Origin of the sequence: uncultured Fluviicola sp., assembly GCF_902168135.1 — a bacterium.
In the GTDB taxonomy this organism is placed as follows: domain Bacteria; phylum Bacteroidota; class Bacteroidia; order Flavobacteriales_D; family Crocinitomicaceae; genus Fluviicola.
On record NZ_CABHOL010000018.1, the window covers coordinates 57,672 to 115,342 of the forward strand.

General features: G+C 40.9%; 53 protein-coding genes, 2 tRNA genes and 1 pseudogene (2 of these 56 cut by a window edge). 31 read left to right on the plus strand and 25 right to left on the minus strand.

Translation table 11 applies throughout. The features are described 5' to 3' along the window. The 6 genes from QZT69_RS06880 to QZT69_RS06905 all read left to right on the plus strand — a co-directional run. Positions 1-626, plus strand: the final stretch of a protein-coding gene (locus tag QZT69_RS06880; protein WP_294672175.1) for a carbamoyltransferase. 1,240 nt of this gene lie to the left of the window's left edge; 626 of the gene's 1,866 nt are visible here — the last part of the coding sequence; the start codon falls outside the window, past its left edge; it ends in the stop codon at positions 624-626. Positions 627-634: 8 nt separating this feature from the next. Continuing rightward, positions 635-1,843, plus strand: coding sequence for a hypothetical protein (locus QZT69_RS06885; RefSeq protein ID WP_294672178.1), 1,209 nt, complete (start codon positions 635-637; stop codon positions 1,841-1,843). 14 nt (positions 1,844-1,857) lie between these two features. Further along, on the plus strand, positions 1,858-2,007 hold the full coding sequence (locus QZT69_RS06890) for a DUF5989 family protein (protein ID WP_294672181.1): 150 nt from the start codon (positions 1,858-1,860) through the stop codon (positions 2,005-2,007). 12 nt (positions 2,008-2,019) lie between these two features. Continuing rightward, positions 2,020-2,397, plus strand: coding sequence for a hypothetical protein (locus QZT69_RS06895; RefSeq protein ID WP_294672183.1), 378 nt, complete (start codon positions 2,020-2,022; stop codon positions 2,395-2,397). 28 nt (positions 2,398-2,425) lie between these two features. Then, complete coding sequence (locus QZT69_RS06900) at positions 2,426-2,743, plus strand: antibiotic biosynthesis monooxygenase (RefSeq protein ID WP_294672186.1); 318 nt, start codon at positions 2,426-2,428, stop codon at positions 2,741-2,743. A gap of 100 nt (positions 2,744-2,843) precedes the next feature. Beyond that, positions 2,844-4,673, plus strand: a complete 1,830-nt coding sequence (locus QZT69_RS06905) for an NACHT domain-containing NTPase (RefSeq protein WP_294672189.1) — start codon at positions 2,844-2,846, stop codon at positions 4,671-4,673. 56 nt (positions 4,674-4,729) lie between these two features. Here QZT69_RS06905 and hisIE read toward each other — a convergent pair whose 3' ends face one another. The 7 genes from hisIE to hisG are packed head-to-tail and all read right to left on the minus strand — an operon-like array spanning position 4,730 to position 11,778. After that, on the minus strand, positions 4,730-5,314 hold the full coding sequence (gene hisIE, locus QZT69_RS06910) for a bifunctional phosphoribosyl-AMP cyclohydrolase/phosphoribosyl-ATP diphosphatase HisIE (protein WP_294672328.1): 585 nt from the start codon (positions 5,312-5,314) through the stop codon (positions 4,730-4,732). A gap of 8 nt (positions 5,315-5,322) precedes the next feature. Beyond that, positions 5,323-6,078 (minus strand): imidazole glycerol phosphate synthase subunit HisF, encoded by a 756-nt coding sequence (gene hisF / locus QZT69_RS06915; protein ID WP_294672192.1) that lies wholly within the window; start codon positions 6,076-6,078, stop codon positions 5,323-5,325. Then, on the minus strand, positions 6,065-6,793 hold the full coding sequence (locus tag QZT69_RS06920) for a 1-(5-phosphoribosyl)-5-[(5-phosphoribosylamino)methylideneamino] imidazole-4-carboxamide isomerase (protein WP_294672195.1): 729 nt from the start codon (positions 6,791-6,793) through the stop codon (positions 6,065-6,067). The genes hisF and QZT69_RS06920 overlap by 14 nt, the downstream gene beginning before the upstream one ends. Beyond that, positions 6,790-7,428, minus strand: coding sequence for an imidazole glycerol phosphate synthase subunit HisH (locus QZT69_RS06925; RefSeq protein ID WP_294672198.1), 639 nt, complete (start codon positions 7,426-7,428; stop codon positions 6,790-6,792). The genes QZT69_RS06920 and QZT69_RS06925 overlap by 4 nt, the downstream gene beginning before the upstream one ends. Beyond that, positions 7,428-8,564 (minus strand): bifunctional histidinol-phosphatase/imidazoleglycerol-phosphate dehydratase HisB, encoded by a 1,137-nt coding sequence (gene hisB, locus QZT69_RS06930; protein ID WP_294672201.1) that lies wholly within the window; start codon positions 8,562-8,564, stop codon positions 7,428-7,430. The genes QZT69_RS06925 and hisB overlap by 1 nt, the downstream gene beginning before the upstream one ends. Beyond that, the gene (gene hisD / locus QZT69_RS06935; protein WP_294672204.1) at positions 8,561-10,918 is read right to left on the minus strand and encodes a histidinol dehydrogenase; all 2,358 of its coding nucleotides are present in this window, start codon (positions 10,916-10,918) and stop codon (positions 8,561-8,563) included. Before hisD ends, hisB begins: the two co-directional genes overlap by 4 nt. A 2-nt stretch (positions 10,919-10,920) precedes the next feature. After that, on the minus strand, positions 10,921-11,778 hold the full coding sequence (gene hisG / locus QZT69_RS06940) for an ATP phosphoribosyltransferase (RefSeq protein ID WP_294672207.1): 858 nt from the start codon (positions 11,776-11,778) through the stop codon (positions 10,921-10,923). A gap of 364 nt (positions 11,779-12,142) precedes the next feature. On the opposite strand from hisG, the gene QZT69_RS06945 reads away from it, so the two are divergent. Next, the gene (locus QZT69_RS06945) at positions 12,143-12,718 is read left to right on the plus strand and encodes a hypothetical protein (protein WP_294672211.1); all 576 of its coding nucleotides are present in this window, start codon (positions 12,143-12,145) and stop codon (positions 12,716-12,718) included. Between the two features lie 31 nt (positions 12,719-12,749). Beyond that, positions 12,750-13,466 carry a hypothetical protein gene (locus QZT69_RS06950; protein ID WP_294672214.1) on the plus strand — a complete coding sequence of 239 codons (717 nt, stop codon included), beginning with the start codon at positions 12,750-12,752 and terminating at the stop codon, positions 13,464-13,466. A 188-nt stretch (positions 13,467-13,654) separates the two neighbouring features. On the opposite strand, the gene hemB is transcribed toward QZT69_RS06950, so the two are convergent. Continuing rightward, a complete protein-coding gene (gene hemB, locus QZT69_RS06955; RefSeq protein ID WP_294672218.1) occupies positions 13,655-14,629 on the minus strand; it encodes a porphobilinogen synthase in 975 nt (324 codons plus the stop codon). 244 nt (positions 14,630-14,873) lie between these two features. On the opposite strand from hemB, the gene QZT69_RS06960 reads away from it, so the two are divergent. From QZT69_RS06960 to QZT69_RS06970, 3 genes are read left to right on the plus strand one after another with little or no spacing between them, the layout of a single operon-like run. Then, the gene (locus QZT69_RS06960; protein WP_294672221.1) at positions 14,874-15,761 is read left to right on the plus strand and encodes a hypothetical protein; all 888 of its coding nucleotides are present in this window, start codon (positions 14,874-14,876) and stop codon (positions 15,759-15,761) included. Positions 15,762-15,772: 11 nt separating this feature from the next. Beyond that, a complete protein-coding gene (locus QZT69_RS06965; protein WP_294672224.1) occupies positions 15,773-16,195 on the plus strand; it encodes a hypothetical protein in 423 nt (140 codons plus the stop codon). Between the two features lie 26 nt (positions 16,196-16,221). Continuing rightward, on the plus strand, positions 16,222-19,299 hold the full coding sequence (locus tag QZT69_RS06970) for an ATP-binding cassette domain-containing protein (protein WP_294672227.1): 3,078 nt from the start codon (positions 16,222-16,224) through the stop codon (positions 19,297-19,299). A gap of 99 nt (positions 19,300-19,398) precedes the next feature. Here QZT69_RS06970 and fabG read toward each other — a convergent pair whose 3' ends face one another. From fabG to proS, 7 genes are all read right to left on the minus strand, one after another. Then, positions 19,399-20,145 carry a 3-oxoacyl-[acyl-carrier-protein] reductase gene (gene fabG, locus QZT69_RS06975; protein WP_294672230.1) on the minus strand — a complete coding sequence of 249 codons (747 nt, stop codon included), beginning with the start codon at positions 20,143-20,145 and terminating at the stop codon, positions 19,399-19,401. A 127-nt stretch (positions 20,146-20,272) separates the two neighbouring features. Then, entirely contained in the window at positions 20,273-21,982 is a 1,710-nt protein-coding gene (locus QZT69_RS06980) for a putative porin (protein ID WP_294672233.1), read from the minus strand. A 74-nt stretch (positions 21,983-22,056) separates the two neighbouring features. Next, positions 22,057-22,308 (minus strand): 30S ribosomal protein S20, encoded by a 252-nt coding sequence (rpsT, locus tag QZT69_RS06985; protein ID WP_294672238.1) that lies wholly within the window; start codon positions 22,306-22,308, stop codon positions 22,057-22,059. 29 nt (positions 22,309-22,337) lie between these two features. Continuing rightward, positions 22,338-22,409: transfer RNA gene (locus QZT69_RS06990), tRNA-Glu, on the minus strand. Positions 22,410-22,417: 8 nt separating this feature from the next. Beyond that, positions 22,418-22,492 (minus strand) — tRNA-Glu (locus tag QZT69_RS06995). A gap of 69 nt (positions 22,493-22,561) precedes the next feature. After that, positions 22,562-23,242, minus strand: a complete 681-nt coding sequence (locus tag QZT69_RS07000) for a hypothetical protein (protein ID WP_294672241.1) — start codon at positions 23,240-23,242, stop codon at positions 22,562-22,564. A gap of 77 nt (positions 23,243-23,319) precedes the next feature. Next, a complete protein-coding gene (gene proS, locus QZT69_RS07005) occupies positions 23,320-24,795 on the minus strand; it encodes a proline--tRNA ligase (RefSeq protein ID WP_294672244.1) in 1,476 nt (491 codons plus the stop codon). A gap of 87 nt (positions 24,796-24,882) precedes the next feature. Between proS and QZT69_RS07010 the strand changes: the two genes are divergently transcribed. Further along, positions 24,883-25,833, plus strand: a complete 951-nt coding sequence (locus tag QZT69_RS07010) for a hypothetical protein (protein ID WP_294672247.1) — start codon at positions 24,883-24,885, stop codon at positions 25,831-25,833. 9 nt (positions 25,834-25,842) lie between these two features. Next, positions 25,843-27,333, plus strand: coding sequence for a hypothetical protein (locus tag QZT69_RS07015; RefSeq protein WP_294672249.1), 1,491 nt, complete (start codon positions 25,843-25,845; stop codon positions 27,331-27,333). Here the strand turns inward: QZT69_RS07015 and QZT69_RS07020 are convergent. The 3 genes from QZT69_RS07020 to QZT69_RS07030 all read right to left on the minus strand — a co-directional run bounded on the left by QZT69_RS07020 (position 27,324) and on the right by QZT69_RS07030 (position 31,367). After that, on the minus strand, positions 27,324-28,856 hold the full coding sequence (locus tag QZT69_RS07020; protein WP_294672251.1) for a hypothetical protein: 1,533 nt from the start codon (positions 28,854-28,856) through the stop codon (positions 27,324-27,326). The two genes, QZT69_RS07015 and QZT69_RS07020, sit on opposite strands and share 10 nt — an antisense overlap. Positions 28,857-29,128: 272 nt before the next feature. Next, a complete protein-coding gene (locus tag QZT69_RS07025) occupies positions 29,129-30,124 on the minus strand; it encodes a glucosaminidase domain-containing protein (RefSeq protein WP_294672253.1) in 996 nt (331 codons plus the stop codon). A 166-nt stretch (positions 30,125-30,290) separates the two neighbouring features. Beyond that, entirely contained in the window at positions 30,291-31,367 is a 1,077-nt protein-coding gene (locus QZT69_RS07030; protein ID WP_294672257.1) for an acyl-CoA reductase, read from the minus strand. A 102-nt stretch (positions 31,368-31,469) separates the two neighbouring features. On the opposite strand from QZT69_RS07030, the gene QZT69_RS07035 reads away from it, so the two are divergent. The 9 genes from QZT69_RS07035 (at position 31,470) to QZT69_RS07075 (ending at position 39,012) form a co-directional block, all read left to right on the plus strand. Then, positions 31,470-31,817: a 4Fe-4S dicluster domain-containing protein gene (locus tag QZT69_RS07035; protein ID WP_294672260.1), complete on the plus strand. Its 348-nt coding sequence runs from the start codon at positions 31,470-31,472 to the stop codon at positions 31,815-31,817. A 56-nt stretch (positions 31,818-31,873) separates the two neighbouring features. Next, a complete protein-coding gene (locus QZT69_RS07040) occupies positions 31,874-32,992 on the plus strand; it encodes a hypothetical protein (RefSeq protein WP_294672264.1) in 1,119 nt (372 codons plus the stop codon). A 71-nt stretch (positions 32,993-33,063) separates the two neighbouring features. Next, on the plus strand, positions 33,064-33,375 hold the full coding sequence (locus QZT69_RS07045) for a DUF3276 family protein (RefSeq protein ID WP_294672267.1): 312 nt from the start codon (positions 33,064-33,066) through the stop codon (positions 33,373-33,375). Between the two features lie 108 nt (positions 33,376-33,483). Then, complete coding sequence (locus tag QZT69_RS07050; protein WP_294672271.1) at positions 33,484-34,296, plus strand: ParA family protein; 813 nt, start codon at positions 33,484-33,486, stop codon at positions 34,294-34,296. Next, positions 34,286-35,212: a ParB/RepB/Spo0J family partition protein gene (locus QZT69_RS07055; protein WP_294672275.1), complete on the plus strand. Its 927-nt coding sequence runs from the start codon at positions 34,286-34,288 to the stop codon at positions 35,210-35,212. The genes QZT69_RS07050 and QZT69_RS07055 overlap by 11 nt, the downstream gene beginning before the upstream one ends. Beyond that, a complete protein-coding gene (locus QZT69_RS07060; RefSeq protein WP_294672277.1) occupies positions 35,212-35,769 on the plus strand; it encodes a DUF5683 domain-containing protein in 558 nt (185 codons plus the stop codon). Before QZT69_RS07055 ends, QZT69_RS07060 begins: the two co-directional genes overlap by 1 nt. A gap of 40 nt (positions 35,770-35,809) precedes the next feature. After that, the gene (dapB, locus tag QZT69_RS07065) at positions 35,810-36,532 is read left to right on the plus strand and encodes a 4-hydroxy-tetrahydrodipicolinate reductase (RefSeq protein ID WP_294672280.1); all 723 of its coding nucleotides are present in this window, start codon (positions 35,810-35,812) and stop codon (positions 36,530-36,532) included. Between the two features lie 9 nt (positions 36,533-36,541). Then, positions 36,542-38,416, plus strand: a complete 1,875-nt coding sequence (locus tag QZT69_RS07070; RefSeq protein ID WP_294672283.1) for a S26 family signal peptidase — start codon at positions 36,542-36,544, stop codon at positions 38,414-38,416. An 8-nt stretch (positions 38,417-38,424) separates the two neighbouring features. Further along, positions 38,425-39,012, plus strand: a complete 588-nt coding sequence (locus QZT69_RS07075) for a WbqC family protein (RefSeq protein ID WP_294672285.1) — start codon at positions 38,425-38,427, stop codon at positions 39,010-39,012. A 190-nt stretch (positions 39,013-39,202) separates the two neighbouring features. Here the strand turns inward: QZT69_RS07075 and QZT69_RS07080 are convergent, their stop codons facing one another. Beyond that, on the minus strand, positions 39,203-40,585 hold the full coding sequence (locus QZT69_RS07080) for a hypothetical protein (RefSeq protein ID WP_294672288.1): 1,383 nt from the start codon (positions 40,583-40,585) through the stop codon (positions 39,203-39,205). A gap of 105 nt (positions 40,586-40,690) precedes the next feature. Next, positions 40,691-41,758, minus strand: coding sequence for a branched-chain amino acid aminotransferase (locus tag QZT69_RS07085; protein ID WP_294672291.1), 1,068 nt, complete (start codon positions 41,756-41,758; stop codon positions 40,691-40,693). 150 nt (positions 41,759-41,908) lie between these two features. Between QZT69_RS07085 and QZT69_RS07090 the strand changes: the two genes are divergently transcribed. Continuing rightward, entirely contained in the window at positions 41,909-43,018 is a 1,110-nt protein-coding gene (locus tag QZT69_RS07090) for a hypothetical protein (protein WP_294672293.1), read from the plus strand. Between the two features lie 12 nt (positions 43,019-43,030). Next, complete coding sequence (locus QZT69_RS07095) at positions 43,031-44,923, plus strand: ATP-dependent DNA helicase RecQ (RefSeq protein WP_294672295.1); 1,893 nt, start codon at positions 43,031-43,033, stop codon at positions 44,921-44,923. Here QZT69_RS07095 and QZT69_RS07100 read toward each other — a convergent pair. The 5 genes from QZT69_RS07100 to QZT69_RS07120 form a co-directional block, all read right to left on the minus strand. Continuing rightward, a complete protein-coding gene (locus QZT69_RS07100; protein ID WP_294672297.1) occupies positions 44,892-45,713 on the minus strand; it encodes a helix-turn-helix transcriptional regulator in 822 nt (273 codons plus the stop codon). The genes QZT69_RS07095 and QZT69_RS07100 overlap by 32 nt on opposite strands. A 67-nt stretch (positions 45,714-45,780) precedes the next feature. After that, positions 45,781-46,476: a hypothetical protein gene (locus QZT69_RS07105; RefSeq protein ID WP_294672300.1), complete on the minus strand. Its 696-nt coding sequence runs from the start codon at positions 46,474-46,476 to the stop codon at positions 45,781-45,783. An 18-nt stretch (positions 46,477-46,494) separates the two neighbouring features. Further along, entirely contained in the window at positions 46,495-47,430 is a 936-nt protein-coding gene (locus QZT69_RS07110) for a YihY/virulence factor BrkB family protein (RefSeq protein ID WP_294672303.1), read from the minus strand. Then, positions 47,399-48,337 (minus strand): ABC transporter ATP-binding protein, encoded by a 939-nt coding sequence (locus tag QZT69_RS07115; RefSeq protein WP_294672306.1) that lies wholly within the window; start codon positions 48,335-48,337, stop codon positions 47,399-47,401. Before QZT69_RS07115 ends, QZT69_RS07110 begins: the two co-directional genes overlap by 32 nt. Then, complete coding sequence (locus tag QZT69_RS07120; RefSeq protein ID WP_294672309.1) at positions 48,337-48,756, minus strand: hypothetical protein; 420 nt, start codon at positions 48,754-48,756, stop codon at positions 48,337-48,339. Before QZT69_RS07120 ends, QZT69_RS07115 begins: the two co-directional genes overlap by 1 nt. Positions 48,757-48,943: 187 nt before the next feature. Here QZT69_RS07120 and QZT69_RS07125 point away from each other — a divergent pair, with 187 nt between their 5' ends. The 7 genes and pseudogenes from QZT69_RS07125 to QZT69_RS07155 form a co-directional block, all read left to right on the plus strand. Beyond that, on the plus strand, positions 48,944-50,113 hold the full coding sequence (locus tag QZT69_RS07125; RefSeq protein WP_294672312.1) for a class I SAM-dependent rRNA methyltransferase: 1,170 nt from the start codon (positions 48,944-48,946) through the stop codon (positions 50,111-50,113). Then, a complete protein-coding gene (locus QZT69_RS07130; protein WP_294672315.1) occupies positions 50,113-51,450 on the plus strand; it encodes an MATE family efflux transporter in 1,338 nt (445 codons plus the stop codon). The genes QZT69_RS07125 and QZT69_RS07130 overlap by 1 nt, the downstream gene beginning before the upstream one ends. Then, positions 51,443-52,396: a methionyl-tRNA formyltransferase gene (gene fmt, locus QZT69_RS07135; protein WP_294672318.1), complete on the plus strand. Its 954-nt coding sequence runs from the start codon at positions 51,443-51,445 to the stop codon at positions 52,394-52,396. The genes QZT69_RS07130 and fmt overlap by 8 nt, the downstream gene beginning before the upstream one ends. A 176-nt stretch (positions 52,397-52,572) precedes the next feature. After that, positions 52,573-52,848 (plus strand): annotated as a pseudogene (locus QZT69_RS07140) (HU family DNA-binding protein); the annotation flags it as partial. Positions 52,849-53,107: 259 nt separating this feature from the next. Then, positions 53,108-54,013, plus strand: a complete 906-nt coding sequence (locus QZT69_RS07145) for an AraC family transcriptional regulator (protein WP_294672321.1) — start codon at positions 53,108-53,110, stop codon at positions 54,011-54,013. A gap of 106 nt (positions 54,014-54,119) precedes the next feature. Continuing rightward, positions 54,120-56,579 carry an outer membrane beta-barrel family protein gene (locus QZT69_RS07150; RefSeq protein WP_294672322.1) on the plus strand — a complete coding sequence of 820 codons (2,460 nt, stop codon included), beginning with the start codon at positions 54,120-54,122 and terminating at the stop codon, positions 56,577-56,579. Between the two features lie 142 nt (positions 56,580-56,721). Next, positions 56,722-57,671 carry the 5' portion of a serine hydrolase gene (locus tag QZT69_RS07155; protein WP_294672323.1) on the plus strand. It continues 448 nt past the right edge of the window, so only the first 950 of its 1,398 coding nucleotides appear in the window; it begins with the start codon at positions 56,722-56,724; its stop codon lies beyond the right edge, outside the window.

The window sequence follows — 57,671 nt, forward strand, 5'->3', positions numbered from 1 at the left end:
CGAAACTGGCCGAAGGAAATGTGGTTGGCTGGTTCCAGGGAAGAATGGAATTTGGTCCGCGCGCTTTGGGTAACCGAAGTATCTTAGGAGATGCGCGAAATCCCGAAATGCAGAAAAAATTAAACCTGAAAATCAAATACCGCGAAGGATTCAGACCTTTTGCACCTTCTGTTTTGGCTGAAGATGCCCGCGAGTATTTCGATCTGCAGGCCGATTCGCCATACATGCTTGTTGTTGCACCGGTAAAAGAAAGCAGAAGACTAAAATTGCCTGACAATTACAACGATTTGCCCTTATGGGAGCGTTTGTACCATCAGCGAAGTGATTTGCAATCGATTACCCACTTAGATTTCTCAGCTCGTGTGCAATCAGTTTACAAAGAGACAAACCCGCGTTACCATGCATTAATTCAGGAGTTTAAGAACCAAACTTCTTATGGATTAGTGGTGAATACCAGTTTCAATGTAAGGGGTGAACCGATCGTTTGTACTCCATATGATGCTTTCCGGTGTTTTATGAGTACGGAAATGGATTACCTGGTTGTAGGAGATTTTGTATATACTAAAACCGAACAGGAGGATTGGGAAAACAAAGAGAAATGGATGGTCAAATTTAAAATGGACTAAGCAAAATGATGAATAAATTCAAAGCGTTCGTCAAAGCAAATAAACGGACATTCATTGTCCTGATTTTGGCAGTTATCAGTTTGTTCTCCTACAATGTTACCAAGAATGGCATCGGTTCTGAGGTCTTTGGCTGGCTGCGTTTGTGGAAATACTTGTCGCTGCTGTTTATTCTTACCTGCTTCTATTTGCTCTTCCTGAAAGGAAAACGGGTAATTCTGGCGAATCTTACATTGATTGCTTTACTCCTGTTCTTACTGGAAACAATCTTGTTTTTTGTTCTGGGAATGCCTTCCGCATTCAAAAAAGATTTCAGCATCCCGGACCTTCCGGAAAACCACATTGCGCGACAGGTTGGAGCAACTTACTATCCTGACAGCGTTTACCACGAAGTAAAAGTAAACGGTACCGATACTGTTTTCGACGTGCATTTCGCAATCGATCACATGAATAAACGCATTACCCCGGATTTCGATTCCACGAAAACAAAATACAACCTGTTTTTTGGGTGTTCCATTGGTTTCGGTTATGGGTTGGAAGACAATCAGACACTGGCTTATCATGTTCAGGAACAGTCTCCGGATGCCAATTCTTACAATTTCTGTATTTCGGCTACGGGTACAAACCACATGCTGGCGCAATTCCAATACCGCGATTTATCGAAACAAGTTGCCGAAAAAGACGGGTGCGGCTACTACATTTTCTTCTGGGACCATATATATCGCGCAATCGGAACGATGCACCGCTATACGGAATGGCTGCATTTAGCGCCTTACTATGAGATGAATGACGGGAAATTGGTCCGCAACAAACTGTTTAAAGACGGGCGTCCTTTTGTTTCCGGATGGTATGAACGTCTGTACCAAACCAACATTGTGAAGTATTTCGAAGCTGATCTTCCATTGAAACTGAATGATTCACACTTCGACCTGGTGACAGAAATGGTGCTGGAAAGTAAGAAAGCATACACCAAACAATTTGGTAACGACAAGTTTTACCTCGTTTTCTACCCGAATTATATAGCCTATACTCCGGAAGAAATGCGCATTTTTAAATCGTATTTGACCAAAAAGAGGATTAAGTTTATAGATTTGTCAAATACAATTAAGTATTACGGGAAATACACCCTTGACGGAGATTCTCATCCGAATTCGGAGACAAACAAATTAATGGCAAAATACCTACTTCAGAAAACGATGCTGAAGGAAAAGAAGAATTAAAATTTGAAAACTAAATGGAATTTTTACGCGACTTATGGCGCTTTATGAAAGAGCGAAAGAAATTTTGGCTGGCACCGGTAATCATTATCCTGTTATTGATCGGGGTTCTGATCGTTTTCGGTGGTACCAGCGCTATTGCACCGTTCATTTATTCCTTGTTCTAAGTCCCCGATTTCATGAGTGCTCCGAAACAAAAAGCTTCCAATCCCGCTAAAACGGTTCTGACTATCGTTGTAGGTTTTGTATTGATCTATTTGATTACCAAATGGAAATGGAGTTTGTCCGTAGCATTCTTTGTCGGACTTGCCGGTGTGCTTTCTGATTTCATTGCCAAATGGATCGATTTCTTGTGGATGAAACTGGCTCTTGTTCTCAGCTACATCGTTCCGAATATTGTTCTGAGCCTCATTTTCTACCTCTTCCTCTTCCCGATTGCCATGCTCACAAAACTTTTCGGAAAGAAAGACCCGATGCATTTGAAAAACACAGCTTCTACCCTTTTTAAGCACAACGAAAAAGTGTTCGATAAGGCTTATTTTGAGAAGCATTGGTAGTAGTCAAACAGTAAGTTTCTAAATTAATATGTTAACCGTCACCTACCGTTTCAACATCCATTCCGGGCAAAACGAAGCATTCGAACAATCCTGGAAAGAAGTTACCAAACTGATTTACCGGCATTGCGGCAGTTTGGGTTCCCGACTTTACAAAGCTTCTGAAACTTCCTATATAGGAATTGCACAATGGCCCGACAAGCAAACCTTGGATCATTCAAGCCTGGAAGGTTTTGATCCGGAAGATTTGCGTTCCAAAATGCGTTCCTGCTGCACATCCATCGAAAAACTGGATGAACTGGAATTGATTCATGATTTGTGGGCGGAAGAGTTATTTGGCATTAGTTAATACCTTAGTGTCGTAAAAAATGTTTCATTTGATCTTCTGTAAAATTATTCAGAAGATTATTTTTTGAATAATTTAGAGTCTAATCTACATTTAAATGAACATGGAAATTATAGACCCAATTTCTGAAATTATTGTTTCTAATATTGATAGTCTTTATGATGCTACAAAGAATTTCATCACTGATACTAACCAAAAGATTAAATCTCAATTAAAAACAACCTTTTCCAAATATTTGGAAAGTATTAAAAGAAAATATTCTAGTACCAAAACAATAATATACAGGGATACACCTCAATCAATTGAAAAATTTTATGAACCCATAGATCTTTTTAATGATACTATCAACTTATCAAACCCTGATATTTCAGACTTGGTTAGTATTGGTAAACCTATCATAATTACAGGAACAGGTGGTTCAGGTAAATCAACTTTTTTAAAGTATTTATTGTTGAATTCGATTGAAAAAACGAAATTAATTCCTTTATTTATTGAGTTGAGGGATGTTGAGAATTCCAAACAAAGCCTACTTGAATATATTACGTCTTCCCTTCAATTAAAAAAGGTAAAATTGGAATCCCCATATCTCGATCTGGCTTTTAGAAAAGGAAATTTTCTTTTTTTGCTTGATGGATTTGACGAGCTTTCACTTGATTTTTCTACTGGTATTGGTGAAGAGATTGAGTTATTAACGCAAAACTACACGAATTGCCATTTTATCGTAACATCTAGACCCGGCAAGCAGTTTATCGCATGGACAAATTTTGTAGAACTTCATACAACACCATTAACATTGTCAAAAGCAGTAAGTTTGGTAAGGCGTCTAAATTTTGATCCAGAAATTAAACAGAAGTTTATTTTGGAATTAGAATCATCATTGTATAATTCTCATAGATCCTTTTTTGAAAACCCACTCTTACTTTCCATAATGTTAATAACGTATAGAGACAGTGCCTCAATTCCTTCTGAATTACACAATTTCTACTATTTAGCATTTGAAGCTTTATATTACAGGCATGATGCCTCAAAGTCTTTTAAACGGCCAACTCTTACTGGTTTACCTGTGAATAAAGGAAAAGACATTATGGCAGCATTTTCTTTGACAACATATTTAAAGACAAAAACCTCATTTAATAAACACGAATTAGATGATTTTTTAAAAAATGCAATGAGGCTAGCTGATTGTGAGTGCGTTTTGGATGACTTAATTGTGGATTTACTTCAGTCTTTTTGCATGTTGCTTCAAGATGGAACGCTTTATGAATACACTCACCGTTCTTTTCAAGAATATTTTGCAGCATGTTATCTTGTTTCAACGAGCGAGCAAAATCAAATTATTTTAATAGATCAGTTTGTAAAAAAAGCAGACACTGATATAACCTTGCAGCTAGCTTATGGAATGAACCCCAAACTTGTAGAAGAAAAGCTGATAATTCCTTTTTTAACTCGCTTTAGAGAGCGTATAGGATATAAATCCAAATTAAATAAGACTGTTTTTAAAAAATTTGCTCGAGAGTATTTTGATGATGTATTAATTGATCTGAATAGAGATGCTTCCTTGACTGTTCGTAATGTAAATAAATTGAAAACGAAGGGAGAAATAGAACCAAAGGTTTTAGATCTGATTACAACACGGTTATTAATTAAGATCTACGATATAGATAATAATTTTATTGTTACAAAAAATAACAAATTACCTAAATTGAGCTTTATAAAATATCAATTAGATGAATCAGGGAAACCTATTAAAAATATGATGATTGATGAGTATCCACTCAGTACAGCTTTAAAAGATGAGGCCTTGCTTGAATGGTTTATGATGCATTCTATCGAATCAAGGGTACTTGAAAAACTTATCAATTTAGAAGAAGAGTTGAGAATTAAAAACAAATTTAATAACGATTTATTTTTAAAGCTATTAAATAATCAATAGTAATTACGAATCATTTACTTATGAGTTTAACGCGAGATATCTCTTCGCGTTAACTGCTACTTCGTCCTTCCATCCAAAACATCCAACACCTCTCTAAAATCAACCTGCCTCGCGCGCAAAAGGACTAAATAATGAAACAACAAATCAGCAGCTTCTTCTTTGAAAAGCTGTGGTTCATTTCGCATAGCTTCTATAACGATTTCTACTCCCTCCTCCCCGACTTTCTGCGCAATTTTAGGCAATCCCTTTTCAATCAGCGACTGAATATACGATCCTTCTTTGGGAGTCGTAAATCTCTCATCAATGGTGTCGATCAATTTGCGGAGTGTATCGAATGAACGTGATTCTGCTTCGCCGAAACAGGAGATTTTGCCAGTGTGACAAGTCGGACCTTTTGCCTTGGCCTTTATGAGTAAAGTATCTTCATCACAATCCAAAGACCAGTCGACCAATTCCAGGTAATTGCCTGAAGTTGCTCCCTTGACCCACAATTCATTCCTGGAGCGTGAAAAGAAGGTAACTAATCGGGTTTCCAAAGTCTGCTGAAAAGAAACTTCGTTCATATACCCCAGCATCAGCACCTGGTTGGTTTGTGCATCCTGTATAATTGCCGGAATCAATCCGTTTTTGTCGTATTTCATCATTTGTTCTAATTTCTAATTCTAATTGTTTTACTCAGTTCGTTTTTCAATTCCGGAATAGCAATCTCTCCGAAATGAAAGATACTGGCGGCTAATCCGCCGGTAACGTTTGTTTGTGTGAACAGCTCTTCAAAATGAGCAACTGTTCCTGCTCCGCCGGATGCAATTACAGGAATGCTAACAAGTTCCTGCAGTTTTTGATAAAAATCCAGTGCAAAACCGTCTTTGGTTCCGTCTCCATCCATAGAAGTAATGAGTAATTCCCCTGCTCCGAGTGAAACAACCTTCATAATCCATTCAAAAGCTTCTATTCCAGTGTCATTTTTCCCACCGTGTGTATGGACGGTCCACCCGCTGTTGACTTTCCGGATATCAACTGCCGCCACAACACATTGTTTGCCGAACTGATCTGCCAGTTCTGTGATTAGTTCGGGACGTTTAACCGCCGATGAATTGACAGCTATTTTATCGGCTCCACTCCTCAGTAAGGTACGTGCGTTTTCAACGGAGGAAATCCCGCCTCCGACAGTAAATGGAATGTTTACCTGCTCCGCAACTGCTTTTACCACCGGGACAAAAGTTGATCTTTTCTCGTTCGTAGCCGAAATATCCAGCAAAACCAATTCGTCGGCACCCTGAGCAGCATAAAATCGGGCCAATTCAACCGGATCTCCGGCATCCCGAATTGCCTCAAAGTTCACACCTTTTACGGTTCTTCCGTTTTGAATGTCCAAACAGGGGATGATTCGTTTATAAACCTGCATCGTTGAATTGTTTTAGTTCACTTAGTGTTATTTTTCCGTCCAGCAGTGCTTTCCCAATAACACATGCATAACAGCCTGCTTTCCGGAGTTCTTCCAAATCGGATAACGATTCTACTCCACCGCTTGCAATCCAAAGCTGATCCGGAAATTGGTAAACGAGTCTTTCGTACAAGGCTACATTCGGACCGGATCCTGTGCCGTCTTTTTGAATATCCGTTGTTAAAATGGTTAATCCTTTGAATGAACTGAAATAACGCATAATCTCTTCCAGTGTTTTACCCGAATCATCCTGCCATCCGTTGATTTTTAGCTTATTTCCATCCGTGTCCAGCGCTAGGATAAATCGTTCCGAACCGAATGTTTTTATCCAGTCGACCACTTTTTCCGGTTCATTCACACACAAACTTCCGATTACGACCTGGTTGGCACCGGAATTCAACAGTCTGTCAACATCTTCAGCAGTTTTTATTCCTCCTCCAAAATCTACTTTTAATCCTGTTTGAGAGACAATTTCCCGCATCAATTCTTGATGAATTAACCTGCCCGCTTTAGCACCTGACAAATCTACCAGGTGCAGATGCTTCAAACCATGAGATGCAATCTCGGAAGCATACGCAGCGGCATTCCGCGGATAAATTGTTTGTTGTCCGTAATCTCCCCGGAATAAGCGGACAACTTCATTGTTTATTAAATCAATTGCGGGTATTGCTATCATGTGTTTAAAAATTGAGTTAGTAATTTTTCTCCGGCTCTACCACTCTTTTCAGGGTGAAACTGGACTCCGAAGAAATTGTCTTTTTTGAGTGCTGCGGAAAACGGAGCCGGATAATTGGCGACACCCCAGGTATTTTCGCAAATCTCAGCTGCATAACTGTGAACGAAATAAAACACCTCAGATCTTCCGTTTAATACGACATCGTTCCAACCGATATGAGGGATGGGGTATTTTGCACGTAAGTCAGGTGCTATTTCTGCAACACCATCGGTTTGCCATTTGGCAAACTGGCAAATTTGCGGAGTTGCTAATTGTGATTTCAGGGATCGGACCGAAGCCTGGAAAATCTCCAAACCATAAAGGTTTCCTTCTTCATTCCAACCACACATCAACTGCATTCCCAGGCAGATTCCCAATACAGGCTGCTCCAAAGTCGGGATAACCAGATCGAGTCCTTTTTCACGTAATTGCTCCATGGCACTTCTGGCATGACCTACTCCCGGAAAAATTACGTGTGTTGCAGACCTGATTTCCTTTTCATTGTCCGTTAAAACAATGTCATAACCCAATCTTTTAAAGGCCTGCCGGATTGAAAACAAGTTTCCTGCCCCATAATCAATAACTGCTATTTTCATCAGAGCTCATTTTTAGTTGTCGGCAGAAGATCGAAATTTCCATTTCTGCGTTTGGCCATCAAAATGGCTTTTGCAAATGCTTTAAAGACAGCTTCGATCTTGTGGTGTTCGTTTTCACCCTTTGCTTGAATATAAAGGTTACAACGCGCTGTAAAACAGAATGATTTAAAAAAGTGCTGAACCATTTCCGTTGGGAGCTTTCCCACAAATTCGCGCTTCAGTTCTACTTCCCAAATCAATTCCGGCCGGCCTCCAAAATCGATCGCGCAAGTTGCAACACAGTCATCCATGGGCAGACAGAATCCGTAACGTTCAATACCGCGCTTGGAACCCAGTCCCTGATCAATTGCAAGACCAAGAGTCAAAGCAGTATCTTCTATGGTGTGGTGTTCATCGATTTGCAAATCACCATCAATATTCAATTCGATGTCCATTTGTCCATGCCGTGCAAGCTGTTCCAGCATGTGATCGAAAAAGGCAATCCCGGTTTGAATTCTTGAAATTCCCGCGCCGTCCAAATCAAGACTTATAAGACAATCTGTTTCTGAGGTGGTTCTGCGTACACTTACCTTACGAGTGCCTAAACGCAAATCAGCAACCAAATCGGACCAGTTTGCAACTCTCCGTTGAATGACCATTTCCAGTTCCTCTTTTGAATACTGCAATTCCGAACCGCATTCAATTACATGCGTTTCCAGTAAAAAGACTTTGCAGCCAAGATTTCTGGCTAGTTCAACATCTGTCCAGCGGTCACCTATAACAACCGAGTTTTCCAGATCGTACGATTCGGAAAAATACTTGCTCAACATTCCTGTACGCGGTTTTCTATTCGGAGATTGTTCTTCCGGAAAAGAGCGGTCGATAAGTACTTCCGAAAAAACAATTCCTTCGCTTTCCAGGATATCAAGCATGAGTTGATGCGGGCCTTCAAAATCTTCAAAGGGAAAACTTTCCGTCCCCAATCCATCCTGGTTTGATACCAAAACGAGTTCGTACTCATTCCAGGAAACAATGGTTTTCAGGGTTGAGATCACCCCTTTCAAAAATTGAAGTTTCGAATAGGAATCAACCTGGTAGCCGATCGGTTCTTTGATGATTGTACCATCGCGGTCAATAAATAGCACTTTTTGTTTCATAATGTCTCCATAATTTGAATAAATCGATTATTTGCTTCAGGTGTTCCAACGCTTACCCGCAAAGTATCCGAACAATTGAATTGCCCGCTTCTGTCGCGAACCACTATTCCATTCTCAAGCAGTATTTCATAAATAGCGGAAGCATTCGGAATCCGGAAAAGAATGAAATTGGTTTCTGACGGAAAAACGGTTGTGACCGAAGGCAGCGATTTCAGAAAAACAGTCAGGCGTTCCCGTTCCCGGATAATCTCAGCATTCAGTTCATTCCATTGAATCTCTTTTAGAGCTTTTACAGCTGTTTCCTGGACGACAGAACTCAAATTATAGGGCGGTTTTATCCGGTCTAAAGCAGTGACCCAAGCTTTCGGAGCAATTGCCATACCGATGCGCAGGCCGGCCATTCCATACCCTTTTGAAAGTGTTTGGATAACGATCAAATTTGAATAATTGATCACTTCATCGGATGCTGAAGAGCCCACCGGACAAAAATCAATGTAAGCCTCGTCAATAATGACCAATCCGTTGAATGCTTTTACAATTTCAAGCAATTCTGTTTTCGGAATGCGATTTCCCGTTGGGTTATTCGGATTGCAGAGCACCAATAGTTTAGCTTCTTCTGCCTGAAGTAAAATTTCCGATACTGAAATCTGAAATTGGCTATCCAGGTTGATTTCCAAGGGTTTTAAACCATTTATTCGGGCGAGCACCGCATACATTCCGTAAGAAGGATTCAAAAAAGCAACGGAATCCAAAAATGGAGTTCCGGTCAAACGAAAAATCAAATCCAGCACTTCGTCAGATCCGTTCCCTAAGAATACATGCTCGGGATTAAATCCTTTAATCTCACTTATAACCTTTTTAAGTTCCTTTTGTTTCGGGTCCGGATAACGGTTGTAAGCTGTCTCAAACGCATGCTCATTGGCATCCAGGAAGATCTTTCCAGAACCGTCAAACTCATCCCTGGCCGAACTATAAGGCTGAACGTTCCTTAAATCCGTGCGCAAAAAACGTGTTATATCTATCTCACTCTCAAGAATCGAAGCGATCGATAGACCTGCTTCCGGTTCACTCTCACTCTGTTTCAATTCCAGCCGTATCTTAACCGCATTCGCATGTCCCTGCAGTTCTTCTGCTTCTGCCATCGTGATGACCGTTTGCCCCAGGTTTTCAAGTCCCTCATCGCTGATTTTTTGATAAGTAATCTTTTTCACAAAAGAATCCAGGGAAACTCCGCTGTAAGCTTTTGCAAAACCGGAAGTCGGCAGGGTGTGATTCGTTCCTGACGCGTAATCTCCGAAACTCTCCGCCGTATTTTGCCCGATAAACACGCTTCCTGCATTGGTAACCTTTGCGACTATCTCATCTTCGTACCGTCCCATGACGATCAGGTGTTCAGGCGCGTATGAATTGATGATTTCCGGCCATTTCTCCACTCCTGTTACAATTGCCAGACTTGAATCCAAGGCCGTTTTCGCTATTTCTTTTCGTGGAAGAAGTTTCAACTGCCTGCTCACTTCTTCCAGAACCTTTTCGAGGAATCCTGCTTCCTCCGTTAGGAAAACAACTTGTGAATCCTGGCCGTGTTCTGCCTGTGCCAGCAAATCCGCTGCGATAAAAGAAGCCGGTACCGATGAATCTGCGGCAACAAGCACTTCCGAAGGCCCTGCAGGAAGGTCAATGGCTATCCCAAGGCTTTGAGCAAATACTTTTGCAGCTGTGACATATTGATTTCCGGGACCAAAGATTTTATCCGCTTTCGGAATGGTTTCTGTTCCGATACTCATGGCTGCAATAGCTTGCGCCCCGCCCGCTTTGTAAACCAAATCAATTCCGGCCGTTTTAGCAGCAAACAGAATTGCAGGATGGATCTTTCCCTGCTTATTGGGAGGAGTACACAAGAAACGAATCGGGTTACCGGCAATTTTAGCAGGAATTCCAAGCATCAGAACTGTTGAGAACAAAGGAGCTGTCCCGCCGGGAACATAAAGTCCGACGGTTTGGACAGGTACGGATTTTCTCCAGCAAAAAACGCCGGGAGCTGTTTCCACTTCATGATCCCTGTTTTCCTGAGAACGGTGAAAACGCTCGATGTTTTTAGCGGCAACCCGTATTGCCTGTTTTAATTCCGGTGAAACCAGTTTCTCAGATTCTTCAAACTCTTTTTCATCAACCAGTAAACAATCCGGAGCAACGCCGTCAAACTGAAGGGTAAAATTTCTCAATGCCCGGTCTCCGTTTTTTTCGATTTCCCGGAACACATCCGAAACGAAAGAATCCAGGTTGACAGAAATTTCTTTTTGGCGTTCAATAGCTTGCTGCAACTCAATGACGGATGGATTTATCAGTGTTCTCATAATCAGGAAACCATTTTTTCGATGGGACAAACCAGGATTCCTTCAGCACCTTCCGATTTAAGACGCTGTACGACCTGCCAAACTTCTTTTTGTTTCACTACCGAATGAACGCTGACCCACCCTTCAACAGCAAGCGGAAGGATCGTCGGACTTTTCATTCCCGGGAGGATTTCACAGATGGTCGATAGTTTTTCTTTAGGAGCATTCAGCAGAATGTATTTGTTTTCATTTCCTGCCAAAACGGATTGGATGCGGAAGAGCAGCTGATCCAGCAGGGCTTGCTTTTCAACATTGAAATCCGGTCCTTTGATCAAAACTGCTTCGGAATACAGGAAAGGAAAAACCTCCCGCAGGTTGTTTTGAAACAAGGTGTTCCCAGTGGAAACAATGTCCGCAATACTATCCGAAAGGTCCAGGGAAGGTGCAATTTCTACCGATCCGGAAATGGTGTGTATTTCGGCTGTAATCCCATTCTTTTGCAAATATTTCCGGACAGAATTCGGATATGAAGTAGCAATCCGTTTTCCCTGAAGGTCTTCCAATGTTTGGATTTCGGAAGTCTTTGGAACAGCAAACGACAACCGGCATTTTGAAAAATTCAGTGCCTGAACGATTTCCACGGGAGTTTCATCTTCTTCCAGGAGATTGGAACCTACAATCCCCAGATCCACCACTCCGTCGGCAACATATTGCGGAATATCGCTGTTGCGAAGAAATAAAAGTTCTGCCGGGTAATCCGATGTGATGACTTTAAGCTGTCCGTCCCGGTAATCGATTTTCAGGCCGCATTCTTTGAGCAGTTCCAGGGAACCTTCCCGGAGCCGACCTGATTTTTGTAGAGCAATAATTAAACGTTTCATCTGTAAAATTAGAGCCTGACCTTCAAAAGAGTATTGAAACAAAATGACAACAAAAAACCCGCTTGAAAGCCAAGCGGGTTAAAGAATTATAGATATACAATCATCTCACCATAGCGCTTAGCTGTGCATGTGATGATGATGATGGAATTGTGTCATTTTCATGGTACAAATGTAGAGCAATTATTTTAATTGCAACAAAATCAGTAAAAAATGTTTAAAATCAGTTGGCCAGTTAGCCTGTTCCTCTCTGGTTGCAGAGCATATAACATTCTATAATGGAATTTAATACAGATCTAGATGTAATTCCGTATCAGCCGCGGCTGATTACGTCCGTGAATTAAGTGGAATTGCTTATCTTTAATTTATGGGATTTCGAAAAATATGCTACTCGTTTATTTTGGCAATTGCTCTGTTTTCGTGTGGAACAGGGTCGTCTTCCGGATATCATAACTTCGCTCCTGACGTTTTAAATAAAAACCCTATTGACCTTAGCAATAAATTGTTCTTTATAGGTCCGCAGATTGACACTTTAAAAATGGTTATTCAAGCTGATTGTGATTGCTGTGCAAGTAACCTCGCTTTTATCAATGACAGCGTCTTTGTTTTCGAGTCTTTGTGTCTGGAGGGAGACGATTACTTCAAAGGAACTTATTTTAATTTCAAAAACATGGTCTTTTTGAAATTTCATCCGATTACGGTTTCGTCCATTCATTATCCGGGAGAAGACAACGAAACAACCTGGGAAAAAGCAAGTGATTCTGTTTCTTATTCACTACTTCACTTTTCTACACTGAAATCCGAATGGGTAATTGCTGCTTCTTACGGAGAGGACACGGATTATGGAATGTGTAACCGAAGTATTTCTGTAGAGAAATATCTTGATCGTTTAAAATTCCTGGGAGTATATGACCGATTGGAATTATCTCATGATTTAAAATAACTTTACATTAAAGATCATCTAAAACTAGCATATGTCAGAATTTGTTACCTACGAAAAATTTGCAACCATCGGAGAATTGAAGGAATTCGTTGAATTGTTGCAGGAAAATAACATCCCTTATGAATTGGAAGATGATATCCAGTTGTTAGATGCCAGTTTCGCGAACCCAAATCATCACCGGGATTATCGGATTAAATTGCAACAAGCTGATTTTGAAAGCGTCAACGAATTGCGAAACTCCATAGCTCTTTTAGAATTAGACCGGGTAGATCCGGATTATTACCTCTTTGACTTTACGGATGAAGAATTGATCGATTTGATATCCAAACAAGATGAATGGAGTCCTTTCGATTTTCAATTGGCACGGAAGATCCTGAAAGATCGTGGAAAGGAAATTGGTTCTCAACAAATGGATGAATTAAAGAATTCCAGAATAAAAGAACTTGCAACAGTGGAGAAACACAGTATTGGCGGAATAGTTTCCGGTTATATTCTCACTGCATTTGGTGGTGTACTTAGCTTTGTCATCTATGGATACATTAGCACCTTACTTGTCTTGATAGGACTCATTATCGGCGGATACATTGTTTCCAGCAAAAAGACGCTTCCAAACGGAGAGCGCATATACACATACGATGATTCAGATAGAAAACAAGGGAAAATCATTTTGATTATTGGAGCTCCCATGTTGATTATTTCAGTACTAATTAGACTTTGGGGAACTTTGGAGTTCTTATCTTCCTTTTAACTCAATCGCTATTGAATTAATAGTCATACTGATCATTCCACATTTAAACTTTCACTTTTAATTCCCGCTTCAATTTCCGCAACTTAACCACACGAAACTTCTTGTAAGGTTTCTTCCGAAGAATCCAGACCAAAATAAAAACAACAACTATCAGCCAAAGAAGCAAAAGAAATAACATTTCAATTCAATTAGGAATTCGCCATCATCCTCGCTGCATTCGGTGCAAAATACGTCAAAATCCCATCTGCCCCTGCCCTTCTGATGCTCAACAACATTTCCATTACCGCGCGGTCATAATCCAGCCAGCCGTTTTTGGCAGCAGCGTAAACCATCGCACATTCTCCGCTAACATTGTAAGCAGTTACCGGAGTTGCAAAGTTCTCTTTCAATAAATGGATGATGTCCAAATAGCACAAAGCCGGCTTCACCATGATGAAATCCGCTCCTTCGGCAATATCCAGTTCCGCTTCAATCAACGCTTCACGCTTGTTTGCAGGATTCATCTGGTAAGTCTTTTTATCACCGCTTTTTGGCGCGGAATTCAAAGCGTCACGGAATGGCCCGTAAAATGCACTGGCATATTTAGCTGTGTAAGACATAATCGACACATCCTGGAAACCTGCTGCATCCAGCTCGTCGCGGATAAAGCCTACTCTTCCGTCCATCATGTCCGAAGGACCGATGATGTCGATTCCTGCCTGCGCCTGCGCAACCGACATTCTTCCTAAGATATCCAAAGTGGGATCGTTGACAATCTTTCCATCAACCACCAAACCGTCGTGTCCGTCTGAAGAATACGGGTCCAAAGCCACATCCGACATCAAAACCGCTTCCGGGAACTTCTCTTTCAGCGTGCGGATAATATGCAGGTAGAAATTCTCATCCGCATAACTGTAACTTCCGATCTGATCTTTCAAATGCTCATCCACGGCTGGGAACAAATCGAAAGTCATAATCCCCAAATTCATCCATTTCTCGAATTCCGGTAGTAGTTGGTCAATACTCCACCGGTAATTGCCCGGTAACGAAGAAACTTCCTCTTTGATATTTTTTCCATCTTTCAAAAACAAAGGATAGATCAAATGCTGAGCACCCAATTGTGTTTCTTCAACCATTGCTCTGATGGCTGCGCTTTTGCGGTTTCTTCTCGGACGGATATTCATAAGCGATTTTTAATTATTTCACCTTTAGCTAAATAGACAATAAAAAAATCCTTTCTGAGGAAATCTGCGTTCCTCTGCGGGAAATTTTAAATGAACTTGTACCCGCAAAGTTAATCAGAATCGGGAACTATTCGTTCAAATAGGCGTTTTAAACAATTCTGTTTCAGAATTATCAACAAGGAAGTTCCATTAACATTTTTTTGTATATTTTCGTCTGTATGTTAACGAAGAAACAATGCGACTTATGAATAAGCTATTAACTACTTTCACAGTAAGTACCGGGATTGTACTTCTGATTAGCTCCTGTGGTTCGGAGGAAGAAAAAAAGCCTGAAATAAGCAAAGAAGTCATTGATCCCAACAGCTCTTTGAATGCTAAATTTGACGACAAGATCTTTAGCATCCCTTCTCCCATGCAGATGGCGATGCTGCTGGAAGAATCCAAATCACCCTACAACGAGTTCCTGTTGAATGATCTGGACAAAGTGGGGGATTATACTTCAGAATATAAAAAAGCAATGAACCTTGGGATTTATGGGACAGATCTCGGATATGTTTCTATTTACAAACAGAACAGTATTGCATTAAAGTATCTTTCCACCATTGAGAAACTGACCAGTAAACTAGGTTTGGAAGGAGCTTTCGATAAAGATTTTATGTCCCGATTCGAAAAAAATTCTACTAACAAGGACTCCATGATGGTGATTGTTTCCGATGCCTTTAAAAAATCGGATAACTTCCTGAAATCGAACAACCGTAAAAGTGTTTCCGCACTAATCCTGGTTGGAGGATGGATTGAGTCCATGTATTTGGCCTGCAATATCAATAAGGAACATTCCAATCAAAAAATCCTTGACCGCATTGCGGAGCAGACGGAAACCCTGAATACGATTATCGAGCTTCTTTCGGATTATAATAAAAAAGGAGAATGGGATGAATTGATCGCGGATATGAAAGATTTGAAATTCTATTTCGATCAGATTACGATCAAGTACGAGTATATGGCTCCTATAACCAATGCAAAAACAAAGACCACTACTTTGAGACATAAAACAGTGGTAACCGTTGATTCCAGCACCCTGAACTTTATTAATCAGAAAATCGAAGCCATTCGAGGAAAAGTAATCGAATAATACTAGTCATTATGAAAAAGTTAGCACTATATAGCATTTTTACTTTATTCGTTGGGTTTGGAGTAAATGCACAGGATTGCGAAACCCTGGTAAAGGATTGCGAAACCATCCTGAAAGGAAAACAAAAGAACTTTGTCTCTGACGGACAGGTTTATACCGCTTTTTTGGATCGTGAGAAGGCTGAATTTAAAACCACTTTCTTCGGAGGAACAACATACCGGATTGCTGCTACAGCAGGAACAGACGATGAATACGTGATTTTTACAGTGAGAGACCTGGATGGAAATGTCCTGTTCTCAAACAGAAAGTATAAGAATTCAAATTATTGGGATTTCAAAGTTCCAAGAACGATTCCGGTTGTTATTGAAACGGAATTGGACATGGACAAAAAGATCACCGGTTGTGCCGTAATGATGATCGGATTCAAGAGATAATAATTTTTAAATAAACACCCGTAAGCATGAGTGAACGCATACTCCGCGCTCTAATGCAGTTATTCGCGATTATCGCGAAAGTTGATGAAGTAACAGACCCTACTAGCGAAGCCATTGAAAGTTCCAATGGAAGAAGAATCGTAGAAGCATTTTTACGAACAGAATTGAACGATGAATTACTTCAAAAGTACATTCAGTTGTTTGATGAATTCTTATTAGTTCACCACCAGGGATCCGGAAAGAAAGACGGACAGCGCAAAAGAACATCCGTAAACTCCGTTAAAGTTCTGCGAATTTGTGCCCAGATTAATGAAGAACTTACCCAGCGACAGAAAATGATCGTGTTGTTGCGTATTTTCGACTTTATCCACGCAAACGACCAGGTTCATGAGCAGGAACAGGAATTTGTGCACACCGTTTCCGAATCATTCAACATCCCTGATTTTGAATACCAGCAGTTAAAGGCTTTTGTTGAAGCAAATAACGACACGATCCTCGATGATGAGCATTTTATGTACATCACAGAAAAGGACCTGAACCTTTCACATGCGAAATTGATTAAGATGGAAGGTTTTGACGGTTCCATTTCGGTAATTCGCCTGGAAAGTGTCAATATCCTGTTTTTCAAATACTTTGGTCACGACGAGTTGATCCTCAACGGACAGATTGTTTCCAACGAACGACGACATATCTTAAACCAGGGATCTACCCTGCGTACCAACAAATCGGCACCGATCTACTACAGTGATGTGATTTCCAGGTTCCTCAATGATGCGAACCGCGAAAAGATCACATTCAAGGTAGATCATTTGCAATTCCATTTCAACAGTGGAAAAATTGGTCTGCACGAAATCAATTTCATCGAACAATCCGGGAAGCTTCTCGGAGTAATGGGTGGCTCGGGCGCAGGAAAATCGACATTCCTGAACGTCCTTAACGGAAATTACACACCTTCTCACGGTGCGGTAACTATTAATGGTGTGGATCTTCACCGGGAAAAGTCCAAACTTGAAGGAGTAATCGGTTTTGTTTCGCAGGATGATTTGCTGATCGAAGAATTGACCGTTTTCCAAAATTTATATTTCAACGCAAAACTTTGTTTCAACGATCTTTCCGAATCCCAGTTAAAGAAAAAAGTACTGGACCTGCTCTCGGATATCGGTTTGGGAGATGCAAAACATCTGAAAGTAGGAAGTCCGCTTGAAAAAACCATTTCCGGAGGACAACGAAAACGTTTGAATATTGCATTGGAACTGATCCGCGAACCGGCAGTCATGTTTGTGGATGAGCCAACCTCAGGACTTTCTTCCAGGGATTCCGAAAACATTATGGACATGCTCAAAGAACTTTCCCTTAAAGGAAAATTGATCTTTGTAGTAATCCACCAGCCATCATCGGAGATCTTTAAAATGTTCGACAAATTATTGATCCTCGATCAGGGAGGTTACCCGATATTTGACGGAAACCCGATTGACGCGGTTGTGTATTTCAAAACGCATGTACACCACGTAAATGCAAACGAGCGTGAATGCCCTATTTGCGGTAATGTGAACCCGGAGCAGATTTTCAATATCATCGAATCGAAAGTAGTTGATGAATACGGGAACCAGACAAAGGTGCGAAAAGTCACTCCGAGAGAATGGAACGAGCGTTATTTGTCCCATTACAAGAACCCGGATATTGAAGAGATTAACGAACCCGTTAAAGGAACTTCACGTATTGCTAATAAAATCCGTCAATTTAAGGTTTTCTTCCTGAGAGATGTATTGAGTAAGCTGGCAAACAAGCAATACATGTTTATCAATATGCTCGAAGCACCAGTCCTTGCTGCCATCCTTTCGTTCTTTGTGAAGTTTTTCAATACAGACGGAAAAGGACACGAGGATTATGTATTCTACGAAAATGAGAATATTCCGCAATATTTGTTTATTTCGGTTGTTGTGGCCCTATTTCTCGGACTGACCGTTGCCGCCGAAGAAATTATCAAAGACAAGAAAATCCTCAAACGCGAAAGTTTCCTGAATTTATCCCTGGGATCATATTTATGGTCAAAAATCCTGATCATGTTCATGGTTTCTGCTATCCAGACTGCTTTCTTTGTGCTGATCGGAAACCTGATCCTGGAAATTCATGGGTTATGGTGGGAATACTGGGTGATTCTCTTCTCTACTTCCTGTATGGCGAATGTTTTGGGACTAAATATTTCGAGTGCATTTAACTCAGCGAAAGTAATTTACATCATTGTTCCGTTACTGATTATTCCACAATTGATTTTCTCCGGAGTCATTGTAAAATTCGATAAGCTGCACCCTATTTTCTCCTCGAACAATGAGGTTCCATGGATAGGAAACGCGATGGCTTCCCGGTGGGCATATGAGGCTTTAGCTGTAACACAGGCAGTTGACAACGAGCATGAAGAACGTCAATTCGACTTGCATCAAAAACAAAGCAATGCCAGCTGGAAAAGGGATTACTGGATACCGGAAATGAAGAACCAACTGACTATTTTGGCAGATAAAAAGTCGTCCTTAAAAGATTTTGAAAAAGCAAAGCGCATTTTATCCAAGGAGGTGGAAAAGGAAGTTTCTAATTGGGGAAACCTGGAATGCAAAGATTGTGTAGCCGGCTTGAGTAAACTGCAAAAAGGAAAATCTTCTGTACAGGAAGTGCAGTTCAATATCGGTGCTTTCCTTGAAACGTTGAAAAAACAATACAATCTGAACTACAACCAGACAACGGAACAATTGGACCAGCTGGTCTTAAAAATGGGAGAGAAAAATTACGAAGCTTCCCAGGCCGCATTTATCAACGAAAGTTTACAGGATTTGGTAACCAATCGCACGGAAGTTCAGAAAATCATTGTTACGGACGACGAATTGATCCAAAAAGACGATCCTTTATACATGGATCCGAAAAACACGCGTTTGCTGGATGCTCCGTTCTATACTTACAAAAAATACTGGTTTGGAATTCCTATGAGTACTTTTACGGCAAACATTTTAGTTTTGTGGGGAATGACAATCCTTTTGATTGTAGCACTTTATTACGACTTGCTCAGAAAATGCCTGACACTATTTTCCCGGAAATCCGGAAGCAAAGCATAAAAAAACAGTAGGGGTGTCTCGATTTAACCGAGATACCCCTGCTGTATTAAACTAATTTATTTCAATTGTTACATCAACAATCCTCCACTTCGTTCAGGATTACATAAGCATTCCTCCACACACGTGAAGTGTTTGTCCTGTAACATAAGCTGACATATCAGAAGCTAAGAAAACCACCGCGTTAGCAACGTCGATAGGTTGTCCTCCTCTTTTCAATGGAATAGAATTTCTCCATTCTTCCACTACTTTTTGGTCCAAAGCACCTGTCATCTCTGTTTCGATGAACCCGGGAGCAATGGCATTACAACGAATACTTCTTGATCCCAATTCCTGTGCAACGGATTTTGTAAATCCGATCAAACCAGCTTTAGAAGCCGCGTAGTTTGCCTGACCTGCATTTCCGCTTACACCAACTACAGATGACATATTGATGATAGATCCCGAACGTGCTTTCAACATCGGACGTTGAACCGCTTTCGTAAGGTTGAATGCAGATTTTAAATTCGTATTGATTACTTCATCCCACTGCTCTTCAGTCATACGCATCAAAAGCGTGTCGCGTGTAATCCCTGCATTATTTACAAGAACATCAATTGTTCCGAATTTCTCAACTACATCATCAACCAGTTTTTGTGCCTGGTCAAAATTCGCTGCGTCTGATTTAAATCCAACAGCTGTTCCTCCGTTTGCTGTTAATTCAGCCTCTAAAGCACGCGCTTTTTCTTCTGAAGACAAATAGGTGAATGCAACTTTTGCACCTTGTTTTACACACTCTTCTGCAATTGATTTACCTATTCCTCTGGATGCTCCGGTAATTAATACAACTTTATTATCTAATAATCCCATGTATAGTTTTTTGGTCTTCAAATATAGGAAAGGTTTCCTTTATACACACGAAATGAATGGCGAACTTATCCGCAATGAAACGTTTAAAACAGTAGGGACGTAAAATTTTGCATCCCTACTTTTTCTATTAATTAAAGAAATCCCACGAAACTCCAAATCGCAGCTGAAGCGGCGTCACCGGGTAACCTACTCCTTCGAAATTGGTTGGTTTTACAAATGTCTGCTCAATATTCTCTACCCGGACAAACCATCTGAAGTATCCTAAGTCAAACTGACTGTAAAAATGCAGTTTCATCATATCGTTGAATTGTCTCAACGAATTGACGAATGTGTAAGTATTCATTTGCGGAACGAAATCCAGCAACTGATAGTGGCTGATATAACCGATTTCAATTCCGGTTACTGTTTTTAGTTTTTTAGCCTTGAACAATCCGCCATTGTAAGCAATACGTCCGGAGAACATCCAGTTTGGAAGCAGATCGCCTGTACTTTCACGGTAACTTGCTCTTCCCTGTACCAATAATTTCTTGTATGAGTATTCAAATCCTGCCTGTATTCCCAATACATTTAAGGAGATCAACGTATCTTGCCTCCATTTGTTCTGAATGAAAACCGGCATTTTGGAGTTGTTTTCCACGAAAGCCTGGGCAAAGAACGGAACAAAACGATTTTTATTCGTCCAACTCACATTTAAAGCACTTTTAGTGAATAGTTCTTTATTCGTCCAATTATAAGCCAATGTATTTCCGTAATAAGCACGCTGGTAATTTTGCGGATATTTCCTGCTGAATGATCCACCTGCAGAAAATACATTTGTTCGGAAAGTTTTTTTTGCTTCCGCTGTGATTTGGGTTTCCCCATTCGCACCGACAAAGGTATAATTAGCTGCCGCGTTAAGCATATATCCTTTGATGTTCATGTCCAAAGCCGCAAAACCATGAATTTCCGTAGTATCCTGGTGTACCAGCATATTGTCATAATCCCAGTACCTGGCCCCTAGTCCGGCCTCGATATTAAATCCCCGGTTCTTATAAAACACACCACCGTTCATTTTTAGAGAAGCTAATTCCCAGTAATCTACAGTGCTTAAAGAGTCGTAATTGTAGAAACCATAAATTCCCTCCAATGTATCTGTTTCGAGGTAACGCAGGTTTTGAATATCTAATCTCGGTTGCAGGAGTAACCCGATCTTTTGCAAAGAATCTTTGGTGAATGAAATGTAGTTCTTCCAGTCGATGTGAAATTCTTTGATCTTATTTTCAGTATTCGATTTATCTACTTCCTGGAACTGCAGGGCAAATCCCTCCCGAACAGAATCGCCGATCGTTCCATTGCTCAAACGATTGTTGCTTCCGTAGAAAGAAACATCCAGGATAGTTCCGTAGTAGCGCGAACGATGCATAAGCATCAGCTGTGCGGTGTTGCGTTCAAAACTGGAATTCCGGAGATTACCTGCCGTACTGTTACGGATATAATCAAACTGGATAAATGTATTTGAATCAATTGCCTGTGTATAGGTAATTTTTCCAAACTGGGCAGACTTAGACCCCATGGAATATTCGAATGCAATGTGCGGAATGGAAGAAAATCTTCGCAATTGAGGTTTTACCCAAACGGTATTCAAATCGGCAAATGAAAACCGGAACAGAAAAGGATTAAAGTCTCCCGGGAGAGTGTGCTGATACGTTGCCAGGTTTGCATCTACCGAATCCAGCCTGCCGGAAATCCGGTGTCCCGGTTTTAATGAGTCCTGGAAGTAATTTCCAAAGGGGGATTGGGCCAGGCCGGAAAGCTGGCAGAAGGCAACGATGAGTAAAAACAAAGCCCACTTCTTCATGAAACTTTATTAAAACACAAAAAGGTCTTATCGCCATTTGGCAGACAAGACCTTCTCATTCTTGAATGATTTTCTTATAATTTATTCACAGCAACTGTCAAGCCTGATTTCAGGTTCGCAGCCTTGTTTTTGTGAATGATATTACGCTTAGCCAATTTATCCAACATAGAAACTACTGCAGGCAATAATTCGCTTGCTTCTTTCTTATCTTTCAAAGAACGTAGCTTACGTACTGCATTACGAGTTGTTTTGTGTTGGTACTTGTTACGCAAACGCTTAACATCGTTAGAACGAATTCGTTTTTGTGCTGACTTGTGATTTGCCATTTTTTTCTTTTATTACAAACTAAAATTTGCAGCCCATAGGAGAATCGAACTCCTGTTTCCAGGATGAAAACCTGGCGTCCTAACCACTAGACGAATGGGCCAACTAAGTTGGCAGCCCATAGGAGAATCGAACTCCTGTTTCCAGGATGAAAACCTGGCGTCCTAACCACTAGACGAATGGGCCGTTTTTGAATTTCGGAGTGCAAATATACTTGGATTTTTCCTATTTGCAAGCTTTTCAAATGCTTTTTTTCTAAAAAATATCAGTGTCCTCAGCTTCAAATTTGAAACCCAGACGTTTACCGGTTGACATTTGACTGTTCGCTTCGATCTCGTGCATTTGGAAAACGGTCACTTTTGACACGATTTCATAAGGCGGAGTCAGCAAATCGAAGTCTAAAGCGTACGCAAATGACACGTGAATAATGTTGGTAAGGATTGCATCCGTAAGGACGGAATTGGTCAAATCACGGAATAAAAAGCCCAGCTGCCCCTTTCCTTCAACCATGAAATGTTCGTCCTTATTGATGAAAATACGCCCGATAAGATACCCCAGATCATTTCCCCGGTTCTTCAAATAAGATTCCGCCAGGAAATTATAAACATTGATAATCCCGAAGTAACCGCGGGTCTTGTCTTCCTTCAGATAATCGGTCTGCCAAAGCGGATGTTCGTCGGGCAGTTTGAATACATTGGTGTGCATTTGAAAAACAAGTACATCACTCCCGATATAAACCTGAACCTGGAACTCCCCTTTATATTCGACGTGTAAGCGGATCCTGCTGTCATCAATAGAGGCCCGAAGCGCTCCGATTTCCGCTAATAAATGTGTTTTAAAGCGTTCAAAATGATTTTTGGTATCCTGGAAAATATCTTGTTTTAAACCGGCTTTTCGGACCAAAATTTCCTGTATGACTTTTCGTGATTGTTCCATGTTCATGTTGTTTCGTATCCGTAAAAATAAAAAAGCCGGAATCAAAATCCGGCTTTTTTATGAATTCTAATTGAATTCTAATATGCTTTCGCAAAAACCACACGTCCTTTTGACGGTGCTCCCGTAACCATGCATTTACCGGGTTCTGAAGCAATATCGATAGGAATACAGCGAATGGTTGCTTTTGTTTCTTCTTTGATCTTAGCTTCTGTTTCTTTTGTTCCGTCCCAGTGAGCCATGTAGAATCCGCCTTCTTTTTCCAGTTTCGTTTTAAATTCTTCGTAAGTATCCACCTGGTGCATATTCTGATCGCGAAATTCATTTGCTCTTCGAAGCAGATTTACCTGGATTTCATCCAGTAAAGAACGAATTGAAGTGCCGATGTTATCGATATTCATCGCGTATTTTTCTTTCGTATCACGACGAGCGATCTCCACTACTCCGTTAGCCAAATCTCTTGGTCCGATAGCCATACGAACCGGAACTCCTTTTGCTTCGTATTCGGCAAACTTCCATCCCGGACGCTTTTGATCGTCCGCATCGTATTTCACTTTTATCTTCAGCTCTTTCAATTCAGCAGAGATTTTTGCAACCGCTTCATTGATCATTTGCAGCTCCTCGTCTGTTCTGTAAATCGGAACGATAACCACCTGGATCGGCGCCAATGCCGGTGGTAAAACCAATCCTTCATCATCCGAATGGGTCATAATCAAAGCCCCCATTAAACGCGTAGAAACTCCCCAGGAAGTGGCCCACACATATTCCAGTTTCCCTTGCGCATCACTGAATTTCACCTCAAAGGCTTTTGCAAAGTTCTGACCTAAAAAGTGAGATGTTCCCGCTTGAAGGGCCTTTCCATCCTGCATCATTGCTTCAATACAATACGTATCATCTGCTCCTGCAAAACGCTCGCTTTCTGTTTTATGTCCTTTAATGACCGGCATAGCCATGTATGTTTCTGCAAACTCGGCATAAACATCCAGCATCTGTTCTGTTTCGCGGATTGCCTCCTCTTTTGTAGCATGAGCCGTATGTCCTTCCTGCCATAAAAATTCGGATGTACGCAAAAATAAACGCGTTTTCATTTCCCAGCGAACGACGTTTGCCCACTGATTAATCAAAATCGGCAGATCGCGATAGGATTGGATCCATTTTTTGTATGAGTTCCAGATGATTGTCTCGGATGTCGGGCGTACAATTAATTCCTCCTCCAGCTTCGCATCCGGATCAACAATAACTCCACCTCCATTCGGATCGTTCTTTAGTCGATAATGCGTTACAACAGCACATTCCTTTGCAAAACCATCTACGTGAGAAGCTTCTTTGCTCAAATAGCTCTTGGGAATGAATAAGGGGAAGTACGCGTTCTGGTGACCGGTTTCTTTGAATTTTGCATCCAGGATGTCGCGCATGTTTTCCCAAATAGCATAACCATAGGGCTTGATTACCATCATTCCTTTAACATCCGAGTGTTCTGCAAGATCAGCTCTGGAAATTAAATCATTATACCACTTTGAATAATCTTCGGCGCGAGTAGCGTACTTCTGTGACATTTTTGAGTATGTTAAATTTTAAGAATAAAAACGTAAAATTAGAAATAAATCAGCTATCTTTAATCAAACCTTTTAATCTTTATCATCATGTACAAAGCATTAAAATTCGGAGTTTGCCTGACAACTGTTGTGTCTCTTGCAGGATGTAGTTCTTCTGAGCATTTCATGCAGGATGACGTCTACAATACGCGTACTCCTATCATGCCTCCGGGAACGGATTTGAATGATGTCACCGACTACGCTACATTTGTAGCAAAGAAAGAGCAAACAGAAGTGCCTCAGGAGCGTACAACTTATGTTTCTCAGCGTCAATACTACGATTATTTCTATAACAGTCAGTATGTTTTCTACGGATACTCTCCCTATTCTCCAATTACGGGCTTAGGTTATTACGGATACAGTAATTTCTATACGCCGTATTACTTCATGGGTTACGGGTACGGATACGGTTACAACGGATTTGGAAATCCGCATCCTTACGGTTATAGCAGCGCATATGTCAATCCTTATTATCCTTACGGACAATCTTACTACGGGAACACCTCCTGGAATTCTCCTATAAGTAAACCGGGAAGCACACCGGGGAACTTGTCGAGTGCACATGCCGGGACGTCTGCAGGAAGAATGGGTTCATCAAACACGGGGACAGTGTATTATGAAAATAAGTTGATCGCAAAACCATCGAATCGCGGATTTGCGGTTAGTGGAAGAAATACCGTGGCTAACTCATCACCTGTTATTACCAATTCAGGAAGTAACGGCAGAGTTTCGACAACTTCTTCGAGACCAAGAGAATCTGTCCGACCGGTAGTCGCAGGCCGTACATCGACCGGGGAAAGAAGCGGTACATATACCCGTTCAGAGTCAAATTCAGGTATCAGTAACCGCTCAACAGGAGAAAACAGAACAATTAATACAAATTCCACTACACGAACGAGCTCTCCAACTATTAGAAGCAGCAGCGGCAGCTCCGGAAGAAGTGTTAGCTCACCAAGTCCAAGTTCAGGAGGTGGATCAAGAAGTGGTGGTAGACGTTAAAACAACTAAATGAGATTTCAACTAACTTTGGCTTCAGTTCTTACCGGAGCCTTTTTTGCGTTCGGACAGAGCGAGGTAGATGTGTACAGATTATCAAACACTTACGTTCAGGGATCTGCAAGGTTTGATGCTATGGGCGGTTCTTTCGGTGCTTTAGGTGCAGAAAGCGGTTGCATCGGCATTAACCCGGCAGGATTCGGAAGGTCTTCTGTAAGTTCATTTTCCTTTGGTGCTTCGGGTACAACTATGAAAACTACTTCCCATTTCAGAGGGAATGGTGAAGCCGTTTCAATGGGAAATTCTTCCATGGATGATTTTAAATTCCGTATTCCGAATTTGGCAGGAACTGTTGTAAGTGATGTGTCCAGTTCAAATTCAGGATTGATTTATACGCAGATTTCTTTCGGGATGAACCGGGTAGCGAATTTTAATAATTCATTCAATTATGGCGGTCAGCAATTTGAATCTTTGCTGGATGTATTTGCTTCACAGGCATCAGGAATCGACCCGATTGATCTTTACAACTACGAGCCATATACATCTTCACTAGCCTACCAAACTTACACCATTGATCCGGATGCGAACAACGATTATTACCCGAGACTGAATTCAGGAGATGTCATACATAATCGCACGGTTCTAAATAGCGGAGGAATTAATGAGTTCTATGTTGCACTTAGTGCCAACTACCTGGATAAAATTTATTTTGGCGCCTCAGTCTCATACAATACGCTCAATTTTTCCGAATCGGTTATTCACAAGGAAACACTTATGGACACCAGCGGAGTTTCCCTTCGTTCCTTTGTTTATCAATATGATTACAAAACAAAAGGTGGTGGTACGAATTTAAAACTGGGAGCCATTTTTGTTCCGACCGACTGGTTCCGTGCAGGTATTGCCATCCACACTCCTACTTTCTATCAAATAACCGATGAAGCTACTGCAGATATGCAGGCTGTGCATAATTACGGGAAAGAAGTAGTAGATCCAAGCTTTATTCCTGCTTACAAATACAAATACAGGATCTGGACCCCGACCAAATTTGTAGGGTCTTTTGGTTTCGTATTTGCAGATAACGGCTGCATCAATGTGGATTTGGAATATTTGAATTATGGCTGGGGAAGAATAAAGTCTACCAATGATGAAGCATATCTTGCCAGTGATTATTCCTTTCAGAACAACACCATCAAATCTCAGATGGTGGACGCATTGAATATCCGCATTGGCGGTGAATGGGCTATCAATAATACTTTTTTTATTCGCGGAGGTTATGGGTATTATCCAAAGGGAGACACTTTAGCCAGAAGCTACGGAAACTCTTTCAGCCAAACAATCAGCGGCGGCTTGGGTTTCCGGATCAATCGCGTCTATCTGGACCTTTCGGTACGTTACTTAACAACAAGTTCCGTTTATAAAGCGTTTTATGAAAGCCGTACAGATTTGGACATCGTAAATACGACATTCAATATCGGAATGCAGTATAAATTCGATTACAAGTGATTGTAATCTTTAATTGCTTTTGAGAAATCTGTTTTGTCTAATTTCGAATTGATCCATGCCGGAAGGTGGAAATAATCAAGGATAACCCGCTCCTGCTGGTCTTTCATTAATTCAGCCACTTCTGTTTTCATTTTCGAAAGTATTTCATTTCGCTGCGTAATATTCATACTCTTTGCCAGCTTTCGCAGGTGCTTGATCACTACATTTTCGATTTCGTAATCACGGTCATGCTTACTCAGGTAGCGGTTCGTTGATTTGATAACATATTCCAGGAAGTCATAATTTTCAAGCTCCAAATGGATGATCAGGTTGAAAATACGCGCAAAACTGTAAATGTCCTGTCTCAAACGCTGTTCATTATCATTCAAGACCTCATTTAGTGTGGAAAGCGCTTTTTTGTAATCACCGATACCAAAATAGGTATATGCCTGATTATAGCTGAACAAAATATTTTGTTCCTTCGAAACTTTATCGTCCAGGTCGCGCAATCTTATCCGAACTTCATCGGCTAATTTGGCGGAGGCTTCAAAATTTCCTGTGGCATGGTTTAATGCAAACTCTCCGTTGTAAGAAATCGTGAAAATACGCAGGGACAAATCCGTAGAGTTAAAACCCTTATTTCCTTCCAGGGAACGGATTTCGTTAACAACATTCGTTGCTTCTTTGAATTGCTTATTATCTATGTAACAGCGTAGTAAATGAGAAAGTGTCAGGATATAACGCTGGCCCAAATCCTCTTTTATCAGCGGATTATTGTCCAGGATATCTTTTGTGCGGTTAAAAAACTGGAAACTGTCTTCGTAATTCCTGTTTGTTGCAGCACACAATCCTTTGATGTAGTAACACATCGAAGAAGCGCGCGTTGAGAGCGCCGTATTCTTTCCTTTAATCAAATGATAATCGGAAATGTCTTCTACAATTTTTCGTTCTTCTTCATTCCTGGTGAATCCTCCGGAACGGAATATTAAATTGATCTTTGAATAAATAACCTGGTATTCTGCCAAATTTCTCAGTTTAGCAATTACAAGCTCTTCCTCTTCTATGATATCATCGAGGTTCCTTGAAAACTCACCGTCTTCATAAGCCGCTTCCAACAGCTTTTTCTCCCAGGCAATCAATTCGTACCAATAATAAAACTCTTCGTGTTCGATAGCCAGACTTTTTGCGCGCTGAACAAACTTTTCACACTCTTTATAAAGTGCTTTATTGTAAAGAATTTCCACGTTTTTCAACTCCTGTTTCAGGATGCTGGAAGCAGATTGCTCCGAGTAATAAACACGTAAACTTTTTAAGATAAGCCGGTATAAATGATTTTTCTCAGAAGGCAAATGTTTTACAAAAGTCTCATTCTGAAAGAATTCCTTTAAATCTTCTTCTCTGTACGCACCTTGCTTTTCTATAAAATCAAAAATTTTCAGGTAGTTCTTCTCGCCGGATTGTAAAGCCGAAGAAAGTTTAAAAAAACGCTTCTCAGATTTCGTCAACGACTTGATTAATTTGTACAGTTCGTTTGAAGGTTTCATAATACAGGAGTTTCTCAAATTTAACAAAATCTTTTAATCCTAGCTTTTTTTTTAAAACAATTTGACTTCTTCCGGGTAATGAATCTGAGGAGGTTATGTCTTTTAGCATTGAAATCCTAAGAGAAAGATCAACTGGTTTAAAGTTCAAACGTTCAACTACTTTTTATTTTAACTTTTTGAACACTTAAACTTTTGAGCTTGTTTCAAATAAAAAAAAGGTTGCATAACACAACCTTTCACAAACAACAACAATAAACTTCAACGCAGCTAAACTAACGAAGAAGGATCTTTTGTCCTTTTTGGACAGTTACTTTTTCGGATGTGAATCCGTTCATTTTCACGAGGCTTTTTAACTTGATCCCTTCTGCCTGGGAAATCTCGATCAACGTAATATCTTTTGAAGCAGTGTAAGTGACGTCTTTGCAGCGGGACCTGCTTCTTTTCGGTTCGATGTACACAATATCACCCGGCTCCAGCATGTCTTTTTTATCAACGAAATTGTTGTATTTATACATCTGCCACATTGCCAATTCGTATTCCTTAGCAATTTTGTAATAAGTATCCCCTTTTCTTGCGACTACAAATTTCACATCATTCTTATTTTCTTTTGCAATGTGATTTTCATATTTCAAACATGCTTCATCGATCTTCATGGAAGAAACCGGCTTGTTCACGGCAGATTCTTTGGGTTTTGTTTTTGAACCTGTACTTTCTTTTGCATTAGTTGCAAGCAATTCAGTTCCTTTTGCTCCCGGAGCAGTTTTATCATCGTATTCATACAATCTCAAACGCTCAATCAGATCAATCAGTTTTTCCGCATATTCCGGATGAGTTGCATAACCTGCTTTTTTCAATCCTTTTGCCCAATTTTTGTAATCATCTACCGGAAACTGAAACAAACCTGCATAACGCGGTTTCTGTGTAAGAAACAAGCTGTGGTCATTGTAAGAATCCGTTGCAGTGGGGTACTTTCTAAAACACTCGCCCTTCGCATCATCATCAAAATAAATCTTCTCGCCTGTCCAGTTGCTGCATTTGATCCCAAAGTGGTTATTGGCTTCGGTTGCAAGCGGTGAATTCCCACTTGCACTTTCAAGCAGTCCTTGCGCAAGCGTAATACTCGCAGGAATACGGTAAGTCAGCATGTGCTCAACAGCCACATTCGACCACATGTTCACATAATCTGTTTGTGTCATTTTTGCGGGAGTTCCTCCTCCAAAAGCGGAAAAAGAAATTCCAAATCCTACAATTGCTAAGCTCTTCATCATATTAAAAGGCATTGAATTCTCTCCAGAATACGCAAAAGTATAAACTTGGTTACAAAAAATGTTGAAAACTTTGAATTCAATTGTTAATAACTCTGCTATCCCGGATATTCAATGGGTTGAAATGTTCAAATAGTTCAAAACAAATACTTCCTTAAAAAAAAGCATTTTAAACTTTTTGAACACTTGAACCTTCTTGCCAGGAAAGAGAATTCAACCAGGCGCAAGTGTCTACTCCATCCGCAAAATCAGTGATGTCCGGGGCCTGAGCTTTCCCAAAAGGAATAAAACCGTGGCCAACAACCGCCTGAAGTTCTTCCTGCAGTTCGTCGATCCGTTTCAGAACATCCGATTTATTCTCGTAAAATTCATAATAGATCACAGATAAAGGTGCGTGAAGTCCTTCATCCTCTTTCAGCATAAACACATTGTTATCCAGGAAAGGAATTTGGTTCATTAAGTAAACGGTGCGATTGTAATCGTAGTTATTACCGTATTTATGATGCTGGATCAAATATGCCTGGTCCAGAAAGTTTTCAAAGATTCGGTTGAGATTAAACCCAGCAGGAAGAAACAGTTTGGAAACATTGCGGCATCCCATCCCGAAGAAATCAAAACAATCGGAACTAAGCAGACTTAACTCCTCATTTGTTTCCGAACCATCCAAAATTGCAACTGAAGTTCTGTTTTTTCTAAAAAGGTGCGGAACATGTCCGAAATAAGTTTCAAACTGAGCTATTGAGCTATTGCTTCCTGTTGCGATAACGGCATCATACGCTTTTATTGGTCCCAGGGAAATCCGGATGTATTCTTTTAAATCCGGGTTCCATTCATACATCCATTCGATGAGTTTCATGGGAATGCGTGTATCGGAACTGCTTAATTTGCACAAAGCCTTATTTCCGGTAATCAGTACGCAAAGCAAATCATGAAATCCTACAAAGGGAAGGTTTCCGGCCATGATCAGGGCAATTGTTTTCGGTTTAGAGGTAAATTTATAACCATTCGAAAACTTTTCAAGCGATTCTTTTTCAGTTAAATGAATGATTCCGTTTAAAGCTTTTATACAATTCTCTTTGGTAAACCACGGATTTATCTGGATTTCTTTATTGATTAATCGCTGAAAACTTTGAAATTCATCTTCCGTTAATCCACTTTCATAACCCGGCCATTCTTCATTCTGAGTAAATGCACTTAATGCTTTTCTAAGCTGACCGAAAATCTCAATTATTGCTCTCTTTTCCACGGTGCAAAGTTAAGTTCTCCGGTAGGAATTCCGTTATTTTTTTGAAATATTTCAATGTTTAAACCGGAGACCTGCGTATATTTGCACAAAAAAAAGTCTCTTATGGCAATCATGATTACAGACGAATGCATCAACTGCGGTGCATGCGAACCGGAATGTCCAAATAACGCAATCTATGAAGGAGGCGCTGAATGGACTTATGCGGACGGCACGTCATTAAAAGGATTGATTACGACATTGAATGGTGAAGAGGTTCAGGCGGATGAAAGTTTTGAGCCGAAAGACATGGATGTTTATTACATCGTTACAGATAAATGTACCGAATGTGTAGGTTTCCATGATGAGCCTCAGTGTGCTGCAGTTTGTCCGGTTGATTGCTGTGTGGATGATCCTGACTATCGTGAAAGCGAAGATGAGCTGCTCGCGAAAAAGGATTTCATGCACTTGTAAAAAGGGCGAATTATCCTTAAATTGTAACACATTTACTTTTTTGGCGTTTTAGTGTTATGAAGGTTTCATTCTGTTTAATAGCTTCACTTTTAATTTCACTCCAATCCCTGGGGCAATTTGACGCGTATTCGAGGGAGAACGAACTGGCACTCCTGCTGGACTCTATTCGCGGGTCGAAAAACAATGCAGGTAAAGAGAACTGGAACAAAGAGTTTAAAAAACTGATCGAACAGACACTCCACGAGCCGACCGTTTTCGACATCACATTTACAAAACTAAGAACACTTGGTGTTATTGACAGTCCGGATAAATTGGTCCGTATTGTGAACTGGAATGTAGAACAGGACGATGGAACACAAAAATATTATGCTTACGTACTTCATCGAAACTCCTTAAAAGACACAAAGCACAAAGTAATCGAATTAATCGACAAATCTTTTTTATTAACTGCCAAACCGGAAGAAACGCTGGCAGCCGACATGTGGTACGGCGCTTTGTATTACCAAATCATTCCGGTAGAGAAAGCAAACAAAACGTATTACACGGTTTTAGGCTGGGATGGCGGCACAAGAATGAGCAATACCAAGCTGATTGATGTGATTGCTTTTTCCGGCAACAGCTTAAAACTGGGGTACCCACTCTTCAAATCGGGAAGTACAACCATGAAACGCCTGTTTTTCGAACACTCGGAGCGTTCCGTCATGTCTCTGCGCTATGAACCTGAATACAAACGCATTATTTTCGACCATTTAATGCCGGAAACCCCAACCATGGTTGGTTTTTATGAATTTTACGTTCCGGACATGTCTTACGATGCATTTGTCCTGGAAAACAATCGATGGATATTGAAAGAAGACGTTGTCGGGATCAATAAAAAAGACAATATTGTTTCAGTTGCTTCTGTTGACAAAAACGGAGAAGTAACGGTATCCTCCACTCCCGGCAAATGGATTGATCCTACCGGTGAAGGAAAAGGTTCTGCAAACGATGTTCACGTAGCAGTCATGCCCGATTCAGATGCTTTGAACACAACCGAGGAAAGCAAGAAGCCAGTTAAAAAGGACAAAAAAGAGATGACTGCACTGGAAAAATACGAATTAAAGAAGAGGCACAAAAAGGATGAAGAGCCTCCTACAACACTCAATTCGGGCAGGAAAAAGAAGCCAAAAAAGTAAAATTACGGCTCAAAATTTTGTATATCAATAATAAACATCCATATTTGCTTTGCTGCAACCCTTAATAAACTATGCAAAACGAATTGGATTACGACTCTCAGCGAGAAGTCTTTACTAAAATTGTCAAGGCCGGCAAACGCACTTATTTCTTCGACATCAAAGCTACAAAAGGCCAGGATCACTACATTACCGTTACAGAAAGTAAGAAGGTAAATATCAATGGAAAAGAAGCTTTTCAAAAGCACAAAGTTTTTCTTTACAAGGAAGATTTTGATAAATTTTCAGAAACCTTACTTGAAGTGATGAATAAAGCCAATGAACTCAATGCCGGAGAAAGTTCAAATCCTTCCTATACGAGTGATGTTCACTTTGAGGATCTATAAACTTTGAACAATCTTTCAACATCCTGCTCGTTGAAAAAAATAGCAGGAAAAAATGGCGTTTAGGTCATTTCAATAACTTATCTTTATCCACAAATTTACAGTGCTCTTATGGGTAAAATTATCGCAATAGCGAATCAAAAAGGTGGTGTTGGCAAAACAACTACAGCAATTAATTTGGGTGGATGTTTTGGTGTTTTGGAGTACAAAACATTGCTGGTCGATGCCGATCCGCAGGCAAATGCTACCTCTGGAGTTGGACTTGATCCAAAAAACTCCCGCAACATTTACGATTGTTTGATCAATGATGTACACCCGTCAGAATTGATTATTCCAACAAGTAATCCTAATCTGGACATTATCCCTTCCCACATCGACCTGGTTGGTGCTGAGCTGGAGATGATCAACATGCCGAATCGTGAGCAGATGCTGAAGCAGGCGCTTGACAAAGTGAAAGATCAATACGATTTCATTATTATCGACTGCTCTCCTTCCCTGGGTTTGATTACTGTAAATGCCCTGACAGCAGCAGATTCTGTAATGGTACCCGTTCAATGTGAATACTTTGCATTGGAGGGCTTGGGGAAATTATTGAATACGATCAAGATCATTCAGGGGCGTTTGAACCCTGAGCTGGAGATTGAAGGAATTGTTCTAACAATGTACGATACGCGTTTACGCCTGGCAAACCAGGTTGTAGAAGAAGTGAAAACACATTTCCAGGATTTGGTTTTCGACACGGTAATCCACCGCAACACGAAATTGGGAGAAGCTCCAAGTTTCGGTGAAACCATAGTCATGCACGAGGCTACCAGCAAAGGGGCTATTAATTATTTGAATTTCGCACGTGAAATTCTTCAACGAAATGATTTAACAAAAATCGGTAATAACGACAAACAATTTCAAGTAGGGAATGACATCTAATCCGAAAAAACGTTCAGCTTTAGGAAAAGGATTGGGAGCTTTATTGGAAAGTTCTTCATCAGATAACAGCACAGCAACCGCACCAGCGGTAACTCCGACTGCCGTTTCAGGCGGCGTGGCATTGATTCCGATCAGTTCTATCGAAGCGAATCCATTCAATCCGCGCACAAATTTCGAGAAAGATGCATTAAACGAATTGAAAGATTCCATTGCAATTCACGGGATTATCCAGCCTTTAACAGTTCGAAAACTGAGTAAAGATAAATATCAGCTGATTTCCGGTGAAAGACGTTTTCGTGCATCTCAGTTAGCAGGATTAGAAGAAGTACCGGCTTACATTCGTGTTGCGAATGATCAGTCCATGCTTGAAATGGCTTTGGTTGAAAACATTCAGCGTGAAGACCTGAATGCAATTGAAGTGGCTCTCTCCTACCAGCGATTGATTGATGAGATTGGTTTGACACAGGATCAATTATCTCAAAAAATATCGAAAGGAAGAACAAGTATTACCAATCATTTACGCTTGCTGAAACTTCCTGCCGAGATTCAGCTTGGCGTGCGCGACAACCTTATTTCAATGGGACATGCACGTGCATTGGTATCTTCAGGAGACGAAAACCGTCAATTGGATCTATACAGGCAAATCATTGATTTCCAGCTTTCTGTTCGCGAGATCGAAGAACTGATCCGTACAAACACTTCGCGCACCAGTGAAGAAACACCAAACGTACCGAAAACAGCTTCCACTCCGGAACTGTCGACTATACAGGAAGTTTTCAAAAATCACTTAAGCGACCGTATTTCTTCGAAAGTAGAGATTAAGAAAACACATTCGGGAAGCGGTAAGATCTTGATAAACTTCTCCTCTGAGGTGGATTTAAATCGAATCATCGAACTGTTGAACAAAACGCAATAATGCACAAAATCGTTGGTGTTTTCATTTTAGTTTGGTTTTCACTTTATGTAAACGCCCAGGATTCTCTTGCTGTTGCTTCTCCGAAGGATTCCGTTAAAACACATTCCTGGAAAAGGGCTTGTCTTTTCTCTGCTGTCGTACCTGGCTCCGGTCAGATTTACAATCACATCGCTATGCCGAAAGGCAAGAAAAAGGCCTATTGGAAAGTTCCGCTGATTTATGCCGGACTGGGAGCAACCACCTATTTTGTGGTTAAGAACAACATGCTGAAGAACGATTATCGTGCAGAGTACGAATCCCGTAAAGTTGGCAATGCGCCCGGGAATTTCCTGGAATACGACGATCAAAGTCTGCTTTCTTTATACGCCCAGCATCGAAACCGGCGTGATTTTGCCATATTGGGAATGGGACTTGTTTATATCTTGAATATTGTGGATGCTGGAGTTGAAGCTCATTTTGTCAATTTCGACATCAGTGAAGATTTGTCACTCTCCATTCATCCCACAACTTATTTCCCGAATGCTTACGGAGTTTCTTTTCAATTTAAATTTCGTTAAAAGTTAAATTCAGAAGCTGAAAACAGTATTTTTGCGCTACATGAAAATCGGACTGATCGGATACGGGAAAATGGGAAAAGCGATTGAGCGCATTGCTCTGGAACGCGGACACTCCATTGTTTATAAGGTAGATTCCAAAACAACTATTGACCAGGTTGACTTGAGTCAGGCAGATGTTGCAATAGAATTCACTCAGCCGGGATTGGTGATCAAGCATATTGAGACTTGCCTGGAGCAGAAAACTCCGATTGTTGTCGGAACAACAGCCTGGCAGGACCAATTGCCCTATGTTGCTACTTTAGTAACCGAGAAAACAGGTTCTTTGCTTCACGCATCTAACTTCAGTGTCGGAGTAAATATTCTTTTCAACATCAATGAAAAACTTGCTTCCCTGATGAATCCGCATCCGGAGTATAAAGCACAAATTGAAGAAATCCATCACATCCAGAAACTGGATGCTCCGAGCGGAACAGCGGTTTCCCTGGCACAGGGTATTCTTCAGAATAATCACAATTATACTTCCTGGAAATCAGAAACAGGTTCCTGGCCGGAAACTTCGGAGCACGAGCTTCCGATACAGGCTTTGAGAGAACCCGATGTTCCCGGAACACATACTATTTCATATACTTCAAACGTAGATACTTTAACCCTGAGCCACGAAGCACATTCCAGAGACGGATTTGCCCTTGGCTCTGTCATTGCAGCTGAATTCCTACACGGAAAAAAAGGAGTTTACACCATGCGCGATGTACTAGCATTTTAATTCAACCCTATGAACGTACTTTATTATTTCTTGTTCCTGCTTCTTATCCATCCGATCATTTCTTTGTGGTGGAAATCTTTTGAACGAATGGGAGCTAAATCCTGGCAGGCATTTGTACCTGTTTACAATTATTACCTTGTTTTCAAGTTCGGAGCAGGTAAACCATGGTGGTGCTTGTTGATGTTCATTCCCGGAATTCATATCGTGATGTGGATGGTAGCAAATGTTTCCTACATCAGAAGATTCGGATTTTATTCCATTGCAGATACACTTCAGGGAATCTTCTTTCCTTATTTAATCTTATGGAAGATCGCAAACGATCAAAATTTACCGGCGCTTACTCCTACCAACTGGGCAAGTCCTGTTGAAGCTGCAAAAAGAGCAAATAGCGATCACCTTGCATTGTTTCTGGCTTTGCCGGTTATTGGGCATCTTGTTGCATACGTTTTTTCCTTCCGCTCAAAAAGAATCGGAAAGAAATCTGCGATCAAAGAATGGGGAGACTCTATCATTTTTGCACTGGTTGCAGCGAGCATTATCCGTACATACGTTTTTGAACCATTCCAGATTCCTACAGGTTCCATGGAGAAAACCTTATTGGTCGGGGATTTCTTATTCGTAAACAAATTGGCTTACGGACCGAAAGTTCCTGTTACGCCTCTCTCCTTCCCTTTGGTTCACAACACCATTCCCTGGATCAATGTAAAATCCTATATGGGAATCGAAAAAAGCAATTACTACAGATTGCCCGGATTTGGAAAGGTAAATCGTTACGATGTGATGGTATTCAATTATCCGTCCGGAGATACTGCGATTTATGATCCCCGCGTGCCAAATGGTTTGATGGGACACGACTACCACCAGGTTGTAAACAGCGAGGCTTTGTGGTATTGGTTCCAGGAAGCATCACAAACACACCGTGAAGCTTTCCAGACTCTTCAGCAGAAAGCCATGACAACCGGGGAGAATGCAGAAACCCTGATCATGGATAGTTTGGGTGGCGAATTTATCCAAAACGTTGAAAAATGGAGAAACAAGGCAAGAACAGCAATTGCAAGCGGAGTGACTTATTCTCGCGGAGGAATGCCTGAAAAAGGATTGAACTACATCGAACATTACGGGGTCATTTACAGACCTGTTGATAAGCGTGAAAACTACATCAAGCGATGTGTGGCAATTCCCGGAGATGAAATCGAGATTAAGAACTCTGTTTTGTATATCAACGGAAAGCCGGCGAAAGTATTCCCGAATCAAAATATGGCTTACACAATAAACCCTTCAGGAGAACCTTTATTGGAGCGTTATTTAACTTCTTTGGGATTATCACAAAATGAGGGCGATTATGTAATGAATGGTAACGGAATAGAAGTTGTATACTTAACCAGTTCAAAACTGGCAGAGTTAAAGAGATTATCTCCGAAAACTTCTTTTGACTTATACCTAACGCCTCAGTATTCGGATAATAAAGCATACAAGCCAACGAATTCCGAATTGATCCGCAACCTGGACAATTTCCCGAAGGATTTTTATGTCAACAATACGGTTAGTGATTTTACGAAATTCAGAATCCCTGCAAAAGGTGCTATCGTTAAATTGACTAAAGACAACATCGCATGGTACCGCAGAGCAATCACTGCTTATGAAGGTCACAAGCTACAGGAAAAAAATGATGGAATTTACATTGACGGTAAGAAAGCAATCACTTACAAGTTTGCCATGAATTACTACTGGTTAATGGGAGACAACCGCTACAACTCTGCAGATTCAAGAGTTTGGGGATATGTCCCGGAAGATCACGTAGTAGGAAAAGCATCGGTGGTTTGGTTCTCAAAAAGTGCATTTACAGGTGTTCGTTGGGACCGCTTGTTTACAAAGATCCAATAATTTCATTCATGCCGGCTGTTTTTCCGATTGCCTATTTTGGAAGCGTTCGTTACTTCCAGGATTTGGTAAAGTTCAAGCAGGTTGTTTTTGAGAATACCGATCATTTACCGAAACAAACCTTCCGCAACCGGATGGTGATTTTAGGTTCACAAGGATCACAGGTGCTCACTATGCCTCTTGAAAAACCCTTCGGATCAAAAACAGCCACAAAAGATGTCTTGGTTTCGTACCAGCAAAACTGGCCTTTGCTCCATTGGAAAGCATTGAAAACTGCTTATGCCTCTGCACCCTATTTTGAGCATTACGCTTCTGATATAGAAAAATTGCTTTTCAAAAAACATCAATTCCTGGTTGATTTTGACCTGGAAATCACGCAATTCTTTTTTGATACCTATCAATTGTCCGTTGATTTTTCGTTCACAGAAAAGTACGAGGCTTCATACCCGGAAGATCACCGGACTTGTGACTATGAAAATTTAAAAATGACCGGAGAATACAACCAGGTATTATTTACTCAAAAGCAATTCAATCCACAGGTTTCTATTCTTGATTTGTTATTCTGCGAAGGTCCTATCGGACGTAGGTTAATCATTTAAGTGCATTTTTCAAAAAATTAAACCATTGAAAAACAGTTATTTATATTTTTTAATGATTTTTTATCTGTTTTTTTTCACCTGATCAGTTGCATTTCAAATTACTTGTTGTATATTTGTTATGATTTAGGTGGTTAGGTTAGGTTGATTAGTGAATGGAGTTAGGACGCCCGTCTTAGCTCCATTTACGCTTTTAGGGCTTTGCCAACTCCACCAGTGTTCCTTTATTCGTTTTTTGATTCTTATATTCGAAGGGTAATCTTTCGCGGTATAGATACTTTTTCTGTGTCGATTCGAATGGACGATAGATGTAATAGACACTGTTTCCCTTAATCTGGATATTCTCCGGGTATTTAAACCGTAATTCAACCGGAAGACTCAATTTCCCCGTATTTGTATCAAAATGCCGCAACTGTGCTTTTCCTGCAAGTTCGTAGTGAATATATATTTCCCCTGTTTCATAATCCTGTATCAAATGCTTCTTCCACCCGTTCTCTTTCGGCTGCAAATGATAATAGATCGGGATGCTGTCAATAAGATCTCCCTGGTAAGAATATTTGAAAAACAAATTCTTGTAATGGTCGAACAGGAAAACCGAATCGTTTCGCTCAAAAATCGGTGCGTAAAGTTCTTTGTAGTAAATGGAGTTGGTGAAATAGTACATCCCAACCCAAACCTCTTTATCAACTCCTGTTTCGTTTTCTTTTTCCTTAGCCCACAATTTTGTCCGGACATCTACCCATTTAAATTCAGAACGGTAAAGTTCCATCATCAGATCATCCTGTACTTTAGCGATTTTGCGGTAGCTTGAATCAACAATATCAAAAGTAAAATAATCAAAGGCCGGATAATTCGGATTGAAATTTGAAAAATAATATTTCGTAAAAGCTGTATCTACAATCGGGGCAATATAAGTCATGTAGTATTCTTTTTCGATTTGCGCTATTTGGATCTGCCGGTTTTTTTGAAGGATTCCGTAAACATTTTTCTCTGTCAGCACATGAGGATTCCCCCTGTAATCGCGGATCAGCTCCTCCCCTTTTTCGGGTAATGGAATTTCTCCCAGCAGATTAGATCCGTCGTAAAGAACCAATTCTGTTCCTTTCTTCAAATTTTTCGGATAGGTTAACAATAGCAGGTTATTGTCCGGCAAAAACTCAAAATCGTTTACAGAAACACGTGTCGACTCGAAAACCGTATCCGGAACTCCTATCGGTTTCACAACCACTTCATCTATTAAACGTTCTTTGGAATAATACATGCGGGCCTGGATAGTTAGCGTGTCAGATGGTTTTCCAGGGAACACTTTTGCAGGAATTTCCTCAAGCAGGTTGAATGCAATATGTTCCAGTTCAAAACGGGTTATTTCCCTGGTTGAAACACGGAAATACGCGGTCCCTTTTAAAGAAGTATACTGAGACCCAACCAATGAATCTCCCTGGTATTGCCGAATATATGCCCTTGAAACAGGATCCCCGTTACTTCGGTCTTTGGTGATGATCCGAACCGTGGTTGTTTGACTAAATGCGGTTGATGAGATTAAGAGCAGAAAAGCAAGGTATGTTATCGACTTCATGACTGTTAATTTCTCTAGAGATGCAGGGTTATCCCATTTTCCATAAAAAAATAGTGGGTACGTGATTAATCACGTACCCACCTGTATTATTACCTGATAATAACATTACAATTTCAAAAGCCAGCCAAAGCTGTCTTCAATTTTTCCTGATTTGAGATCATCCAGATAAGCATGTACCTTCAATGAGAAAGTACGTGTCTCAACCGGAGGAAGGATCAAATCTTCATCCCTGTAACCGATTTTAGCAATATGCGCAATGGTTGCTGCAGTTCCTGCTCCAAATGCTTCTGTCAAACGACCTTCTTTATGGGCCTGCACAACTTCTGCAACTGAAACTTTACGCTCTTCTACAGGCATTCCCCATAACTTTGCAACTTCTATCACCGAACGCTTGGTAATACCTCTAAGGATAGTATCACTTTCTTCAGACGGAGTAATCAATTTTCCGTCGATCACGAACATGACATTCATTGTTCCTGATTCTTCGATGTACTCGTGTGTTTTTCCATCCGTCCAAACCAACTGATGGTATCCTTTCATTTGACCCAATTTAGCAGGATACAAAGCAGCAGCATAATTCCCTGCTGTTTTTGCTCTTCCCACCCCGCCAGCTGATGCTCTTGTGTAGAACTCTTCAATTTTCACATTCACGGGCTCATTATAATAAGCCCCAACCGGACATGCAAAAATTACAAAGCGATACGTATCAGAAGGACGGATACCGATATATTCGTCAGTCCCAAACAAAAAAGGTCTCAAATACAATGAGTATCCTTCCTTATTCGGTATCCAATTACTTTCAATCTCAACGAATTTGCGCGTCAGTTCAACGAATACATCTTCAGGAATAACAGGCATGCACATGCGCTCACAAGATTCTTCGAATCTTTTTGCGTTCATATCCGGTCTGAAGATGGCCACTTCACCACCGTCCATTCTGTAAGCTTTCAATCCTTCAAAAATTGACTGCCCGTAATGGATAACAGACGTAGCAGGGTGCATGGAAAGCGGTCCAAATGGAATAATCTCAGGATCCTGCCATGCCCCATCTTTGTAATCCATGATCAGCATGTGATCGGAGAAAACTCTACCAAACGGCAAGTTATTCCAATCAACAGCATTTAGTTTAGACTCTTTAGTAAGAGTAACTTTAATATTGTCTTGTAATATCATAACGACTAATAGTTATGCGAATATACCTAAATTAGTTGACGATTCCATGCACATCCCAGAAGTAATTCCAATATTTGCAGCAACATATATTCTTAATATAACCAAATTAAAATGCCAGGACTTACAACACTTTCATTGAAAAACCATTCAATGAGAAAACTACTTCTTTGCTTTTGCCTGGTTCTCGTTTCTTCCGTTCGTGTTTTCGGACAGACGCATTCCTTTAGCGGGAATATCGGGAAATATCCCATATACCTGGAATTCACGATTGATGGAGCCTCAGTCGAAGGGTATTACTTTTATAAAAACAAACTGGTTGACATTTCATTATCCGGCAGTCATAAATCCGGATTAATTACACTGACTTCCAAAGATGTTTATGGCGAATATGCTGAAGATCCTGAGGTTTTTAAGTTTAAATGGCCCGGTAAACTCATTGAGGGAACATGGACTTATAAGGGAAAAACAAGTTCTCTAAAGCTGATACCGCTGACTGCAAAAGAAACGAGCAGCCCGAAATGTGCTAATCCCTATTTCAAAAAGGAGGCAGCTGATTTGAGTGATCTGAAAAAAGTGAAAATAGGACTTTTTAAATTAAAGCAAGACGGACCTGTCACCATCATTAACACTATAAAAATCAGACCGTTCACAGAACTACTCACAGGTATTCATCTTTTCCGTATTGATTCGGGAATGGTTGCAGAGAAACAGAAAGAAGCTAATTTGTACTTAGAATATTTGCAGCTTTCAGAATTTCTGACAAGCCTGGAATGTGCTTCCTACTCTGCTTATGGTTCTGATTATGATTTCAGCGTTTCGAATATCTCGGTTTCCAACGACCTGATATGCTTCTCTGTTTTTACAGCATTCTACTGTGGCGGTGCACATCCTGACGAAATGAATTACGGGGTTAATTTTGATCTAAGCACCCATCAAAAAATAAGTCCTTCCGACTATTTGATCGAGGGGAAAGATTCTGAATTTGAAGAACGGATTTTCACATATTTGTCCCGGGAAAACCCCGGATACTTTGATGCTGAACTACCTAATGATGAACTGCAATGTGAATACAATAACCAGGAACTATGGACTGTCGATTGCGAATTCACTTTTACGGTCGAAGGATTAAAACTTCTTCCGTCATTTCCCCACTACAAAGCTCCCTGCCTGGATCCTGAATGGGCTGTAATTCCCTATTCAGAACTAAAAACAGCTATAAAACCTGAATTCTACAGCAAATTAAATAAGTTGAAGCATTAACTTTGTAAACCGATGTCAAACAAAAGTGTTGAAATTCTTTCCAATTATTGGGGCTATTCTCAGTTTCGTCCGCTGCAGGAAGAGATTGTTGATGCTGCTATTTATGGAAAAGATGTATTGGCGCTTTTGCCTACGGGCGGTGGAAAATCAATCTGTTTCCAGATTCCGGGAATTGCCCGTGAAGGAATCACTATTGTAGTTTCTCCTTTAATTGCTTTAATGGAAGACCAGGTAACTCAGCTTCAAAAAAGGGGAATTCGGGCAAAAGCTTTAACCAGTGGTCTTTCATTTAGAGAAATTGACATCCTGCTTGACAATGCCAAATTCGGAGGCGTTGATTTTTTATACATTTCTCCCGAACGTATTCAAACGCGCTTATTCCAGGAGCGGGTCAAACAAATGGAAATCGGGTTGTTTGTAGTTGACGAAGCGCACTGTATTTCCGAATGGGGCCACGATTTCAGACCTGCTTATACAGAGGTTGCGAAATTGCGGGAATTCCATCCGGAAGTACCGATCATGGCTGTTACAGCCACAGCCACTCCAAAAGTCAAGGAAGATATCATTACCCATCTAAACCTGAAAAACCCGGAAGTATTTGAGGCTCCTTTTGACCGAACGAATGTCAGCTATGAAGTTTATCATGTTTCCAATAAGCTGGATGCTATCACAAAATGGATTCACAAGAATCCGGGAGATGTTGGGATTATTTACTGCCAGACGCGTAAAAGTGTGAAAGACGTTATGATCTATCTGCAGGCAAGGAACATCCGGGCAAACATGTACCATGGCGGCATGAATTCCAAAGAGAGAAGTCTTGCTTTATCCGATTGGCTGTCTGAAAAAACACCTGTCATGGTTGCTACGAACGCTTTTGGAATGGGAATCGACAAACCGAACGTGCGTTTTGTGGCTCATTACGAAATCCCCAATAACCCGGAATCTTATTTCCAGGAAGCAGGAAGAGCCGGACGTGACGGTAATCAATCCCGAACTTTTGCTTTTATTGAACCGGCCGACATAGACGAAATAGCGGAACGGGTATTGGCACAATTTCCAAGCACCGACAAGATTAAGCTGATTTACAGGGCCTTATGTAATTACCTAAAGATTGCGATTGGTTCCGGCGAACATGAATCTTATGTATTGCAATTCAATGATTTCGTTAAGAAATTTAACCTGAATATCCAGGAAGTTTACCCTGCATTCAAGCTTTTGGAAATGAACGGAAGTATCTTGTTTTCAGAACAGGGATTAAAAGGTTCGCGAATTAAGATCAGCATTGACAACACGCATTTATATGGGTTCCAATTAAAGAATCCGGTTTTGGACCCGTTGATTACCTGGGTATGCCGGAATTATAGTGACGTTTTTGATTCCTTTTGCGAATTGGATGAAACAGAAGCCTGTAAGCGGCTGAAAATTTCAGCAAGTGAGTTGGAGCGCCAGCTTCGTTACCTGGAGGAACACGGAATTATTGACATTACGTGGCGCACGGATCTCCCGATGGTGACTTTCCTGCACGAACGTTTTCCGGATGATTACGTGGAATTAAAACCGGAGGTTTATCATTTCCGAAAAGAACGTGCTTTGGAACGCATGAACGTCATGAAACGTTTTGTTGAAGAGAGGCACTGCCGGCCACAATTCATTATTTCCTATTTCGGACAGAAAAGTAATCCCTGTGGTAAGTGTGACTACTGCCTGGAACAGCGTTTACTGGAAAAGCATCCGCGACTTGAACTGGAATTGATCGCATTATTAGAAGGTAATGCCATGACTTTGGCTGAAATTATCGCCAGGTTTGACACTTCTTATTCTGCAAAAATCAAGACAACTCTCAAAGAATTGATTAACGAAGAACGGATTACTTTTAGTGAACAACGTTTTTCCCTTCCCCGGTAACTGTTCTTTTTAAATCAATAATCTCGCGCTGTAATTCCTGAATACTCTTTGTGAGTGTTGAATCATCGATACGCATTTCCGGAAGGCTTGGAGAAATATAATTGACGAATTTCCACATTTCCACGATATCGTTCACATTCACATAATAAGGCAGGTATAAAGGATTTGTAGAGCACAATTCAAACGACTGTTGTGTTTCGATAAAGTTGTTGACGATTTTGAAAACAATCCCGTCATCTTTTGTCACTACGATACATGGGGTACCGTTTCGGATGCTTCCCCAATTCTGAATGTATTCAGCTACTACAAAAGAGCCTTCATCTACCGGAGGCATGGAATCTCCCATGATCGGAAACGAACGGTATTTGCGGTTTTTAGACAAGAACGGCAGACTGAATGTCGGAAGTACTTTCAGATAATCCGGATCTGCATAACCTGTTGTGTAACCTGCTCTCGCCTGCTGCGGGATCAATTCGATCATTTCATTGTCATCTGCATCAACAAGCGACGTTAAAACGCGTAAATTCTTTCCGTTGATATCAGCATACAGACCGGAACTGATGGTTGTCCAGTCGCTTTCTGTAAACGTGGAAAAATCTTTGGTGAGCAAATCGTCGATCGGAACAGCATAATACTGGCTTAAAGCAATCAGTGTATCAATTCCGGGTTCTGCAATTTCATTTTCATAACCGGAATAACTGCTGCGTGTCAACCCCAAATCAGATGCTACTTCTTCCTGTGATTTTTTCTTGCTTTTGCGAATCAGTTTTAAATTGTTCCCTAACTTCATGGTGATCAAATTTTAATCAAATATATGATTATTTTTTAATCTAACAATAGAGCTGTGTATTTTTTATTCAAAAAGAATAATTATTCAAATCAATTGAGCGCAGTACCAAGCCCTCTGATTCTCTTGATATATACGAGAAATAAAGGCTTATCTTCGAATTAACTTTCAGACAAAAAGCTACCCGATTGTTTCCAAAAATATCATCGGACGGGTAAGCGATCAATCTTGTATCGTCGAATTTTGTCACTTTGACATAATCCAGCAATTCTTTAATTGTCTCATAACTCAGAGCGGTTTCTCCCATTGTCTCGTAGAGGTCTTCTATTCTACCCTGCTTGATTTGAATTAAATTCTCCCGGAAAAGTTTGGCAGATTGTTCAAACATTTCCAAATTTCCGGCTATGTACCTATGACGGGTTCCACGATCATAAACATCTATTACTCCATACTTTGTTTTTGTTTGTTTTAGTTTTCGCTGAAAATGCATGAGATCTTCTTGCCAGTTGTCATTTGTAAGAGTATCTTTTAAATGCAGGGAAATGACTGTTCCGAATTGGTAATAAATTGCATCGTAAAATAACAGATCCGATTCCTGTTCATTTACCGACTCATTGAAAAGCTTTTCGTATTTGGCCCTAAACTCCAGCTTTTCGTTCATTTCAAGTGCCTTCTTAATCTTTGCGGGACTTGGGCAAGCCGTTAGCAAGTTCATTGCCAAAACAATTGAAACCGATTTAAAAAGTGATGTTCCCGAAAATTTCATGGTTAGACAGTTAATTGTTCACCCTTTCCTCCGCTGCTGCATATGCTGAAGCAGTTTATGTACTTCGAAGACGATCGGCCTCCCAATTAATTCCGAATAAACCTTCACGAATTTCGCTCCCAGGAAAATAATCTGGGAAGTGTAGTACATCCATGCCAGGAAGATCAATAAAGTTCCCGCAATTCCCATCTGGCTGCCGAAAAAGAAATTAGTCAGGTAAAATTTCAGTCCGATTTGTCCCACATGCAGCAGGCAAGCAGTAAGCAAACCACCGGAAAGAGCAAGCTTCCACTGGACTTTTCCATCGTGCAGGAATTTATAGACCAACGCAAACAAAAGCGTATTGATTCCTACCGAAACCAGCTGACCGACAACTTCCATACCCCATTTCGACTGCATATGAAGTAAGCTGAAAAGCTCACCGCTGACCGATAAGAAAATAGTTTCCGCCGTATAAAGCAATACGATAGAAACACCAAAAACCGCCAGCATGAAAACAGAAATCAGTTTCGTGAGAACCGTGTAAAAGATCTTTATTTTACGGTCATCAATCTTTACATGGATATCATAGAATTCATTAATACTCATACGAAGCGATGAGATTAATGCGGAACTTGAGAACATCAACGCAACGATCCCGATGATATTCAGCACGACACTGCTTTTTTCAAAATGTACATCCGATAAAAAGGCCAAAATACCGGAGCTGTCTTTTAATCCCACCTGCTCTTCAAGTAATACTTTAATCAAACGCAGGATTTCGTCTTGTCCCATGATCTTTCCGAAACTGATAACAGCCAGGTAAATGATCGGGATAATGGCAAAAACCGCATAGTATGCAAGTGCTGCACCGTGAAAAAAAGAATTCTCCTGGAAGAATTCCAGGAACGTCCGTTTGAACAGGTGAAGAACCTCTCTCCAGTTAAGCTTTGGTATTCTTGCTTTTGAGCTCAATGCGTTTTACTTTTTTAAGCGATTTGTCTGCATGTAGTACAATTGTCTGTTTATCAGTAGTCCTGAAAAAAGATTTCCAGTATGCACCAAAGAACACTGCATCTGTAAACTCCACTTCAAAACCACCATTTTTGACAACTTTATACTCACAAGGTCGAAATAATATTTTAGTTTTCCCTGCTTTCAGTTCATTTAATTCTCCGAAATAAGTCCCTTCATCGAAACTGGAAGGATTGAAATAAAAGGCTTTCGGGGTATCTACACGACTGAATTTCCCCTTATTCAAAAAAGCGATCCTTCCGCACCACTGCATCACTTCATCGCCTTCATGGGAAACCAAGATACAAAGCGTATTGCGGATTTCTACCAGTTGTTTGATATATGCACCGATCTTCAGCCTTAAATGCGCGTCCAGATGAGAAAAAGGTTCATCCAGCAGCAATACTTCCGATTCCAAAGCAAGCGCACGTGCAATAGCTAACCGCTGCTGCTCTCCGCCCGACAAATAACGCGCCTGCTGGGTTGCTTGTTCATTCAATTCAACCAAATCCAGTAATTCATCACAAAAACGTTCGCGATCCTTTTCATGCAGATGCAGGATCTTCACACGAATATTTTCCCTTACCGTATGAAAAAGGTCCAGGTTAAAATCCTGGTTGACCAATTGAATCTCAGGATGTCCCGGAATCAAGCGTTCGGACGGACCAGGAACACGCTCACCGTTCCAGTATACATTTCCTTTGGAAGCATCCAAAAGACCTGCTGTAATCTTTAAAAGTGTTGATTTTCCGCCACCGCTCGCTCCCACAATCCCGAAGACTTCACCGGGCTGCAGATCGATAGAGATTCCATTCAGAATCTTCTTCTGTTCGTTGTATGCAAAATGGACCTGCTGTATCGAAAGCATTAATTACGTAATTCCTTTGGAAATGCACTTAATACAATGTAAACTCCGGGAACCGGATTTTCTACCACTTCGTCATCGTTCAGGTAAACCTTCAGTTTTTGATGATCGTGGTCGATAATGTACTCATCCAGGCATTTTTCAGAAAACACGATAGGTGTGGCTCCTTTCTCTCCGTGAAAGATAAATTGGATCACATCCTGGATCTCATAATGAAAAGCCTTCCCTTCCCCAATTTCTCCAGCCAAAACAAAAGGCTGGTCACGAACAATCTCCAGCACATCCGAAGAATCAGTCAAACGGAACTCATCCTCCCATTCGTAGCGGATATTTTCTGGGGAATCTTTTCCTTCATGCTTTTCCTGAGCATATTCTTCCGAAAAAGAATTGTTTTTTAGAAATACTTGAATTGAGTACGACATTTTACTTTTTATGAGATCAGAAACAAAGATACTTAATTATTGAATTGCGAATTACCAATTACGAATTCCAAATTAAATGATAAATTCCTTAACCATCGAACCTGCCCCCCAAACAGTCACTCAATTAGTAATTAGTAATTCTTTAATTGGTAATTTTTAAAACTATCTTTGCACAAAATTTCTTGTTATGTACTCCAGTGTTCAATTACTTCCTCACAAAACGCAATCTATGGAACGCAGACATCCGTGGATTTTTTCGGGCGCTTTGAAAGAGATGCCGAAATCTATAGAAGATGGTGAAGTGGTTGCTGTGTTGGACTCGCGAAACAATGAAATTGCGAAAGGGCATTTCCAGCATGGCTCCATTGCTGTCCGAATCCTCACTTTCAACAAGGAATTGATCGACCAGGATTTTTTCAATAAGCGCATTTCCGATGCTGTGGAACTACGCAAGAAACTGCATTTGTTCAGAGAAGATAACTCCATCTGCAGATTGGTCCACGGCGAAGGAGACGAACTTCCCGGATTGGTTATCGATTATTACGGCGGAGTGGCTGTTATCCAATGCCACAGTTTGGGTATGTACCTTCAGATCGATTTGATCAAGAATGCATTGGTCCATGCTTTGGGAACTGATCTGACAGCCATTTACAACAAATCCAAAGAAACACTTCCGGGAAGAATTCCTGTAGAAGATGGTTATTTGTACGGAACTTGTGAAACTCCGCATATAGCCCTGGAAAACGGTGTGAAATATCAATTAGACTGGATTACCGGCCAAAAAACAGGTTTTTTCATCGATCAGCGTGAAAACCGTGCGTTACTGGCCAAATATGCTGAAGGATGCAAAATTCTGAATACTTTTTGTTACTCGGGCGGATTTAGTTTAGCAGCTTTAAAAGAAGGTGCAAAAGAAGTTCATTCACTGGACAGCTCCAAAAAAGCCATTGAACTGACAGATGCAAATATTGAATTGAACGGCTTTAAAAACCATCAATCCATTGTTGCGGACGCCATGAACTTTATCCGTGAAACCGGGGAAGAATACGACATTATTATCCTGGATCCGCCTGCGTTTGCGAAACACCGGGATAAAAGACACCAGGCAGTACAAGGGTACAAACGTTTGAATGCAATGGCCATTCAGCACATTCGTCCCGGAGGACTGCTTATGACTTACAGTTGTTCGCAGGTAGTTGACAAACAATTATTTACCAATACGATCATTGCCGCAGCTATTGAATCCGGAAGGACTGTTAAGATCCTGGAACAATTGCACCAACCGGCAGATCACCCGATTAATGCATTTCACCCGGAAGGGGAATATTTAAAAGGGCTGCTTTTACAGATCATCTGATGCTGGATATACGCTATAAGAGCATTTTAACAGTTGCTCTTCCAATGATGCTCAGCGGATTCATTCAATCCGTTATTTCCATAACTGACGCTGCTTTCTTAAGCCGTTTCAGTAAATTGGCTTATGATGCATCCGGAAGTGCCGGATTGTGGTATATTACCATGTACATGGTTTTCATCGGGCTTGGTGATGGAGCACAAATTGCTATGGCCCAAAAAGTAGGCGAAAAGAATGAAAGAGGATTTGCTGCAGTTTTCCAGTCAAACTTTGTAATCCTTTTTATCGCAGCTATAATCTTGACGTTGCTGGTCCAGCTTGGCATGCCGGCACTGATGAATTACCTGGTCACAAACAGCGAACTGGCAAAAGCCGAACAATCTTTTTTGGAAATTCGAAGTTATTCATTCTGGGCAGCTACTATTACCATCAGTATTCAGGCTTCTTACCTGGCAGTAGGAAAAACCTCCCTTGTACTGATCACCTCATTGATTGCAGCGCTTTCAAACATTGTGCTGGACTACCTACTGGTATTTGGTGTCGGACCATTTCCCCGTTTAGGGCTGGAAGGTGCGGCAATAGCTTCTACCGGTGCTGAATTTTTAGCAATGCTGTTCCTGCTCGCTACTTTGATCGGAGGAAAACTGAAGAATCAGTATCCTGTCTGGAAAGAGAACTTCATCAGCAAATTGCAAGTGAAGGAAAACCTCAAAATAGGTATCCCCTTATTGTTTCAGGGAATTGTGGCACTTTCCATTTGGACTATTTTCTTTATCTGGATCGAACAAATGGGCGGAGACAATCTGACAGTATCCTTAAACATCCGCTACATCTATTTCCTGGCTTTTATTCCAATTTGGGGATTTGCGGCTGCTACCAAAACATATATCGCACAATATTTCGGAGCGAAAGAATTCGACAAAATCCCTGTCATACAGCGGAGAATCCAACTCCTGACAGTTTGTTTCCTGGTGCTGACATTCCACGGCTCCATCTTTTACCCGGAGACATTGATCCGTTTGGTTTCGGAACACCCGGAACATGTAGCTAAAAGCGCGCAAATCCTCCGCATAGTCAGCGGTTCTATATTCATTTACGGTTTGGGGAGCGTTTATTTCCAAACCATCAGCGGAATCGGGAAAACACGGACAACTTTTTTAGTGGAATGCCTGGCAACCACTTTATACATTCTTTTCGCTTACCTTTTTATTAAAGTCTGGAACTGGCCTGTTCAATGGGTTTGGCTGGTCGAATACGTTTATTTTATCACGATGGGATTCACTTCCTTTATGTACCTGAAATGGATCAATCGAACTACAAATAAAATTGCTTATGAATAATTTACGCATCGTTTTCATGGGTACCCCCCATTTTTCAGTTGGAATCCTGGAAGCTATTCAAGCTGCGGGATTGAATTTAGCAGGAATCGTAACCGTTGCAGACAAACCGGCAGGAAGAGGCCAAATCATGCATGAGAGCCCGGTGAAACAATTTGCCCTTGAACACAAAATTCCGGTCCTTCAACCTGTAAAATTGAAAGATCCCGAATTCCTGGATCAGTTAGCCGCTTTAAATGCAGATGTTTTTGTAGTAGTTGCTTTCCGTATGCTTCCGACTGAAGTTTGGAAAATGCCGAAACTCGGAACATTTAACCTGCATGCATCCCTGCTTCCCGATTACCGCGGAGCTGCTCCGATCAATTGGGCCATTATTAACGGAGACAGCAAAACAGGAGTAAGTACATTCTTCATTGACGAAGCAATTGACACCGGAAATGTGATCGGTCAAACAGAAATGATGATCTCCGAAGACGAAAGCGCCGGAGAACTGCACGACCGGATGATCGAAACAGGCGGAAGTTTAGTTGTAGATACCCTTAACCGCATTGCGGCCAATGAAGTAAATCCTATCCCGCAATCCGAGTTGGGAACAAATATGCGTCCGGCTCCGAAATTGTTCAAGGAGAATACTCAAATAGACTGGAATGCAAATCCTGCAGCGATCCACAACCTGGTGAGAGGATTGAATCCGTATCCGTCAGCCTGGACAACCTGGAAAAACTCAAAAGGAGAACTGAAGAATGTGAAGGTTTTTAAAACGCGGATTACGGAACAAAAAGGAAACGGGTCGATTGGTTTATCATCGACAAAGACCCGGTTATTTGTTGATACCAACCAAAAACAACTCGAAATTTTGGAATTCCAGGTGGAAGGAAAGAAGAAAATGACCTCAAAAGAGTGGTTGGTGGGAAATAATCCATCCGATTGGACCATTCCTTTGAACTAAATTTCATCGTGGAAAAGCCCAAATTCGTCTGAAAACCCCTAAAAACAGGGGTGCTTATCAACAAATGCGTTTATTTATCAACAAAATCGGCGCTTTTTAGTGTTTGGTCTTGGTAGAGAAGCATATTCATATATTTTTGTTGTGTTAATTATTAGAAATCATTCAAAAAAAACCAAACTATGAACAAAGCAGAATTAATTGATGCGATTGCTTCTGAAGCAGGATTGTCTAAAGCTGATGCTAAAAAAGCATTGGATGCATTTGTAGGTGCTACAGCTGGAGCATTGAAAAAAGGAGACCGTATTTCTTTGGTAGGATTCGGATCTTTCTCAGTTTCTAAGCGTGAGGCTAGAACTGGTCGTAACCCACAAACAGGAAAAGAAATCAAAATCGCAGCTAAGAACGTAGTACGTTTCAAAGCTGGTGCTGAGTTATCCGGAGCGGTTAACTAAGAACGATATTCTTTAGAGAAAAGGTCCTCTTCTCGGCTTAGCCGTGAGGGGGATTTTTTTTGCTCGAGAATAAACCACATAGAGCACATAGAAATGAGTTTTAATTTTTGTATGCTTCTTTAATTTTTTTCACAAAAAGTGGTTAAATCCTTATTTACTGCATTTGGGTCACCGATCTATACACTTCAGGAGATAGCCCATTCATTCACTTTCGATCTTAGTCATTTTTAGATACATTGGCTGATAGAAAATACTATTAATGAGAACGCTCAGCAATCCTTCTCTCTACAAAAACGGCCAGATGATGGTGCGTGTCGGTGAAACCGGCAACGTCTTCAATTTGTCGTCCTTAAAGGATTTTGAGCGATCAATGACCTCTCATTGTTTTGCCATTAAGTTTGTGCGAGACGGAATCGAGCGCTATACCATTAACAACCATTCGTATACGGTTCATTCCGGCTCATATCTTTTAATGAACGGCTACAAGGAAGGCCACGTAATTATTGACAGCGAAAAGGATGTAAAGGGCATGTGCCTGAATATTTCAAACGAGCTGATTGCAGATATTGTTTCAACCATTCAGGCTCCCGACACGCCTGTTTCCGACCTGGAGCTATCCAACTTCTTTTACAGTAAAGAATTCCTGGAGAACCAATACCACGCCCCACACACGGAACTGGGACGAAAACTTCAGTACATAAACAACAGTATCAATAACCAGACCTTTACCCATGATCTGGTAAACCAGGAACTATTCTACCAACTGGCTGAGGCATTGGTCAGTGACCAGGTACAGGTTTTCAAGCAGCTTCAATCCATCAAAGCAGTGAGAAACGAAACACAACGTGATTTATGCCGTCGTGTTTTAAGAGGAAAAGAGTTCATTGATTCCAACTATTCGGAATTACTAACCATTGAAAATATCGCACATACAGCCGGAATGTCCGAGTACCACTTCTTCCGCTTATTCAAACAAGTGATAGGCCTTACACCCTATCAATACATACTCTCCGTGAGATTGAAAAATGCAGCCCTTTTACTAAAAGCAGACTATTCGGTTTCCGACACGGCTATTTCAACAGGATTTACAGATATTTATTCCTTTAGTAAAGCATTTAAGAAGCATTACAAAATTCCTCCTACTCATTATTCAACCAGGTTTTAAAACCGTTCAACACGGAATAAACTCTTTTACACAAATTAGTACTAATTTACAAGCAACTTCTCTCGAAATAGGACATCTTTGTAAGACAGTTCTATTTTCAATACCCATGACCAAAACACACTTCAATTCCATTATTCTATTCCTTTCTTTTTTTATACTTCAATCTTTTCAGGACCTATCTGCACAGCAAATTAGTGTTTCAGGAAAAGTCAAGGGAATTGATCCGCAATCACCACCGATCGTAAGATTGTGTCTTGCTTCCGATTCTTCATTGGTAAAAGCCGCAATCAGCGATTCATCGGGGAATTTTGAACTGGAGATTTCAAAAACGGGAACATTTGTCGTCATTATCGACCAAATAGATTACCAGAAATACGTAAGTCCCGGTTTTCAGATAGATTCAACGGTTTCACGCATCGAATTGCCTGAAATTTCAGTGAGTGCACCTGTTACCGCGCTAGACGACGTCGTTATCACCGTTAAAAAACCATTTATAGAACGTAAAATTGACCGCGTTGTTGTAAACCCTGATGCACTTGTCGGAGGTTCCGGAACAACAGTCCTTGACCTCCTGGAAAAAGCCCCAGGGATTACGGTAGATATGAACGGGAATATTTCTTTAAAAGGAAAAGCCGGAGTACAGGTTTTCATAGATAACAAACCTACATATATGTCGCAGGAAGATCTTGCCGGCTATTTGCGCTCATTGCCTTCAAACATGGTTGCTTCCATTGAGATCATGACTAATCCGCCTGCCAGGTACGATGCTTCCGGGAATGCCGGGATCATCAATATCATTTTGAAAAAACTGAAGGAAAAAGGATTTAACGGTGGAATTACCCTGAGCTACGGCCAGGGAAGGTATTACCGCACCAATAACAGCTTCAATTTCAATTACCGTGTCAGCAAGATCAATCTCTTTTCAACTCTGGGCTGGAGCCAAAACAATTCATACCAGGACCTGGATATCAATCGTTATTACTTCACCCCGGATGGTCAGACAAGCTCTTCTTTTTTACAGAATTCTTATATCAAAAGGGAACATGGTGGAAGGTCCGCTAAGATCGGGATGGATTGGTACGCAGGTAAGAAGTCAACAATTGGCGTTGTGTTTTCAGGATTTTACAATCCTTCCAAAACCAGTCACGACAGCCATGCTTCCATTTTAGCGGCAGACAATTCGACTTCAGCTTTGGTTTCCGCCTATACGATGGCTGAAAATAGCTGGTACAACGGAAGTGCGAATGTGAACTACACCCTGAAAATAGACAGTTTGGGAAAAGAACTTGCTGTTAATGCGGATTATATCAGATACACGTCGAACCAGGACCAAACACTGGACAACCAGGTCAGAACTCCGGACGGAACTCCTGTCAGCAACCTGAACTTGTATTCTTCACTGCCTGCTGACATAGCCATCAAAACCGCGAAAGTAGATTATACAAATCCTTTAAAAAGCAATAACAGATTGGAATTCGGGATCAAGACCGCTTTTGTAAACACGGATAACACAGCAGATTTTTACGATGTAGACGCAAATGGTACCCAAACTCCGAATTACACCTTTTCAAACCGTTTCCTCTATAAGGAAAATAACAACGCAGCTTATGCGAATTATGCTCAGGAATGGGGAAAGTTCGGTATGCAGCTGGGGGTGCGTTTTGAAAGCATACAAATGAACGGGAACCAATTGGGAAATGCTTTGGTCAGTGATTCCAGCTTTAAGCGCATGTACAATAGTTTGTTTCCTACGGCTTATTTTTCTTACAGTCCGGACAGCTTGAAATACCACCAGTTCAACATGTCTTTCGGCAGAAGAATTGATTACCCCAACTACCAGGATATGAACCCCTTCACTTACCCGATGGACGCATATACTTACTACGCCGGAAATCCTTATTTAAAACCGACATTTTCATACAATTTCGACATTACATACTCGTATAAAAACGTACTTTCCATAACCCTTGATTACAGCCTCGTTCATAACCTCATTAATGAGACCAACGAACAGGTAAACAACATTTATTACAGCCGCCCCGGAAATTACGGGAACCAAACAACCTATGGAATAAGCGCCAGCGGAGAGTTTAATCTAACCAAATGGTGGAATGTCCAGTACTATTCCGAGTTGAAAAATATCGGTAATAACACGGTGATTTATGATCAGCCATTGGTGGGTAACAGATGGTATTGGTACGTTGGCCCTGCATTCCGCTTTACAATCACCCAAAAATTCTCTGCAGACCTTGCAGGATTCTACCAAACACGTATTTTGTCCGGTCAATTTCTGACAATTCCTGTTGGTTCCATCCGGGTTGGGCTGGCTTACAAAATTCTGAAAGAACAGGGTTCCGTTAAACTGAACCTATCCGATATCCTTTACACGAATCAACCGGGCGGAGACATTCGCAACATTGCAAATTCAAAAGCAAACTGGCTGAGTAAACTGGATACACGGGTTTTAACAGTGAACTTCTCTTACCGCTTCAGCAAAGGAAAAGCATTGAATGCACGTCAGTCAGGAGCTTCCGATTCGGAGAAGCAGCGGGTTAATGCGAATTAATTCTTTTGAAAGAATTAAGATTCCAAGTAGGGGTGAAAAATTTTTCGTCCCTACTTTATTGATCATTTCAAATTAGCAGTTTTCGACAAATAGTTCTGCTACGACCTGCGTAGTTTTATCTCATAATTTTTAAAATCAGTTTATGAGAATATACTACCTGCTTGTTTTTTTAATGCCGCTGCTTATAGCTCCGAATTCAGGAAAAGCTCAAATATCAGCCGGTTTGGATAGCGAGCTGCAGCATACGCTCGATAGTATGAAAACAGTTCTCGGTGCAAAATCGTTGAGTGCAGCCATCCAGGTTTCTGATGGTTCCGTCTGGGCTCATGCTGTCGGAACGTCTTCTGTTTCAGAAGACGTAACCTCCAATGACGCGTATTTAATTGGAAGTGTCGCCAAAACCATCACTTCAGCCTGTATTTTGCAGTTGGCGGATGAGGGCACATTGAATCTGGATGACAGCCTGTACGAATGGCTACCGACAATGCCATACATTGATACAACTATTACGATCCGGCAGTTGTTGAACCACACAAGCGGGCTTTATGACGTATTAAGTCACCCGCACCACCAGGATTCGCTTTTAGCTGACATGTCGCGAATCTGGACACCTGAAGAGCTGATAGACCGGTTTATTTCACCACCGATTTTTCAACCCGGAGCTTCGTGGTCATACTGTAACACCAACTACTTCCTGTTGGGAATGATTATTCAGGAAGCAACCGGAAATCCGTTTTATACAGAACTACGCAACCGATTCTATGACCCTTTGGGATTAAGTACTTTTTTCATCCCTGCTTTTGAAACTGTCACAGCACCGATAGCGCACGCATGGCTGGATATTACCGGAGACGGAATTTTGGACGATGCTCATAATTTCTACATGAGTTATCTTTCATTAAATTCCACAGCAGGAGCTGCAGGTGGCTACTTCTCTACTCCAACCGACTGTACCAAATGGATGCGAAAATACATGCGCGGGGATCTGCTGTCACCTTCCGTGATGGCAGAAGCGAAAACAACCATTACAGTGGGAGGCAATATTCAACAATACGGATTAGGCTTAATGCATAAAACCAGCGGTTTCCTCGG

Coding starts and splice junctions, on each gene's coding strand:
- QZT69_RS06885 (WP_294672178.1), top strand. CDS start 635: ATGAATAAATTCAAAGCGTTCGTCAAAGCAAATAAACGGACATTCATT.
- QZT69_RS06890 (WP_294672181.1), top strand. CDS start 1,858: ATGGAATTTTTACGCGACTTATGGCGCTTTATGAAAGAGCGAAAGAAA.
- QZT69_RS06895 (WP_294672183.1), top strand. CDS start 2,020: ATGAGTGCTCCGAAACAAAAAGCTTCCAATCCCGCTAAAACGGTTCTG.
- QZT69_RS06900 (WP_294672186.1), top strand. CDS start 2,426: ATGTTAACCGTCACCTACCGTTTCAACATCCATTCCGGGCAAAACGAA.
- QZT69_RS06905 (WP_294672189.1), top strand. CDS start 2,844: ATGGAAATTATAGACCCAATTTCTGAAATTATTGTTTCTAATATTGAT.
- hisIE (WP_294672328.1), bottom strand. CDS start 5,314: ATGAAATACGACAAAAACGGATTGATTCCGGCAATTATACAGGATGCA.
- hisF (WP_294672192.1), bottom strand. CDS start 6,078: ATGCAGGTTTATAAACGAATCATCCCCTGTTTGGACATTCAAAACGGA.
- QZT69_RS06920 (WP_294672195.1), bottom strand. CDS start 6,793: ATGATAGCAATACCCGCAATTGATTTAATAAACAATGAAGTTGTCCGC.
- QZT69_RS06925 (WP_294672198.1), bottom strand. CDS start 7,428: ATGAAAATAGCAGTTATTGATTATGGGGCAGGAAACTTGTTTTCAATC.
- hisB (WP_294672201.1), bottom strand. CDS start 8,564: ATGAAACAAAAAGTGCTATTTATTGACCGCGATGGTACAATCATCAAA.
- hisD (WP_294672204.1), bottom strand. CDS start 10,918: ATGAGAACACTGATAAATCCATCCGTCATTGAGTTGCAGCAAGCTATT.
- hisG (WP_294672207.1), bottom strand. CDS start 11,778: ATGAAACGTTTAATTATTGCTCTACAAAAATCAGGTCGGCTCCGGGAA.
- QZT69_RS06945 (WP_294672211.1), top strand. CDS start 12,143: ATGGGATTTCGAAAAATATGCTACTCGTTTATTTTGGCAATTGCTCTG.
- QZT69_RS06950 (WP_294672214.1), top strand. CDS start 12,750: ATGTCAGAATTTGTTACCTACGAAAAATTTGCAACCATCGGAGAATTG.
- hemB (WP_294672218.1), bottom strand. CDS start 14,629: ATGAATATCCGTCCGAGAAGAAACCGCAAAAGCGCAGCCATCAGAGCA.
- QZT69_RS06960 (WP_294672221.1), top strand. CDS start 14,874: ATGAATAAGCTATTAACTACTTTCACAGTAAGTACCGGGATTGTACTT.
- QZT69_RS06965 (WP_294672224.1), top strand. CDS start 15,773: ATGAAAAAGTTAGCACTATATAGCATTTTTACTTTATTCGTTGGGTTT.
- QZT69_RS06970 (WP_294672227.1), top strand. CDS start 16,222: ATGAGTGAACGCATACTCCGCGCTCTAATGCAGTTATTCGCGATTATC.
- fabG (WP_294672230.1), bottom strand. CDS start 20,145: ATGGGATTATTAGATAATAAAGTTGTATTAATTACCGGAGCATCCAGA.
- QZT69_RS06980 (WP_294672233.1), bottom strand. CDS start 21,982: ATGAAGAAGTGGGCTTTGTTTTTACTCATCGTTGCCTTCTGCCAGCTT.
- rpsT (WP_294672238.1), bottom strand. CDS start 22,308: ATGGCAAATCACAAGTCAGCACAAAAACGAATTCGTTCTAACGATGTT.
- QZT69_RS07000 (WP_294672241.1), bottom strand. CDS start 23,242: ATGGAACAATCACGAAAAGTCATACAGGAAATTTTGGTCCGAAAAGCC.
- proS (WP_294672244.1), bottom strand. CDS start 24,795: ATGTCACAGAAGTACGCTACTCGCGCCGAAGATTATTCAAAGTGGTAT.
- QZT69_RS07010 (WP_294672247.1), top strand. CDS start 24,883: ATGTACAAAGCATTAAAATTCGGAGTTTGCCTGACAACTGTTGTGTCT.
- QZT69_RS07015 (WP_294672249.1), top strand. CDS start 25,843: ATGAGATTTCAACTAACTTTGGCTTCAGTTCTTACCGGAGCCTTTTTT.
- QZT69_RS07020 (WP_294672251.1), bottom strand. CDS start 28,856: ATGAAACCTTCAAACGAACTGTACAAATTAATCAAGTCGTTGACGAAA.
- QZT69_RS07025 (WP_294672253.1), bottom strand. CDS start 30,124: ATGATGAAGAGCTTAGCAATTGTAGGATTTGGAATTTCTTTTTCCGCT.
- QZT69_RS07035 (WP_294672260.1), top strand. CDS start 31,470: ATGGCAATCATGATTACAGACGAATGCATCAACTGCGGTGCATGCGAA.
- QZT69_RS07040 (WP_294672264.1), top strand. CDS start 31,874: ATGAAGGTTTCATTCTGTTTAATAGCTTCACTTTTAATTTCACTCCAA.
- QZT69_RS07045 (WP_294672267.1), top strand. CDS start 33,064: ATGCAAAACGAATTGGATTACGACTCTCAGCGAGAAGTCTTTACTAAA.
- QZT69_RS07050 (WP_294672271.1), top strand. CDS start 33,484: ATGGGTAAAATTATCGCAATAGCGAATCAAAAAGGTGGTGTTGGCAAA.
- QZT69_RS07055 (WP_294672275.1), top strand. CDS start 34,286: ATGACATCTAATCCGAAAAAACGTTCAGCTTTAGGAAAAGGATTGGGA.
- QZT69_RS07060 (WP_294672277.1), top strand. CDS start 35,212: ATGCACAAAATCGTTGGTGTTTTCATTTTAGTTTGGTTTTCACTTTAT.
- dapB (WP_294672280.1), top strand. CDS start 35,810: ATGAAAATCGGACTGATCGGATACGGGAAAATGGGAAAAGCGATTGAG.
- QZT69_RS07070 (WP_294672283.1), top strand. CDS start 36,542: ATGAACGTACTTTATTATTTCTTGTTCCTGCTTCTTATCCATCCGATC.
- QZT69_RS07075 (WP_294672285.1), top strand. CDS start 38,425: ATGCCGGCTGTTTTTCCGATTGCCTATTTTGGAAGCGTTCGTTACTTC.
- QZT69_RS07080 (WP_294672288.1), bottom strand. CDS start 40,585: ATGAAGTCGATAACATACCTTGCTTTTCTGCTCTTAATCTCATCAACC.
- QZT69_RS07085 (WP_294672291.1), bottom strand. CDS start 41,758: ATGATATTACAAGACAATATTAAAGTTACTCTTACTAAAGAGTCTAAA.
- QZT69_RS07090 (WP_294672293.1), top strand. CDS start 41,909: ATGAGAAAACTACTTCTTTGCTTTTGCCTGGTTCTCGTTTCTTCCGTT.
- QZT69_RS07095 (WP_294672295.1), top strand. CDS start 43,031: ATGTCAAACAAAAGTGTTGAAATTCTTTCCAATTATTGGGGCTATTCT.
- QZT69_RS07100 (WP_294672297.1), bottom strand. CDS start 45,713: ATGAAGTTAGGGAACAATTTAAAACTGATTCGCAAAAGCAAGAAAAAA.
- QZT69_RS07105 (WP_294672300.1), bottom strand. CDS start 46,476: ATGAAATTTTCGGGAACATCACTTTTTAAATCGGTTTCAATTGTTTTG.
- QZT69_RS07115 (WP_294672306.1), bottom strand. CDS start 48,337: ATGCTTTCGATACAGCAGGTCCATTTTGCATACAACGAACAGAAGAAG.
- QZT69_RS07120 (WP_294672309.1), bottom strand. CDS start 48,756: ATGTCGTACTCAATTCAAGTATTTCTAAAAAACAATTCTTTTTCGGAA.
- QZT69_RS07125 (WP_294672312.1), top strand. CDS start 48,944: ATGTACTCCAGTGTTCAATTACTTCCTCACAAAACGCAATCTATGGAA.
- QZT69_RS07130 (WP_294672315.1), top strand. CDS start 50,113: ATGCTGGATATACGCTATAAGAGCATTTTAACAGTTGCTCTTCCAATG.
- fmt (WP_294672318.1), top strand. CDS start 51,443: ATGAATAATTTACGCATCGTTTTCATGGGTACCCCCCATTTTTCAGTT.
- QZT69_RS07145 (WP_294672321.1), top strand. CDS start 53,108: ATGAGAACGCTCAGCAATCCTTCTCTCTACAAAAACGGCCAGATGATG.
- QZT69_RS07150 (WP_294672322.1), top strand. CDS start 54,120: ATGACCAAAACACACTTCAATTCCATTATTCTATTCCTTTCTTTTTTT.